53 protein-coding genes (1 of these 53 only partly in view) are annotated in these 56,508 nt (G+C 61.0%); 24 read left to right on the top strand and 29 right to left on the bottom strand.

Annotated features, from left to right (window positions below):
* Positions 1–91 precede the first annotated feature (91 nt).
* The 6 genes from era to lptF form a co-directional block, all read right to left on the bottom strand.
* Complete coding sequence (gene era / locus CER19_RS17255; RefSeq protein WP_005785147.1) at positions 92–994, bottom strand: GTPase Era; 903 nt, start codon at positions 992–994, stop codon at positions 92–94.
* Positions 987–1,676 carry a ribonuclease III gene (rnc, locus tag CER19_RS17250; RefSeq protein WP_003188856.1) on the bottom strand — a complete coding sequence of 230 codons (690 nt, stop codon included), beginning with the start codon at positions 1,674–1,676 and terminating at the stop codon, positions 987–989. The genes era and rnc overlap by 8 nt, the downstream gene beginning before the upstream one ends.
* A gap of 144 nt (positions 1,677–1,820) precedes the next feature.
* Positions 1,821–2,675: a signal peptidase I gene (gene lepB, locus CER19_RS17245; protein ID WP_116667266.1), complete on the bottom strand. Its 855-nt coding sequence runs from the start codon at positions 2,673–2,675 to the stop codon at positions 1,821–1,823.
* Positions 2,676–2,680: 5 nt separating this feature from the next.
* On the bottom strand, positions 2,681–4,480 hold the full coding sequence (gene lepA / locus CER19_RS17240; protein WP_116667265.1) for a translation elongation factor 4: 1,800 nt from the start codon (positions 4,478–4,480) through the stop codon (positions 2,681–2,683).
* 257 nt (positions 4,481–4,737) lie between these two features.
* Complete coding sequence (gene lptG, locus CER19_RS17230) at positions 4,738–5,817, bottom strand: LPS export ABC transporter permease LptG (protein WP_003188851.1); 1,080 nt, start codon at positions 5,815–5,817, stop codon at positions 4,738–4,740.
* Positions 5,810–6,928 (bottom strand): LPS export ABC transporter permease LptF, encoded by a 1,119-nt coding sequence (gene lptF / locus CER19_RS17225; protein ID WP_003188848.1) that lies wholly within the window; start codon positions 6,926–6,928, stop codon positions 5,810–5,812. Before lptF ends, lptG begins: the two co-directional genes overlap by 8 nt.
* A gap of 284 nt (positions 6,929–7,212) precedes the next feature.
* Here lptF and CER19_RS17220 point away from each other — a divergent pair, with 284 nt between their 5' ends.
* From CER19_RS17220 to rlmF, 5 genes are all read left to right on the top strand, one after another.
* Complete coding sequence (locus CER19_RS17220) at positions 7,213–8,703, top strand: leucyl aminopeptidase (protein WP_116667264.1); 1,491 nt, start codon at positions 7,213–7,215, stop codon at positions 8,701–8,703.
* A 178-nt stretch (positions 8,704–8,881) separates the two neighbouring features.
* Positions 8,882–9,310: a DNA polymerase III subunit chi gene (locus CER19_RS17215; RefSeq protein WP_116667263.1), complete on the top strand. Its 429-nt coding sequence runs from the start codon at positions 8,882–8,884 to the stop codon at positions 9,308–9,310.
* A gap of 7 nt (positions 9,311–9,317) precedes the next feature.
* On the top strand, positions 9,318–9,698 hold the full coding sequence (locus tag CER19_RS17210; RefSeq protein WP_116667262.1) for a DNA polymerase III subunit chi: 381 nt from the start codon (positions 9,318–9,320) through the stop codon (positions 9,696–9,698).
* Positions 9,699–9,908: 210 nt separating this feature from the next.
* A complete protein-coding gene (locus CER19_RS17205; protein WP_116667261.1) occupies positions 9,909–12,755 on the top strand; it encodes a valine--tRNA ligase in 2,847 nt (948 codons plus the stop codon).
* Positions 12,756–12,993: 238 nt separating this feature from the next.
* Positions 12,994–14,010, top strand: a complete 1,017-nt coding sequence (rlmF, locus tag CER19_RS17200; protein WP_116667260.1) for a 23S rRNA (adenine(1618)-N(6))-methyltransferase RlmF — start codon at positions 12,994–12,996, stop codon at positions 14,008–14,010.
* Positions 14,011–14,212: 202 nt separating this feature from the next.
* Here rlmF and CER19_RS17195 read toward each other — a convergent pair whose 3' ends face one another.
* Entirely contained in the window at positions 14,213–14,494 is a 282-nt protein-coding gene (locus CER19_RS17195) for an HU family DNA-binding protein (RefSeq protein ID WP_003188840.1), read from the bottom strand.
* 397 nt (positions 14,495–14,891) lie between these two features.
* On the opposite strand from CER19_RS17195, the gene yejK reads away from it, so the two are divergent.
* Together yejK and CER19_RS17185 are read left to right on the top strand one after the other, a co-directional pair.
* A complete protein-coding gene (gene yejK, locus CER19_RS17190) occupies positions 14,892–15,896 on the top strand; it encodes a nucleoid-associated protein YejK (protein ID WP_014717069.1) in 1,005 nt (334 codons plus the stop codon).
* Complete coding sequence (locus CER19_RS17185) at positions 15,896–16,246, top strand: glutaredoxin family protein (protein WP_116667259.1); 351 nt, start codon at positions 15,896–15,898, stop codon at positions 16,244–16,246. Before yejK ends, CER19_RS17185 begins: the two co-directional genes overlap by 1 nt.
* 126 nt (positions 16,247–16,372) lie before the next feature.
* Here CER19_RS17185 and CER19_RS17180 read toward each other — a convergent pair whose 3' ends face one another.
* The 6 genes from CER19_RS17180 to CER19_RS17155 all read right to left on the bottom strand — a co-directional run bounded on the left by CER19_RS17180 (position 16,373) and on the right by CER19_RS17155 (position 22,528).
* On the bottom strand, positions 16,373–18,613 hold the full coding sequence (locus CER19_RS17180; protein WP_116667258.1) for a TonB-dependent receptor: 2,241 nt from the start codon (positions 18,611–18,613) through the stop codon (positions 16,373–16,375).
* A 155-nt stretch (positions 18,614–18,768) separates the two neighbouring features.
* A complete protein-coding gene (locus CER19_RS17175; protein WP_116667257.1) occupies positions 18,769–19,746 on the bottom strand; it encodes a FecR family protein in 978 nt (325 codons plus the stop codon).
* Positions 19,743–20,321, bottom strand: a complete 579-nt coding sequence (locus CER19_RS17170) for an RNA polymerase sigma factor (RefSeq protein ID WP_116667256.1) — start codon at positions 20,319–20,321, stop codon at positions 19,743–19,745. The genes CER19_RS17175 and CER19_RS17170 overlap by 4 nt, the downstream gene beginning before the upstream one ends.
* 7 nt (positions 20,322–20,328) lie before the next feature.
* Positions 20,329–20,655, bottom strand: a complete 327-nt coding sequence (locus CER19_RS17165; protein WP_116667255.1) for a DUF3325 domain-containing protein — start codon at positions 20,653–20,655, stop codon at positions 20,329–20,331.
* On the bottom strand, positions 20,655–22,229 hold the full coding sequence (locus CER19_RS17160; RefSeq protein WP_116667254.1) for a PepSY domain-containing protein: 1,575 nt from the start codon (positions 22,227–22,229) through the stop codon (positions 20,655–20,657). Before CER19_RS17160 ends, CER19_RS17165 begins: the two co-directional genes overlap by 1 nt.
* Positions 22,226–22,528, bottom strand: coding sequence for a DUF3649 domain-containing protein (locus CER19_RS17155; RefSeq protein WP_014717062.1), 303 nt, complete (start codon positions 22,526–22,528; stop codon positions 22,226–22,228). Before CER19_RS17155 ends, CER19_RS17160 begins: the two co-directional genes overlap by 4 nt.
* A 171-nt stretch (positions 22,529–22,699) precedes the next feature.
* Here CER19_RS17155 and CER19_RS17150 point away from each other — a divergent pair, with 171 nt between their 5' ends.
* From CER19_RS17150 to fecA, 3 genes are all read left to right on the top strand, one after another.
* Complete coding sequence (locus CER19_RS17150) at positions 22,700–23,188, top strand: sigma-70 family RNA polymerase sigma factor (protein WP_116667294.1); 489 nt, start codon at positions 22,700–22,702, stop codon at positions 23,186–23,188.
* The gene (locus tag CER19_RS17145; RefSeq protein WP_116667253.1) at positions 23,185–24,126 is read left to right on the top strand and encodes a FecR domain-containing protein; all 942 of its coding nucleotides are present in this window, start codon (positions 23,185–23,187) and stop codon (positions 24,124–24,126) included. The genes CER19_RS17150 and CER19_RS17145 overlap by 4 nt, the downstream gene beginning before the upstream one ends.
* Positions 24,127–24,347: 221 nt before the next feature.
* Positions 24,348–26,684: a TonB-dependent Fe(3+) dicitrate receptor FecA gene (fecA, locus tag CER19_RS17140; RefSeq protein WP_116667252.1), complete on the top strand. Its 2,337-nt coding sequence runs from the start codon at positions 24,348–24,350 to the stop codon at positions 26,682–26,684.
* Positions 26,685–26,805: 121 nt separating this feature from the next.
* On the opposite strand, the gene CER19_RS17130 is transcribed toward fecA, so the two are convergent.
* On the bottom strand, positions 26,806–27,678 hold the full coding sequence (locus CER19_RS17130) for a LysR family transcriptional regulator (RefSeq protein WP_116667250.1): 873 nt from the start codon (positions 27,676–27,678) through the stop codon (positions 26,806–26,808).
* 104 nt (positions 27,679–27,782) lie between these two features.
* Here CER19_RS17130 and CER19_RS17125 point away from each other — a divergent pair, with 104 nt between their 5' ends.
* Positions 27,783–29,294: an MFS transporter gene (locus CER19_RS17125; protein ID WP_116667249.1), complete on the top strand. Its 1,512-nt coding sequence runs from the start codon at positions 27,783–27,785 to the stop codon at positions 29,292–29,294.
* Positions 29,295–29,350: 56 nt separating this feature from the next.
* On the opposite strand, the gene CER19_RS17120 is transcribed toward CER19_RS17125, so the two are convergent.
* Entirely contained in the window at positions 29,351–29,761 is a 411-nt protein-coding gene (locus CER19_RS17120) for an HPF/RaiA family ribosome-associated protein (RefSeq protein ID WP_003188815.1), read from the bottom strand.
* A gap of 213 nt (positions 29,762–29,974) precedes the next feature.
* Entirely contained in the window at positions 29,975–30,922 is a 948-nt protein-coding gene (locus tag CER19_RS17115; RefSeq protein ID WP_116667248.1) for a LysR substrate-binding domain-containing protein, read from the bottom strand.
* Between the two features lie 137 nt (positions 30,923–31,059).
* On the opposite strand from CER19_RS17115, the gene CER19_RS17110 reads away from it, so the two are divergent.
* The 3 genes from CER19_RS17110 (at position 31,060) to CER19_RS17100 (ending at position 34,383) form a co-directional block, all read left to right on the top strand.
* The gene (locus CER19_RS17110; protein WP_116667247.1) at positions 31,060–32,436 is read left to right on the top strand and encodes an L-serine ammonia-lyase; all 1,377 of its coding nucleotides are present in this window, start codon (positions 31,060–31,062) and stop codon (positions 32,434–32,436) included.
* 61 nt (positions 32,437–32,497) lie between these two features.
* Positions 32,498–33,787, top strand: a complete 1,290-nt coding sequence (locus CER19_RS17105; RefSeq protein WP_116667246.1) for a serine/threonine transporter — start codon at positions 32,498–32,500, stop codon at positions 33,785–33,787.
* Positions 33,788–34,065: 278 nt separating this feature from the next.
* A complete protein-coding gene (locus tag CER19_RS17100) occupies positions 34,066–34,383 on the top strand; it encodes a DUF3509 domain-containing protein (RefSeq protein WP_116667245.1) in 318 nt (105 codons plus the stop codon).
* Here CER19_RS17100 and CER19_RS17095 read toward each other — a convergent pair.
* Positions 34,380–34,868: a phosphate-starvation-inducible protein PsiE gene (locus CER19_RS17095; protein ID WP_014717052.1), complete on the bottom strand. Its 489-nt coding sequence runs from the start codon at positions 34,866–34,868 to the stop codon at positions 34,380–34,382. The two genes, CER19_RS17100 and CER19_RS17095, sit on opposite strands and share 4 nt — an antisense overlap.
* 286 nt (positions 34,869–35,154) lie before the next feature.
* Between CER19_RS17095 and CER19_RS17090 the strand changes: the two genes are divergently transcribed.
* Positions 35,155–35,415, top strand: coding sequence for a YebG family protein (locus CER19_RS17090; protein WP_003188807.1), 261 nt, complete (start codon positions 35,155–35,157; stop codon positions 35,413–35,415).
* A gap of 54 nt (positions 35,416–35,469) precedes the next feature.
* Here CER19_RS17090 and CER19_RS17085 read toward each other — a convergent pair whose 3' ends face one another.
* A complete protein-coding gene (locus CER19_RS17085; RefSeq protein ID WP_116667244.1) occupies positions 35,470–36,489 on the bottom strand; it encodes a Glu/Leu/Phe/Val dehydrogenase dimerization domain-containing protein in 1,020 nt (339 codons plus the stop codon).
* Positions 36,490–36,676: 187 nt separating this feature from the next.
* Here CER19_RS17085 and CER19_RS17080 point away from each other — a divergent pair, with 187 nt between their 5' ends.
* Positions 36,677–37,480, top strand: a complete 804-nt coding sequence (locus CER19_RS17080) for a SirB1 family protein (protein WP_116667243.1) — start codon at positions 36,677–36,679, stop codon at positions 37,478–37,480.
* A 101-nt stretch (positions 37,481–37,581) separates the two neighbouring features.
* Here CER19_RS17080 and CER19_RS17075 read toward each other — a convergent pair whose 3' ends face one another.
* The 4 genes from CER19_RS17075 to hmgA all read right to left on the bottom strand — a co-directional run bounded on the left by CER19_RS17075 (position 37,582) and on the right by hmgA (position 42,373).
* Positions 37,582–38,898, bottom strand: a complete 1,317-nt coding sequence (locus CER19_RS17075) for an aromatic acid/H+ symport family MFS transporter (protein ID WP_116667242.1) — start codon at positions 38,896–38,898, stop codon at positions 37,582–37,584.
* A gap of 253 nt (positions 38,899–39,151) precedes the next feature.
* Positions 39,152–39,787 (bottom strand): maleylacetoacetate isomerase, encoded by a 636-nt coding sequence (gene maiA, locus CER19_RS17070; protein ID WP_116667241.1) that lies wholly within the window; start codon positions 39,785–39,787, stop codon positions 39,152–39,154.
* 12 nt (positions 39,788–39,799) lie between these two features.
* Positions 39,800–41,086 carry a fumarylacetoacetase gene (gene fahA / locus CER19_RS17065; RefSeq protein WP_116667240.1) on the bottom strand — a complete coding sequence of 429 codons (1,287 nt, stop codon included), beginning with the start codon at positions 41,084–41,086 and terminating at the stop codon, positions 39,800–39,802.
* Positions 41,087–41,089: 3 nt separating this feature from the next.
* On the bottom strand, positions 41,090–42,373 hold the full coding sequence (gene hmgA, locus CER19_RS17060; protein ID WP_116667239.1) for a homogentisate 1,2-dioxygenase: 1,284 nt from the start codon (positions 42,371–42,373) through the stop codon (positions 41,090–41,092).
* 120 nt (positions 42,374–42,493) lie between these two features.
* Between hmgA and CER19_RS17055 the strand changes: the two genes are divergently transcribed.
* Entirely contained in the window at positions 42,494–43,273 is a 780-nt protein-coding gene (locus CER19_RS17055) for an IclR family transcriptional regulator (RefSeq protein WP_116667238.1), read from the top strand.
* Between the two features lies 1 nt (position 43,274).
* Here CER19_RS17055 and dacB read toward each other — a convergent pair whose 3' ends face one another.
* From dacB to CER19_RS17020, 7 genes are all read right to left on the bottom strand, one after another.
* Positions 43,275–44,732 carry a D-alanyl-D-alanine carboxypeptidase/D-alanyl-D-alanine-endopeptidase gene (gene dacB, locus CER19_RS17050; RefSeq protein ID WP_116667237.1) on the bottom strand — a complete coding sequence of 486 codons (1,458 nt, stop codon included), beginning with the start codon at positions 44,730–44,732 and terminating at the stop codon, positions 43,275–43,277.
* A 168-nt stretch (positions 44,733–44,900) separates the two neighbouring features.
* On the bottom strand, positions 44,901–47,315 hold the full coding sequence (locus CER19_RS17045; protein WP_116667236.1) for a TonB-dependent receptor: 2,415 nt from the start codon (positions 47,313–47,315) through the stop codon (positions 44,901–44,903).
* Positions 47,316–47,612: 297 nt separating this feature from the next.
* Entirely contained in the window at positions 47,613–48,554 is a 942-nt protein-coding gene (locus CER19_RS17040) for a glutathione S-transferase family protein (protein WP_116667235.1), read from the bottom strand.
* 75 nt (positions 48,555–48,629) lie between these two features.
* Entirely contained in the window at positions 48,630–48,902 is a 273-nt protein-coding gene (locus tag CER19_RS17035) for a GIY-YIG nuclease family protein (RefSeq protein ID WP_073524363.1), read from the bottom strand.
* 36 nt (positions 48,903–48,938) lie between these two features.
* Positions 48,939–49,409, bottom strand: coding sequence for a nuclear transport factor 2 family protein (locus tag CER19_RS17030; RefSeq protein ID WP_078466475.1), 471 nt, complete (start codon positions 49,407–49,409; stop codon positions 48,939–48,941).
* Between the two features lie 90 nt (positions 49,410–49,499).
* Positions 49,500–50,135 carry a response regulator transcription factor gene (locus CER19_RS17025; RefSeq protein WP_116667234.1) on the bottom strand — a complete coding sequence of 212 codons (636 nt, stop codon included), beginning with the start codon at positions 50,133–50,135 and terminating at the stop codon, positions 49,500–49,502.
* A gap of 198 nt (positions 50,136–50,333) precedes the next feature.
* Positions 50,334–51,152 carry a response regulator gene (locus tag CER19_RS17020; RefSeq protein WP_116667233.1) on the bottom strand — a complete coding sequence of 273 codons (819 nt, stop codon included), beginning with the start codon at positions 51,150–51,152 and terminating at the stop codon, positions 50,334–50,336.
* A gap of 381 nt (positions 51,153–51,533) precedes the next feature.
* Here CER19_RS17020 and CER19_RS17015 point away from each other — a divergent pair, with 381 nt between their 5' ends.
* The 7 genes from CER19_RS17015 to CER19_RS16985 form a co-directional block, all read left to right on the top strand.
* The gene (locus CER19_RS17015; RefSeq protein WP_116667232.1) at positions 51,534–52,157 is read left to right on the top strand and encodes a DUF1120 domain-containing protein; all 624 of its coding nucleotides are present in this window, start codon (positions 51,534–51,536) and stop codon (positions 52,155–52,157) included.
* A gap of 15 nt (positions 52,158–52,172) precedes the next feature.
* A complete protein-coding gene (locus CER19_RS17010) occupies positions 52,173–52,802 on the top strand; it encodes a DUF1120 domain-containing protein (protein ID WP_116667293.1) in 630 nt (209 codons plus the stop codon).
* A gap of 28 nt (positions 52,803–52,830) precedes the next feature.
* Complete coding sequence (locus CER19_RS17005; RefSeq protein WP_116667231.1) at positions 52,831–53,451, top strand: DUF1120 domain-containing protein; 621 nt, start codon at positions 52,831–52,833, stop codon at positions 53,449–53,451.
* A 15-nt stretch (positions 53,452–53,466) separates the two neighbouring features.
* Positions 53,467–54,090: a DUF1120 domain-containing protein gene (locus CER19_RS17000; RefSeq protein WP_116667230.1), complete on the top strand. Its 624-nt coding sequence runs from the start codon at positions 53,467–53,469 to the stop codon at positions 54,088–54,090.
* A 3-nt stretch (positions 54,091–54,093) separates the two neighbouring features.
* Positions 54,094–54,777, top strand: coding sequence for a DUF1120 domain-containing protein (locus tag CER19_RS16995; protein WP_116667229.1), 684 nt, complete (start codon positions 54,094–54,096; stop codon positions 54,775–54,777).
* A 32-nt stretch (positions 54,778–54,809) separates the two neighbouring features.
* Entirely contained in the window at positions 54,810–55,514 is a 705-nt protein-coding gene (locus CER19_RS16990) for a fimbria/pilus chaperone family protein (protein ID WP_116667228.1), read from the top strand.
* Between the two features lie 132 nt (positions 55,515–55,646).
* Positions 55,647–56,508, top strand: the 5' portion of a protein-coding gene (locus CER19_RS16985) for a fimbria/pilus outer membrane usher protein (protein WP_116667227.1). The gene runs 1,562 nt beyond the window's last position; 862 of the gene's 2,424 nt are visible here — the first part of the coding sequence; it begins with the start codon at positions 55,647–55,649; the stop codon falls past the right edge of the window.

Below are 56,508 nucleotides of genomic sequence, written 5' to 3'. Positions count from 1 at the left end.
AAAACCTCGTCGACCTTGTTGGGGCCGCTCCGCGGCCCAGCGGGAGCAAGCTCCCTCGCCACAGCAAGCCCGCCAGTCATCGTGCAACCCGTTACAGGTCGCCATAGCCCAGGGAGCGCAACGCACGCTCATCATCGGACCAGCCACCCTTAACCTTCACCCACAGGTTGAGCATGATCTTGGAGTCGAACAGCAACTCCATGTCCTTGCGCGCTTCGGTGCCGATGCGCTTGATACGCTCGCCCTTGTCGCCAATGATGATTTTCTTCTGGCCGTCACGTTCGACGAGGATCAGCGCATGGATATGCAAGGTCTTGCCCTGCTGCTTGAACTCTTCGATTTCGACGGTGATCTGGTACGGCAGCTCGGCGCCCATCTGGCGCATGATTTTCTCGCGGACCAGTTCAGCGGCAAGGAAACGGCTGCTGCGGTCGGTGATCTGGTCTTCCGGGAAGAAGTGCTCGTTTTCCGGCAGGTAACCGGCGATCACGCGCTCCAGGGCTTCGAGGTTGTGGCCGTGCTGGGCCGAGATCGGCATGATCTGGGCGTTCGGCAGTTGTTCCTGCAACCAGGTCAGGTGCGGCATCAGCTCGGCTTTGTCTTCGATACGGTCGGTCTTGTTCAGCGCGACGATCAACGGGCCGGTCACGTATTGCACACGCTCGAGGACCATCTGGTCTTCGTCGGTCCACTTAGTGCGGTCGACCACGAAGATCACCACGTCGACGTCTTTCAACGCGGCCGAGGCGGTCTTGTTCATGTAGCGGTTCAGGGCTTTCTCGCCACCTTTGTGCATGCCAGGGGTATCGACATACACCGCTTGCACATTGCCTTCGGTCTTGATGCCCAGCATGTTGTGGCGAGTGGTCTGGGGCTTGCGCGAGGTGATCGCGAGCTTCTGGCCGAGGATGTGGTTGAGCAGCGTGGACTTGCCCACGTTCGGACGGCCGACGATGGCAACATAGCCACAGCGTGTTGCGGTTGAATCAGTCATGGCCATTCTCCACGCCCAGGGCAATCAGTGCTGCAGCGGCCGCTACCTGTTCGGCAATACGACGGCTCACACCCTGACCTCGGCTTTTTTCGTTCAATAAAGTGATTTCACATTCCACGAAGAACACCCGGCAATGGGGCTCGCCCTGGATATCCACCACTTCGTAACGTGGCAGTTCGCACCCGCGCGACTGCAGGTATTCCTGCAGGCGGGTCTTGGGATCCTTGTTGGTGTCGACCAACGTCAGGCTTTCGATTTCCGAAGCCAACCAGGCGACCACGCGCTCCTTGGCCGTCTCCATGCCTGCATCGAGGTAGATCGCGCCGATCAAGGCTTCCAGGGCATCAGCCAGGATTGACTCGCGACGGAAACCGCCGCTTTTCAACTCACCGGAACCCAGCCGCAGGTACTCGCCCAGGCCGAAGCCCCGGGCCAGCACGGCCAGGGTCTCGCCTTTCACAAGGCGTGCGCGCAGGCGCGAAAGCTGGCCTTCTCGCGCTTGGGGGAAGCGCTCGAACAGCGCCTCGCCGGCGGCGAAATTGAGGATAGCGTCACCGAGGAATTCCAGGCGCTCGTTATTGCGCCCTGCAAAGCTGCGGTGTGTGAGGGCAAGGACCATCAATTCCTGGTCCTTGAAGGTGTAGCCGAGCTGACGCTCGAGACGACTTAGAGAAACGGTCACGGTTTATCCATATCTAGTTGATGGCACCGGCGGCCATCGACGATTGACGCAGTGTTCAAATTCAAATCCTGATGGGTACCGGGCATCGGAAAATGTCCAAGCCCCAGAAAAGCATTCGGCGCTGTGTTCACAGCGCCGCTTGTATTACTTGATCAGCCCGACCCGCGAGAAGTTCGGCAGGTGGCTGAGCTTGGGTTCCGGCCAACTCATCCAGACCGCGAAGGCTTTGCCGACAATGTTCTCGTCAGGCACCATGCCCAGCAGGTCCTTGGGAATGTTGGGGTCATCCCAATAGCGGCTGTCGTTGGAGTTGTCGCGGTTGTCGCCCATCATGAAGTAGTGCCCGGCAGGCACTTTCCACTGGCCATCCGGCATCGCGCGGTAGCGGCTCATTTCCTTGCGGATTTCGTGCTCCACCGCACCGAGTTTTTCCTGGTACAGCTCAGCGCTGCCCAAGGTGTTCGGCTCGGCGCCCAGCAGCTTCTCGGCCACCGACTCACCGTTGATGAACAGGCGCTTGTCGCTGGTGTAGCGCACCACGTCGCCCGGCAGGCCGACCACACGCTTGATGTAGTTGACGTTCGGGTCGCTTGGGTAGCGGAACACCATCACATCGCCGCGCTGCGGGTCACCCACGGGGATGACTTTCTTGTCGATCACCGGCAGGCGAATGCCGTAGGAAAACTTGTTCACCAGGATGAAGTCGCCCACATCCAGGGTCGGTTTCATCGACCCCGAAGGGATCTGGAACGGCTCTACCAGAAACGAGCGCAACACCAGCACGATGAACAACACCGGAAAGAACGACTTGCCGTACTCAACCAGCAAGGGCTCTTTGTTCAGCTTCTCGACCACCACCGCATCGGGCTGGCTGACGCTGCCCTGATAGGAGGCGATGGCCGCCCGCCGACGCGGGGCGAAGAACACCAGATCGAGCAACGCCAGGAGACCACAGACGGCAACGGCGATGACCAGCAACAGCGGGAAATTTAGTGACATAGGACCTAACTATCCAACCTGAGCACCGCAAGGAAGGCTTCTTGTGGAATTTCCACGTTACCCACTTGCTTCATGCGTTTTTTACCGGCCTTTTGCTTCTCAAGCAGCTTGCGCTTACGGCTTACGTCACCGCCGTAGCATTTGGCCAGTACGTTCTTTCTGAGAGCCTTGACGGAAGTCCGCGCAATGATCTGCCCGCCAATGGCGGCCTGGATCGCGACGTCGAACATCTGGCGCGGAATCAGTTCTTTCATCTTCTCGGTCAACTGGCGACCTTTGTAGTGCGCGTTGTCCTTGTGCACGATCAGTGCCAGGGCATCGACCTTGTCGCCGTTGATCAACACATCCAGTTTCACCAGATTAGCCGATTGATAACGATCGAAATGGTAGTCCAGCGAAGCATAGCCGCGGCTGGTGGATTTGAGACGGTCGAAGAAGTCCAGGACCACTTCGTTCATCGGCAAATCGTAGGTCACTTGCACCTGGGTACCGAGGAACAGCATGTCGTGCTGCACGCCGCGCTTTTCGATACACAAGGTAATCACGTTGCCCAGGTGTTCCTGTGGCACAAGAATATTGGCGCGCACAATCGGTTCGCGCATGTCTTCGATGGAAGACAGATCTGGGAGCTTGGACGGGTTGTCGACATAAATCGTTTCACCGGTTTTCAGCGCCAGCTCAAAAATAACGGTCGGCGCTGTGGTGATCAGGTCCAGATCGTATTCGCGCTCAAGGCGCTCCTGGATGATTTCCATGTGCAGCATGCCCAGGAACCCGCAACGGAAGCCGAAGCCCAGGGCGTCGGAGCTTTCCGGGGTGTACTGCAGCGACGAATCGTTGAGGGTCAGTTTCTGCAGAGCCTCACGGAAGTCTTCGAAGTCGTCGGAGCTGACCGGGAACAGGCCGGCGTAGACCTGCGGCTGGATGCGTTTGAAGCCCGGCAGCACGTCTACGTCAGGCGTAGAGCTCAAAGTCAGGGTGTCACCGACCGGCGCACCGTGGATGTCTTTGATACCGGCGATGATGAAGCCTACTTCGCCGGCTTTCAGATCAGTGGTGGCGGTGTGCTTGGGGTTGAATACACCAACGCTGTCCACCAGGTGGATCTTGCCGGTGGACTTGACCAGGATCTTGTCGCCCTTCTTCACACGGCCATGGCGCACGCGTACCAGGGAGACAACCCCCAGGTAGTTGTCGAACCAGGAGTCGATGATCAACGCTTGCAGCGGATCTTCGTAGTTGCCGGTAGGGGCGGGAATGGTCTTGACCAGGCGCTCGAGCACTTCGTCGACGCCCAGACCGGTCTTGGCGCGGCACTCGACGGCGTCGGTGGCGTCAATGCCAATGATTTTTTCGATTTCTTCTTTGACGCGATCAGGATCGGCTTGAGGCAAGTCGATCTTGTTCAGCACCGGCATGACTTCCAGGCCCTGCTCGATGGCGGTGTAGCAGTTGGCCACGGACTGGGCTTCAACGCCCTGCCCCGCGTCCACCACCAGCAATGCGCCTTCGCAGGCCGCCAGGGACCGGCTGACTTCATAGGTAAAGTCGACGTGGCCTGGGGTGTCAATGAAGTTCAGCTGGTACTTGATACCGTCTTTGGCGGTGTAGTACAGGGTAACGCTGTGGGCCTTGATGGTGATCCCGCGCTCGCGTTCGAGGTCCATGGAATCCAGTACCTGGGCTTCCATTTCACGTTCGGCAAGGCCACCGCACATCTGGATAAATCGATCGGCCAGCGTCGACTTGCCATGGTCAATGTGGGCGATGATGGAGAAATTGCGGATATGACTCAAATCACTCACGGATCAACACTCAAAAAGGCTGCAGGCAGATTGCCCGCTGAAAAATAGCCGGGAATTGTACCTGATGCTCAGGCCAGACGTCATCTTTGCTGACCAATACAAAAAAGCCCCACTTTAATGGGGCTTAAAACTGTAGGAGCGAGCTTGCTCGCGAAAATCGCCAACGATAACGCGCTTGTCCAGGATGAACGCGGCGTTTCGCAGATTTTCGCGAGCAAGCTCGCTCCTACAGTGAGTGGCATTTCGCGAGCGCGGCTTCAACCGGCCCGGCGCAGCAGCCAGAATCCGGCCACGGCACAAATGGCCGTGGGCACCAGCACCGCAAACAGCGGCGAGAAGCCGAATACCAGACTCGACGGCCCGAGCAAGTCCTGGGCGATGCGGAAGGTGAAGCCCACCAGCACGCCGGTAAATACCCGTTGGCCCAGGGTCACGGAGCGCAATGGCCCGAAAATGAAGGAAATCGCCATCAACACCAAGGCGGCGGTAACCACCGGTTGCAAGACTTTCACCCAGAACGCCAGCCAGTAGCGGCCATTGTTCAAACCCTGCTCCTTGAGGTAGTGGATATAGCTCCACAAACCGGAGATCGGCAGGGCTTCCGGCACCATGACCACAGTGTTGAGCAATTCCGGCTTGAGGGCGATATCCCACTGCTCGGTCGGCACGTTGACCACTTCGGTGCTGGACTGGGTGCCCTGGCCCACGTTACGGAAGTGCGTGGTGGTGACGTCACTCAGTTGCCATTGCTCGCCACTGTACTGCGCGCGCTTGGCGAAGCTGGACGACAACATATGCCGCTCTTTGTCGAAGGTGTAGCGGGTCACCCCGATCAACAGGCCCCCCGGTTGCACGGCGTTGATGTGGATGAACTCGTCACCCTGGCGGTGCCACAGGCCATGCTTGGCGCTTTGCGCATCGCCCGAACCCTGGGCCAGGGCGCGATTGGCCTGAGCGGTGGCTTCGGCCGGTGGCGCGACGTATTCACCGATCAGCACGCTGCAGGCCATCAGCAGCAGCATCGGCTTCATCACCGCCCAGACGATACGGCCGATGGACACCCCGGCGGCGCGCATGATGGTCAGCTCGCTGTTGCTGGCCAGGGTGCCCAGGCCGATCAGGCAGCCGATCAGCGCGGCCATTGGCATCATGTCGTAAAGACGACGCGGCGCGGTCAGTGCTACGTAGCTCAGCACGTCCGTGACTGTGTAAGTGTCAGTAACGTTGCCCACTTCATCAATGAAGGCGAACAACAAGGCCAGGCCGAGGATGATGCCCAGTACCGCCAGGATGGCGATCAGTACGCTAATGCCGATGTAGCGATCAAGCTTAGCCACGAGCCAACTCCTTCAGGCCACGACGGCTCTTCATTTTCAAACGGATAGGTTCCCAGTAGAGCAGCCCCAGGCCGATCATCAGGAAAACCCCGTGTACCCACCACAGGCCCAGGGCCGGCGGCAACTTGCCCTTCTCCAGGGAACCACGGGCAGAAATCAAGATGGTCAGGTAAGCCATGTACAGCAGGATCGCCGGCAGCAACTTGAGGAAACGCCCCTGGCGCGGGTTGACGCGTGACAGCGGCACGGCCATCAGGGTCACGATAAACACCAGCAGCGGCAGGGACAGGCGCCATTGCAACTCGGCGATGGAGCGCAATTCCGGGCTGCCGAACAGCGATGAGGTGGGCAGCGCGTCGCGGTCGGTGACCTCGTCACTGATCTCGGCCTTGGGCAGCATGACGCCATAGGTGTCGTACTTGATCGCCCGATAATCCGCCAGGCCAGGGCTGCCGTCGTAGCGGTAGCCGTTTTCCAGGATCAGGTAGCGGTTGCCATCGGGACGGATTTCCTGGCGCCCGCTGTCGGCCACCAGGATGGTAATGCCACGGTCTTTCTGGTTCTGGCCGAGGTTCTTCTGGGAAATGAACACGCCGCCGAGGTTGGAGCGGTCGTCGGTCATGGTTTCGGTGTAGGTCACCCGCGAACCGTCGCTGAGCGCCTGGAAGCGACCGGGCTCGAGTGTGTCGAACTCAGTCATCGCATCCTGTTTGTTCAGCAGCAACTGGAACTGCATGGCCCCCTGGGGCGCCAGGCTCATGCTCAACCAGGCCACTACCAGAGCAACGCCGGCGGCAGGCACCATGGTCATGGCCAGCAGGCGCTGCTGGCTCATGCCGGTAGCCGACAGCACGGTCATCTCGCTTTCCAGGTACAGCCGGCCATAAGCCAGCAATATGCCGAGAAACAGGCCAAGCGGCAGGATCAACTGGAGCATACCGGGCATCCGGTAGCCCATGATCAGGAACAGTGACCCCGGATCCAGGGCGCCAGCGGCGGCTTGGGCCAGGAACTTGACGAAACGACCACTCATGATGATGACCAGTAACACCGCACTCACGGCACTCAGGGTCAACAGGACTTCGCGGGACAGATAACGGAAGACAATCAAACCAGACACTCCAGGGTTGTCAGGCTAAGGCGGCCAAACAAGCAAGCATACCGAGTCGACCCGTTTACCACGGGCCGGCTAAAAAGATGGCGCATTATCCTGTGATTGACCGCGCCTGTCACGGAGCTTACTCATGCGCACGCACAAAGCGTGCGCCAAGGGTTGTCAGGCTCCGCTGGCGAGGTTCAAACTGCGGCCTTTGTCGCTGGCGGTTTACAACGCTGCCGAGCTTTAAAGCCGGAGTACAAGCTCCCGGCTCACAGACCTTGATAAGGGACCCGAAAATGGAATTGGTTGTAAAAAGCGTTAGCCCCGAAACGTTGAAAACCGCCACCCTCGTGGTCGCTGTCGGCGAAGGCCGCACACTCGGCGTCGCCGCCAAGCAACTGGACGAACTGAGCGGCGGCGCTATCAGCGCCGTGCTCAAGCGCGGCGACCTGGCCGGCAAGGTCGGCCAGAGCCTGCTGCTGCAGAGCCTGCCCAACCTTAAAGCCGAGCGCGTTTTGCTGGTGGGCGTGGGCAAGGATGCCGAACTGGGCGACCGTCCGTTTCGCAAGATCGTCAGCGGCATCCTCACCACCCTCAAGGGCCTGGGCGGCAGCGATGCGGTGCTGGCACTCGATGAAATCGTGGTCAAGGGCCGCGACAGCTACGGCAAGACCCGTCTGCTGGCCGAGTCGCTGGTGGACGGCGGCTATATTTTCGACCAGTTCAAGAGCCAGAAAGCCGAACCCCGCGCCCTGAAGAAAATCACCCTGCTGACCATCAAGGCTGCCCAGGCTGAAGTTCAGCGCGCCGTGACCCACGCCCAGGCCATCGCCAACGGCATGTCGTTCACTCGCGACCTGGGCAACCTGCCGCCGAACATCTGCCACCCGACATTCCTGGGCGAGCAGGCCAAGGCATTGGGCAAAGAGTTCAAGGGCTTGAAGGTTGAAGTGCTGGACGAGAAGAAGATCAAGGACCTGGGCATGGGCTCGTTCTATGCCGTAGGCCAGGGCAGCGACCAGCCGCCACGCCTGATCGTGATGCAATACAACGGCGGCAAGAAATCCGAGAGGCCTTACGCCCTGGTGGGTAAAGGCATCACCTTCGACACCGGCGGCATCAGCCTCAAGCCGGGCGCAGGCATGGATGAAATGAAATACGACATGGGCGGCGCCGCCAGCGTGTTCGGTACCCTGCGTGCCGTGCTGGAACTCAAGCTGCCGATCAACCTGGTGTGCATCCTGGCCTGTGCCGAGAACATGCCAAGCGGCGGCGCGGCTCGCCCAGGCGATATCGTCACCACCATGAGCGGCCAGACTGTGGAGATCCTCAACACCGACGCCGAAGGCCGTCTGGTGCTGTGCGATGCCCTGACCTACGCCGAGCGCTTCAAGCCCCAGGCCGTGATCGACATCGCCACCCTGACCGGTGCCTGCATCGTCGCCCTGGGCTCCCACACCTCGGGCCTGCTGGGCAATAATGACGAACTGATCGAGCAACTGCTCAGCGCCGGCAAGGCCGCCGACGACCGCGCCTGGCAACTGCCGCTGTTCGATGAGTATCAGGAGCAGCTCGACAGCCCGTTCGCCGACATCGCCAACATCGGTGGCCCGAAAGCCGGCACCATCACCGCGGCCTGCTTCCTGTCGCGCTTTGCCAAGAACTTCAACTGGGCTCACCTGGACATCGCCGGCACGGCCTGGACCAGCGGCGGCAAGGACAAGGGCGCCACTGGCCGTCCGGTCCCCCTGCTGACCCAATACCTGCTGGATCGCGCCAAAGCTTAAGCGGCCTCTGCGCCCCCTTGTAGGAGCGAGCTTGCTGTGGCGAGGGAGCTTGCTCCCGTTGACTGCGTAGCAGTCCCCGGCTTTTTAGGGGCGCTCCGCCCCCCAGCGCAAGCAAGCTGGCTCGCCACAGCAAGCTCGCTCCTACAGGGGGGCAACCAGGCCAGCCCCAGGATTTCCAATGCCCCAAGTCGACTTCTATATATTGCCCAGCGCCGATCCACTCGCGCGCCTGGACTTTGCCTGCAAACTCACCGAAAAAGCCTGGCGCATGGGCCATCGTATCTACCTGCATTGCAGCGATGCCGCCCAACGTGACGAACTTGATGCCCGTCTGTGGCGCTTCAAGGGCGAAACGTTCGTGCCCCACGGCCCCGCCGAATCCGAACCTGAAAGCCTGGTTGTGCTGGGTTTGGGGGACAGTTGCGGCGATCACCATGACTTGCTGGTCAACCTCGACCTGAAAGTACCGGCCTTTGCCAAAGCGTTCGCCCGTGTGGCGGAAGTGGTGGTGGAAGACCCGGCTATTCGTCAGGCTGCGCGGGAGAGTTTCCGTTTCTACCGTGAACAGGGCTATCCTCTGCAGGATCACCGGCTACAACGACTTTGAGTACATGATGGACACTCCCAACCCGCTGAAAAAAGACGACCACCTGCTGGATGACCTGGAGTCGATCCGTCAGTTGCTGGGTGATGACAACCTGCAACCGCCGCTGCTGACCGAGACGGTCGAGGGTGAGGTACAGATTCCGCTGTTGTTCGACATGGTCGGCGGCAAGCCTGCCTCAGCCGCACCTGCGCCTGAGGTTGCAGAACCCGCCCCGGCCGCCGAAAAAGCCCCAGACGCGCTGCTGCTGCACCTGGACAACGAACTGCGCGCCGCCGCGCAATTGATCATGCAGGATGTGATCGATGACTTTGCGCCGCATATCGAGGCTGAGATCAAGCGTCGGATGGATGCGCGGATGGAGCGGTTGCTCAGCCAATACCAGAACTGAAGGTGCCCCCATCCCTGTGGGAGCTGGCTTGCCTGCGATGGCGGCGCATCAGTCGCCGAAAATGCTGACTGATGCGCCGCCATCGCAGGCAAGCCAGCTCCCACATTAATTCTGCATCGGTCTTAAACCGTCTTCACCTCGCCCTCGCCCCTATCCCCCGTTATACTTGCCGGCTTTCCTGAATAAATGCCAACTAGGGTCCCGCCGCGCATGGATAAGACCTACCAGCCCCACGCTATCGAAACTTCCTGGTACAACACTTGGGAGTCCGAGAACTATTTCGCCCCACAAGGTGCGGGCGACTCGTACACCATCATGATTCCACCACCGAACGTCACTGGCAGCCTGCACATGGGCCATGGCTTCAACAATGCGATCATGGATGCGTTGATCCGCTTCCGCCGCATGCAGGGTCGCGACACCCTGTGGCAACCGGGCACCGACCACGCCGGTATCGCCACCCAGATGCTGGTGGAACGCCAACTGGAAGCCACCGGCCAGAACCGTCACGACCTGGGTCGCGAAAAATTCCTGGAGAAAGTCTGGGAATGGAAAGACCAGTCCGGCGGCAATATCAGCCGTCAGATCCGTCGCCTGGGTTCGTCCGTAGACTGGAGCCGCGAGCGCTTCACCATGGACGACGGCCTGTCCGAAGCCGTAAAAGAAGCCTTCGTGCGCCTGCACGAAGACGGCCTGATCTACCGCGGCAAGCGCCTGGTCAACTGGGACACCAAGTTGCACACGGCCATTTCCGACCTCGAAGTGGAAAACCATGACGAGAAAGGCTTCCTGTGGAATCTCAAGTATCCGCTGGCCGACGGCGCCAAGACCGCTGAAGGCAACGACTATCTGATCGTCGCCACCACTCGTCCGGAAACCATGCTCGGTGACGCTGCCGTAGCGGTTAACCCCAATGATGAACGCTACCAGGCGCTGATCGGCAAGTTCGTTGAACTGCCATTGGTCGGCCGCCGTATCCCGATCATCGCGGACGACTATTGCGACCCTGAATTCGGCACCGGCTGCGTGAAAATCACCCCGGCCCACGATTTCAACGACTATGAAGTCGGCAAGCGCCACAACCTGCCGCTGCTGAACATCTTCGACAAAAATGCCGCCGTATTGCCAGCCTGCCAGGTGTTCAACCTGGACGGCACGCTCAACGACAGCATCGACGGCAAAATCCCGGCTGAATACGCAGGCCTCGACCGTTTTGAAGCGCGCAAGCAGATCGTTGCGGCCTTCGACGCGGCCGGCTTGCTGGTCAGCGTCGACGACCACGGCCTGAAAGTACCCAAGGGCGACCGCTCCGGCACCGTGATCGAGCCGTGGCTGACCGACCAGTGGTACGTGTCCACCAAGCCGCTGGCAGAACCTGCGATTGCCGCCGTGGAAGATGGCCGCATCCAGTTCGTGCCTAAACAGTACGAAAACATGTACTTCTCGTGGATGCGTGACATCCAGGATTGGTGCATCAGCCGTCAGCTGTGGTGGGGCCACCGTATTCCGGCCTGGTACGACGAATCGGGCAAGGTCTATGTAGGCCGTGACGAAGCCGAAGTGCGTGCCAAGCACAACCTCGGCGCGGACATCGCGCTGCAACAGGACAACGACGTACTGGACACCTGGTTCAGTTCAGGCCTGTGGACCTTCTCTACCCTGGGCTGGCCGCAGCAGACCGAGTTCCTGAAGAAATTCCACTCCACCGACGTGCTGGTCACCGGCTTCGATATCATTTTCTTCTGGGTTGCCCGGATGATCATGCTCACCATGCATTTGGTGAAAAACGAAGACGGCACCCCGCAGGTACCGTTCAAGACCGTGTACGTGCACGGCCTGGTACGCGACGGCCAGGGCCAGAAGATGTCCAAGTCCAAGGGCAACGTCCTGGACCCGCTGGATATCATCGACGGCATCGACCTGGAAACCCTGGTGCAGAAACGCACCTCGGGCCTGATGCAGCCGAAACTGGCGAAGAAGATCGAGAAGCAGACCCGCGACGAGTTCGCCGACGGCATCGCCAGCTACGGCACCGACGCCCTGCGCTTCACCTTCTGCTCGCTGGCCTCCACCGGTCGCGACATCAAGTTCGACATGGGCCGCGTCGAAGGCTATCGCAACTTCTGCAACAAGATCTGGAACGCGGCGCGCTACGTGCTGGACAAAGGCGAAGACTGCGGCCAGAACGGCGAAGCCTATGAGCTGAGCCTGGCGGATCGCTGGATCATCTCGCAGTTGCAGCGCACCGAAGCCGAAGTGACCCGCCAGCTCGACCAGTTCCGTTTCGACCTGGCCGCACAGGCCCTGTACGAGTTCATCTGGAACCAGTATTGCGACTGGTACCTGGAACTGTCCAAGCCGGTACTGTGGGACGAGAACGCGCCGGTCGAACGCCAGCGCGGCACCCGTCGCACCCTGGTGCGCGTGCTGGAAGTGGCGCTGCGCCTGGCGCACCCGTTCATGCCGTTCATCACCGAAGAAATCTGGCAGCGCCTGGCGCCGCTGGCCGGTATCGAAGGCAAGACCATCATGCTGCAACCTTGGCCAGTGGCCAACGAAGCACGCATCGATGAGGCCGCCGAAAGCGATATCGAATGGCTCAAGACCCTGATGCTCGGCACACGCAACATCCGCGCCGAGATGAACATTGGGCCGGGCAAGCCGCTGGCCGTGTTCGTCAAGAACGCCAGTGCCGAAGACCAGCGTCGCCTCAGCGAGAACGATGCGCTGCTCAAGAAGCTGGCCAAGCTGGAGTCGATCACCGTATTGGCTGCCGATGCCGAAGCACCGTTATCTGCCACCGCGTTGGTGGGCGATATGGAAGTGCTGGTGCCGATGGCCGGGCTGATCGACAAGGCTGCGGAACTTGCCCGTCTCGACAAGGAAATTGCGCGTCTGCAAGGTGAAGTGCAACGCGTAGGCGGCAAGCTGTCCAACGCGGCGTTCGTTGACAAGGCGCCAGCTGAAGTGATCGAGAAAGAACGCGCCAAGTTGGCCGAGGCTGAACAGGCCTTGGGCAAGCTGGCGGAGCAACATGCGCGGATTTCCAGCCTGTAAGGCTTGCGCCGTGTAAAAAAAGAGACCTTCGGGTCTCTTTTTTTGTCCAGAAAAACGACGCCATTTCCCAATCAAAACCCTACCCCGGTGGGAGCTGGCTTGCCTGCGATAGCATCACCTCGGTCTGCCTGATACACCCAGTCGCCTGCATCGCAGGCAAGCCAGCTCCCACATTTGACCGAGTTGTCTTGAGAATGTGTGACAATGCCCACCACATTGAGCCAACACCAGAATCATCATGACCGCCCCCACTACGCCCAAACCACCGCGCAAGAAGCCTAAAACCGCCGCCACGGCCAAACCCGTCGCGCCGCGCAAAGAGGCCACCCTGCACCCGCGCAACCGCCACACGGGCCGTTACGACTTCCCGGCGCTGATCAAGACCACGCCTGAACTGGCCAAATTCGTGATCATCAATCCCTACGGCAAAGAGAGCATAGATTTTGCCAGCCCGGATGCGGTGCGGGTGTTCAACCGGGCGTTGCTCAAGTCGTTCTATGGCATCCAGCATTGGGATATCCCGGCCGATTACCTGTGCCCGCCGGTACCGGGGCGTGCTGACTATGTGCATTTCCTCGCCGACCTGCTGGCCAGCGTCAACGACGGCAAGATCCCGCGGGGCTCGATCGTCAAGGTGCTGGACATCGGTATGGGCGCCAACTGCGTGTACCCGCTGATTGGCTATATGGAGTACCGCTGGAACTTCCTGGGCTCGGAGGTCGACCCGATCGCCGTGTCCGCCGCCAAGGCTATCGTGCAGTCCAACGACCTGAGCAAGGTCATCCAACTGCGCCAGCAACCCAACCCCAAGCAGATCCTGTTGGGCCTGCTGGAACCGGGTGAGCGCTTTGACCTTACGATGTGCAACCCGCCGTTCCATGCATCCATGGACGAAGCCACCAAAGGCAGCGAGCGTAAATGGCGCGCCTTGGGCAAGGCCGACCCGAAGCGCAAGTTGCCGGTCCTCAACTTCGGCGGCCAATCGGCCGAACTGTGGTGTGAAGGCGGCGAGGCGCGGTTTGTGACGCAGTTGATCGCCGAGAGCGCGCATTTTGCGCATAAAGTGCTGTGGTTCAGCACGCTGGTGTCCAAAGCCTCCAATTTGCCGGCGATTGAAACGGCATTGAAAAAAGCTGGCGTGCTGGAAAGCCAGGTGGTGGAGATGTCCCAGGGGCAGAAGCAGAGCCGCTTTGTGGCCTGGACCTTCCAGACCAAGAACGAGCAGCAGATCTGGCGCGAGCGCTGGGTTCGCTGACACCAACCTGTAGGAGCGAGCTTGCTGTGGCGAGGGAGCTTGCTCCCGTTCGACAGCGAAGCTGGCGTTGGCTTTTTGGGGGCTGCTGCGCAGCCCAGCGGGAGCAAGCTCCCTCGCCACAATAAACTCGCCACACAATAAAATCGCAGGCAATAAAAAACCGTGCCCGGATCACTCCGAAGCACGGTTTTTTTGCTGCGTCTTACTTGTTAACAGCGTCGGTCAGGCCTTTAGCCACAACCAGCTTGATAACTTTCTTGGCAGCGATTTCGATGGCAGCGCCAGTCGAAGGGTTACGGCCAGTACGGGCAGGACGCTCGGTCACTTTCAGTTTGCCAACGCCTGGCAGAGTGATTTCGCCGCCATTTTCCAGCTGATCAGCAACAACTTGGCTCAGTTGGTCCAGCAGAGCACGCACGGTAGTTTTCGGTGCGTCTACTGCTTCAGCCAGGTCAGCGATCAGTTGGTCTTTAGTAATAGCCATTGTGGTGTTCCTTCCCTATCAAATTCATATGGATTGCAGAGTGCAGTGTCAGCCGTCGAGCCCGACCGTCATGGCCTGGCATCCCCGGCCATAACCACGGAGATCGGGGTTATAGATGCTTGAAACGGGGATTGGTTCGACCTGACAAATGCTGAATGCACGCTTAACGCCGAGACTTGGCGTAAGACGGGGCAAAACTAGCACAGAGACGGGGAAATATCCGCCTCAACATACCCATTTGGTCAGCTTTATCGCTCTAAACCGTGAAAAAAAGGCATATGGCCAGTCGGAGGGCGGGCAAAATGCCGTTCGGGGCACGTCTTGACCAATGGGTGCGGTACACTGGGCGACTTTTCGGGGAGGCCAACCGCTCCCCCTTCAACCAGCCGAGAAGCCTATGCCGATCCGTCATTGCATCGTCCACCTGATCGACAAAAAACCCGACGGCACACCCGCAGTTCTTCACGCCCGCGACACGGAACTGGCCGAGTCCGCCGCCATCGAGAACATGCTTGCCGACCTCAACGAGAGCTACAACGCCAAACAAGGCAAGGCCTGGGGTTTCTTCCATGCCGAGTCCGGCGCGCACCCGTTCAGCGGCTGGTTGAAGGAATACTTTGACGGTGGCCAGGACTTCACCAGCTTCAGCCGCACGGCGGTAGAGCACCTGCAAAAGCTGATGGAGGAATCCAACCTCTCCACCGGCGGCCATGTGCTGTTTGCCCATTACCAGCAAGGCATGACCGACTACCTGGCCATCGCGCTGCTGCACCACAGCGAAGGCGTGGCGGTGACCGACGAGCTGGACGTGACGCCCTCGCGCCACCTGGACCTGGGCCAGTTGCACCTGGCAGCGCGTATCAACGTCTCCGAGTGGCAGAACAACAAGCAGTCCAAGCAGTACATCTCCTTCATCAAAGGCAAGAACGGCAAGAAGGTCTCGGAGTATTTCCGCGACTTTATCGGCTGCCAGGAAGGCGTGGATGGCCCGGGCGAAACCCGCACCCTGCTCAAGGCGTTCAGTGACTTCGTCGAAAGCGAAGACCTGCCCGACGAGTCCGCCCGCGAGAAAACCAAGACCCTGGTGGACTACGCCAGCAGCCAGGCCAAGCTCGGCGAACCCATGGGCCTGGAGGAGCTCTCCGGGCTGATCGATGAAGACCGGCCAAAAGCCTTCTACGACCACATCCGCAACAAGGATTACGGCCTGTCGCCGGAAATTCCGGCCGACAAACGCACCCTCAACCAGTTCCGCCGCTTCACCGGGCGCGCCGAGGGCCTGTCCATCAGCTTTGAAGCGCACCTGCTGGGCGACAAGATCGAGTACGACGAAGCCGCCGGCACCTTGATCATCAAGGGCCTGCCGACCCAACTGACCGACCAGCTCAAGCGCCGTAACTGATGCTGGGCGGGGTGCTCAAGAAAGTCCTGCTGGTGTTGCTGGTGGTGGTTGCGATCCAGAACTGGGGCAAGGTAGAGCGGCTGTTCAACCCGTCCCAGGTGGCGCCCGAGCACGTACGCGCCTCTGCGCGGGTGGTGCTCTATGCCACCGACTGGTGTGGGTACTGCAAGCAGATCCGGCGTTTTCTGGACCAGAAGGGTATCCCGTACCAGGCCGTCGATATCGAGCAGGATGCCCAGGCGCGCAAGGCGTATGAGGCGCTGGGCGGTGGCGGGATTCCATTTGTGGATGTGAACGGGACCTTGATTCGCGACTACAACCCCGAAGCAATCATGGCCGCCCTGAAGTAACACACCGCACAACCACTGTGGGAGCGGGCTTGCTCGCGAATGCGGTGTATCAGTCGCCTGATGCTTAGACTGAACCACCGCATTCGCGAGCAAGCCCGCTCCCACAGAATCTCATTTCACATTGGCTTAGAAGTTGGCTTCCAGAGACACCATCGCGGTGCGCTCTTCGCCGACGTTGTAATACGCCGTGCTTGCCCCCAGCCCGTTGACCGGCGCCGAGTTGAACGCCACGGTACGCGCCGAGCTCAAGTACTCCTTGTCGAACACGTTGAGCATCGAAAACCGCAGTGCCGCCGACTTGATGACCTTCTTATCCACCGGCAAATAAATACCCGCATTCAGGTCAAACACCGTACGGCCTTCGATCTTCTCCTTGTTGGTCAAATCGCCGTAGAAGCTGCCGACATATTTGCCTGCAATGTTGCCGTAAAACCGCGAATCGTCATACCCGAACACCAGGTTGAACATGTTTTCCGGCACGTTGGCCAATTGCTTGCCCGAGGTTGGTAGCAGCACGTTCTTGCTGAGCAGGTCGTCCTTCTGCTCAGACTGGGTGTAGGTATAGGACGCGTAGTAATTGAAGTTGTGCGGCAACAGGCCGCTCCATTCCAGCTCCAGGCCTTTGTTATCGACAGTACCGACGTTGAGCACCATGTAGTCACCGCTGGCGTCGGTGGTCGAGACCTGGCGATCCTTGAAGCTGATGTAGAACAGGGTCGCACTCAAAGCCATGTCGTCTTCGGTGTAGCGCCAGCCCAGTTCCTGGTTCCAGCTCAATTCGGACTTGAGGCTGACGGAGTCACCCTTGTTGTACAGCACGTAGTTGGGCGGCGTGCGCATATTGCGGGTGACGTTGTAGAACGCCTGGTTGCTTTCATCGACCTGGTACTTGGCGCTGAAGTTGGGCAGGAACTGGTGGTAGCGGGTGTTACGCTTTTCCGGCGTGTCGTACAGGCTGCCGAGGTTGTTGCCGTCACGCTCGACATATTGGTAGGCCACGCCGCCAACAAAACTCAGGTCCGGTGTGGCTTGCCAGTTATCCTGTACCCAGAGCTTCTGCGCGGGAGTGACGGTGTAGTAGTGGCGGCCCTGGACCGTAGCGCCGTTTTTGTCGACCACCTGGCCGCCGCTGTTGTAATCGCCCCACACATCGTCGGGGGCACCTTCGTTGTTAATGCCGATAAAGGGCTGGGTCTGGCGCTGGCGTGCGCGTTCGTACCAGTAGCCATAGTCCAGGCTGTGTTCTTCGTTGATGTCCCACTTCATTTTCGCCGTGAAGCCAGGGCGCCAGGTCTCGGTCCACGAAGGGCGGTAATAGTTGGCCGATTGCAGGTTACTCAGGTCGTAGTTGCCGGCCTTGTCGGACCTGGGCCCCAGGTTGGAAGCCGTCTGGCCGCTGAAGCTGCCACCGTTGGCCCAGTAGTAATACGGCGTGAGCGTCAGCGACAAATTGTCCTGCAGTTGCCAGCGTTGGGTCAGCGTGGCGTTGACGCTTTCGAACGGGTTGCGGTTGAGCTTGTAGGACGCCGACAGCAAACCGGCCTTGTACACCGGGCTTTGCGCGTAATCCTTACGCCGTCCTTCGGTGTCGAACTGCGCCTTGCTCAGGCTGTTGTAGTTGTAGTTTTCCTGCTTGTTGTACTTGATCGTGGCCAATGTGGAGTTGCCGTTATCCCCTTCGAACAGGCTGCTCCACTCGATTTTGTCGCTGCGCAGAGTGCCCTTGCCGCGCCATTTATCACCTTCCAGGTGGGATGCCGACACCCAGGTTTTCAGGCCACCCACATCCCCGGTGTTCGCTCGCACGAAGGTCTTGCGCAGGGCGTTGGCACCGACGATCTGTTTGGCGAAAACCCCGGCGTCCTTGGTCGGACGAACGGTGATCATGCCAATGTTGCCCCCGCTGGAGCCGATGTGCGGGCCGTCGGCCTCGGAGGAACCTTGGGTGGCGAACACTTCGGCCAAGTTTTCCGGGTCGCCCAGTTGATTGGAGTACACACTGTAGTTGCCCGAGTCGTTGATCGGCACGCCGTCCACCGACACGCCGACCTGGTCGGAACTCATGCCCCGCATGGTAAAACTGGTGCCACTGGTGCCGCTGGCGTCATCACTGGAAACGTTGATGCCCGGCGTGTACTTGAGCTTGTCGATGGCGTTGGCGGTGGCCGACATTTCGTCCATGGCTTGCTTGGTCACCGTCGAGCGTGCCTTGGCACTTTCTTCGAGAATCATGTGGCCGCTGCCAAGGGTTTGCTTGCCGGCGATATTCACCGAGCCTACATCCTGGGCATCATCGGCCAAAACCAGCGGCGCAAAGCCGCCCAGGCCCGATGCGAGGAGCAGGGCATAAAGAGTGTTGTGGTTCACGTGTAGATCCCTTACTGACATTGTTGTGTTGTATGGGGCAGATGCGAGCTTCCTGACCACTTGTTCAGGAACCCAGGGATGATCCACGGCACGTGTAACCGTTTGGTGACAGGTTTTGGCGATTGCGATGAAGGTTCGATGAAGGCGCTGCGGGCCTAGCGCACCACTATCATGCGGCCCAACAGGCTGTGCTGTTCAAAACCCAACACCGCTTGCAAGGCGTTCAAGACCGCTATGGGGTCCTGGCTCGGAAAGCTGCCGCTGACGCGTTTGGCGGCCATGTCTTCGTTAAGCAAAAGAATTCGACCGGGGTAATAACGCCTCAGGTCCTCGACCACATCGGCCAGGGGGGCCTTGTAGTAGTTGAGCCAACCTTCGCGCCAGGCCAGGCGTGAGGCGCTGTCGACCCCATGCAAAGGGTCGGCAATACCATCGGCGTAGGCCACTTGCTGGCCCGCTGTCAGCACCTGTTGCTGGCCGTGTTTGGAGGGCGTCACGCCTACACGGCCGGACAACACAGTGACCTCGGCGCCGTCAGGTTGCAGGCGCACTTCGAACTGCGTACCCAGTACTCGCGTTTCACCGCCGCTCGCCTCCACCACGAAGGGTTGGCCGGTGTGGGTCACGCTGAAAAACCCTGCACCACGGCGCAGTTGGATGTGCCGTTCGCGCTGGCTGAAATCCACGGCGATGGCGCTGTCGGCGTCGAGGGTGACCTTGGATTGATCGGCCAGGGTGAAGGTCTTTACCTCACCCGGCGCCGTCACATAATCGGCGCCCCACTCATCGACCCAGCGTGACGGCTGCCAACCGGCGCCCATCGACACCATTAGCAGCAGGCAGGCGGCGACGGCCAAGGCACCAGACCAACGCGCTACCCGGGAGCGTTTGGAGGCGTTGATCGTATTGAGGTAGCCCTGCAAGGCGAGCGCGTCCTCATCGGCCAGTTGGCGCGCCGGTACTTCGCTTAATTCCCAGAGCACCTGGGCTTGGGAGTACGCCTCAACGTGTGCGGGATCTGCACGTAACCAGCGGCTGAACGTGGCCTGGTCGCCGCTGCTGGGCTGGTCATGCAGCAGGCACAACCAATCGAGTGCGGCCTGCTCCTGGGCGGGCGTTGGCGTGACGTTCACGGGGCTTTCCCTGGCATGCGTGGAGGCGATGGTTCGCGAAGGCTGGCCTTGCAGGCTTCGAGGGCGCGCATCATATGTTTTTCCACCGCGCTTTGGGACAGGCCCATGGCCTTGGCGATTTCGGCGTACTTGCGGCCGTGGATGCGGTTAAGCAGGAAAATCTGGCGGGTGCGTTCGGGCAAGCTGCGCAAGGCGGCTTCCACATGGCGCAGATCATTGCCCGCCTCCAGCGCTGCCTGGGGTTCGCAGCCTTGGTGGTCGGATTGTTCCGGCAGCCAGCCTTCGTTGCTGCGTGCTCGCGCGCCTTCGCTGCGCAGGTGGTCGATGGCGATGTTGCCGGCGCAGCGAAGCAGGTAGGTGCTCAGCTCTTCGACCTGCACCAGCGGGCGACGCCAGAAGCGCAGGAACAAATCCTGCACCAGGTCGGCTGCCGTGGCACGGCACCCGACGCGGCGGCTGACCAACGCCTCCATTTGCGAGCGCTGGGACAAAAACACCTGCAGGAAATGCGCGCGTCCACCCGCTGCATCCGCGTGCGGAGTGTCCTGAGGAGATTGCGGTGGGTTGATCCTCATGGCCGGCTCAAGAGAGGGCGAACGCCGCAACAGGGCTGGCCAACAGGGCGAGCCCCGCGAGGATCAAGGCCAGCCTTGGCCGATACGGCAACAGCAACACCAGTAGCAACGCGCTGAGCATCAACACCGCGCACCACTCCACCAGGCCCTGGCTCCAACCGGCGCCCAACACCGCCGGCCAGATCGACACGGCCAGCAGCAACCAGCCCCCCACCCGCAACCCCAAGCGCCGCATGGGCGTGGGTTTGCTGTGCAGCAATTCGCCGTGGTGACGGTCGGTGGACAAACACAGTGCCATGAACCCGGCGTAGCACATCAATAGCGTCAGAAGCATCAGTTGGCCTGCTGCTTGAGTGTTAACCCGCGGGCACGCTCAGCCTTGGGTAGCGGCGCGCTGCGGTGGTGCATCTTCCAGGCTGCCCAGGCGAGAAACATGCCACTGGTCAGGCACGTCAGGTCGAAGCCGGCCATAGCCCAGTCGCCGCTCGGCACGGAGACGCCCAAGTGGTGCGAGGTGGTGATGGCGTTAAGCAGTGGAATGGCGGCAAACAACAGCGCGCCGAAGCTCAGTTGCTCGACCCAACCCTGGCGACCGCGCCGCAGCAAGGCGTGCAACAGGCTCAGGCCCCAGGCGATAAAGAACGCCTGCACTTCCCAGTCGGAACGCGCGGAGAAGCTCACTGGCAACAGGCGGTTGGCCCAGAAAAACGCCGCGATGGCGATCATCAATCCGGACATGCTGGCAATATTCAGCACCTCCACCAGACGCAGCTCAAAGGGCATCACCGAGGCCTTGGCGTGTTTGAGCTGGCGTTTGCCCAGCCAGATCACCAGGCCTGTGCCGATCATCGCCGTGCCCGCCAGGCCGCAGATAAAGTACAGCCAGCGCAGCACCGGGCCGGCGAAATGGCCCATGTGCAAACCATAGAAACTGCCACCGATGGCCGTCGCCAATGACGGCTCGGCACTGTCTCGCAACAGCTCGCCAGTGGTGCCGCTGAACGACAACGTATTGCCCGAGGCATGCACTACGCTGTCGGAGCCGGCGCGGAACACATTGACCGAGGCGCTGGCATCGCCGGGGTTGTTGACCGCCACCCGCCCTACATGACCACCCGCCCACTGCTCCCGCGCCTGCTGGTACAGCGGCAATAACGGCAGCAACTGCCCTGGCTGGCCAAGGGCCGGCGCATTGTTGGTGTTGGGAAACAGCTCATTGAAAAACGCCCGGCTGTCGTCGCCATAGGACGCCACGATGGGCGCAGGCATGACCATGCTCATGAAAATCACCAGGCTGCTGTAGGTGATCATCAGGTGAAATGGCAGCACCAGCACACCCACCGCGTTGTGCCCGTCCAGCCAGGAGCGCTGGCCTTTGCGTGGGCGGAAGGTGAAGAAGTCCTTGAAGATTTTCTTGTGGGTGATGATGCCGGTGATCAGCGCGACGAACATCACCATGGCGGCGATGGTCGACAGCCAGCGGCCCCACGGGTAAGGCATTTGCAGTTGGAAGTGGAAACGATAGAAGAACTCGCCGCCCTTGCTTTCGCGGGCCTGCACCGGTTGGCCGGTGACCGGGTCGAGGACTTTCTGGATGAAGGTACCGCGCTTGCCGGGCTCGACCTTGTCTTGCCACATCACCGACAAACCGGGATCGCGGCGGGTCGGCAAGGTAATGAACCAGCGTGCGGCGGTAGGCGCCTGCTGTTGCAGATAGCTTTGCGCGACGGCGAGGCTGCGCCCATCGTCCAGGGGGTGGGCCTGCACTTCGGGCTGCATCCAGTGGGTTATTTCATCTTTGAAATAGGCCAGGGTGCCGGTCAGGAAAATCGCGAACAGCAGCCAGCCGAAGATCAAGCCTGCCCAGGTGTGCAGCCAGGCCATGGCCTGGCGAAAGCCCTCTTTCATGTGCGAGCCATCCAGAAACCAATGCCGGCCAGGGTGGCCAACAGTGCGCTCGGCACCATCACCCCTGCCCAGGCGCGCCATGCCGTGCGGCAGGCAAAACACCAGAGCACCGCCAGCAGGTAAAATACAAAGGAACTCATCATGCCGGTGACCACCGCATCGGCACGGGAGGTGGGCAGCCAGAGCGCCAGGCAAATGGCGGCCAGGGAGGCCATCAGGTAACCGCCAATCACCGCCGCCAGCACGCGCGAGGTGACGGCGAGGCGGTAGGAAACGGGCAATGAGGTTTTGCTTTTCATGCGGCAGGCGCCTGGTTCATCAGCGCGCAATATTAATGATAAATATTCTCATAAGCAAAAGAGAACGGATGAATCACCCTCCTTGGCCGATTGCCGAACCCTGTCATGCGCCCTACAATGCGAACAATTCTTGTTCTCTAAAGCATATCGAATGCTTGCGGAGTGATCGCGTTGCAGCCGTCCAATCCCGTCGAAGTGTTGTACAACGACCATCACCACTGGCTCACCGGCTGGTTGCGACGCAAGCTCGGCTGCCCGGAAAACGCCGCCGACCTGGCTCAGGACACCTTTATCCGCGTGCTCAGTGCCCGGGAAGCGCCAACACTGATCGAGCCGCGCGCCTTCCTCACCACCGTGGCCAAGCGCGTGCTGTTCAACTTCTACCGTCGCCAGGACCTGGAGCGCGCCTACCTCGAGACCTTGGCGCAGATGCCCGAACACGTGGCGCCGTCAGAAGAAGACCGCGCAATCATCCTGCAGACCCTGCTGGAACTGGACCAACTGCTCGACGGCTTGCCTAAGCAGGTCAAACGCGCCTTCCTGCTGGCCCAACTCGATGGCCTGACCTACGCGCAAATCGGCTCGCAACTGGGCATCTCCATCGCCACCGTCAAACGCCACCTGATCAAAGCGGCCATGCGCTGCTACTTCGCCCTATGAACGTCTCCAGCCAAGTCGCCGAACAAGCCGTGCACTGGTTGCTGGAAATGCAGCAAGGCGCGCTCAACCCGCGCCAGCAGGCGGCCTGGCAGCAATGGTTGAATGCCCACAGCGAACACCAACGCGCCTGGGAGCAGATCCAGCGCGTCAACCAACGCCTGCGCGGCGTGCCCTCGCCCCTGGCCCACGCGGCGTTGAATGCGCCCACCTCCAGCAGCCGGCGTCAGGCGCTTAAGTTGCTGTTGATCCTGGGTGCCGGTTCGGCTGCCGCCTGGAGCCTGCGCCAGCAACATATCCTGCCGCCGCTGACGGCTGACTATCGCAGCCCGGTGGGCCAGCGCCGCTCAGTACAACTGGCCGACGGCAGCCAGTTGCAGCTCAACACCGGCAGCGCTGTGGATGTGCATTTCGACGGCCAGCAGCGCCTGGTGCGCCTGCTTGAAGGTGAAATCCTGCTCACCGCCCGCGCAGGCCAGGCGCCGTTGCACGTGCTGACCGGCCAGGGCCTGCTCAGCAGCCAGGCGGCGCGCTTGACTGTGCGCCAGTTCAACGACCACACCCAACTGGCGGTACTGGCCGGCCAGGTCGAGGTGATGCCCAACCGCTACAACGGCCTGCCGCTGAGCGTCGACGCCGCGCACCAAGTCAATTTCACCCGCAAAGGCTGGGACACCCCACGCCCCACCGACGCCAACAGCGGCGCCTGGGCCGACGGCATGCTGGTGGCCGCACACATGCGCCTCGAAGACTTCCTCAATGAACTGGGACGCTACCGTCGCGGCCAGCTCCATTGCGATCCACAAGTCGCCAACCTGCTGCTGTCCGGCAGCTACCCGCTGGACGACAGCGAACGCATCCTCGACCTGCTGGAAATCAGCCTGCCGGTGAAAGTGCGGCGCTTTACGCGCTATTGGGTGACCGTGCAGGCACGGGCGTAATGCACCGCGCTTTTTGTAGAAGCGAGCTTGCTCGCGAAAAACCTCAACCCACCGCGTTAAACCAGACAACCCGCATTATCGTTGACGACTTTCGCGAGCAAGCTCGCTCCTACAGTGGGCAGTGAGCTCGAAATATTTTTTGCAGCTGTGAGCCGTTTTCCGCACCTGGCGTGACAGAGAAGGAAAGCCCCCTTGATCCTTCCTTCTCAGGACCGCCCTTCATGCCCCAGCACCCGACGCTTCTCGCCCGTACACTGCGCCAACTCCTGCTCGGTGCCAGCCTCAGCCTGACCGCACTGCCGGCGGTGATGGCGGCCGACGCCAAGGCGTACCACATCGCGCCGACCACCCTGGAAGCGGCCCTGAATCAATTCGGTCGCGAAGCCGGCGTGCTGGTGTCCTTCGGCTCCGCCGTGACGGCCGGTATGCAAAGCCCTGGGTTGTCGGGCAACTACAGCGCTGCCGAGGGCTTGCAAAAACTACTGGAAGGCACCGGCCTGCAAGCCCGGGCCGAGGGTGATAACGCCTACAGCCTGCAACCGGCCGGCGCACCCGCTACCCTGGAGCTGCAGACCTCCAACGTGGTCGGCGACTGGCTCGGTGACGCGGCGCAAACCAACGTGTTCGAACACCCCGGCGCCCGTGATGTGATCCGCCGCGAAGAATTCGAACGCCAGGGCGCCACCCAGGCCCGCGATGTGCTCAACCGCATCCCCGGCGTCAACGCCCCGGATAACAATGGCACCGGTAGCCACGACATGGCGCTGAACTTCGGCATTCGCGGGCTCAACCCGCGCCTGGCGTCGCGCTCCACCGTGCTGATGGATGGCATCCCGGTGCCCTTCGCGCCTTACGGCCAGCCGCAACTCTCCTTTGCGCCGATCAGCACGGGCAACATGGACGCGGTGGATGTGGTACGCGGCGGCGGTGCGGTGCGCTATGGCCCGCAAAACGTGGGCGGCATTGTCAACTTCGTCACCCGTGCCATCCCGGATGCGCCGACGGTCAAGGGTGGCTTGCAGACCGAGACCAGCCCCTCCTCCAGCCACGACGGCTTCAAGACCACCGGCAACCTGCTGGCTGGCGGCACCGCCGACAATGGCTTGGGTGGCGCGCTGCTGTACTCCGGCACCCGCGGCGGCGACTGGCGCGAAAACAGCAACACGCGCATCGACGACCTGATCCTCAAGGGCAAATACCAGTTGGACGACGCCAACAGCTTTAACGCCATGGCACAGTACTACGAAGGCCAGGCCGACATGCCGGGCGGTTTGAACGTCAAGGACTACAAGGCTGATCCGTACCAGTCCACCCGCCCCTACGACAAGTTCTGGGGCCGCCGCACCCTGTTCAATGTGGGCTATCGCTACGAGCAGGACCGCCGCGAATTCACGGTCAACAGTTTCTTCACCAAGACCCTGCGCAGCGGTTACCTGGACCAGGGCAGTTTCCTGTCGCTGTCGCCACGGGAATATTGGGTACGCGGCCTGGAGACGCGCTTCGCCCAGGGCTTCGACCTCGGTCCCACCAGCCATGAAGTGGGTGTGGGCTACCGCTACATCAATGAAGCCGGCCACGAACTGCGCTACCGCACGCCGATTACCGCCAACCAGCAAATCCCCACCACCAACAGCCGCAACGACCGCGACACGCGCGGCGGCACCGAAGCCAATGCGTTCTTCATCGACGACCGCATCGACATCGGCAAGTGGACCATCACTCCAGGCATTCGCTACGAGATGATCGAGTCCCAGCAGACCAACAACCTGAGCAACGTCAAATACAAGGGCGACTACAACACTGCCCTGCCGGCGCTGAATGTGCTTTACCACCTCACCGACGACTGGAACCTGTACGCCAACACCGAAGGCTCGTTCGGCAGCGTGCAATACAGCCAGATGCCCAACCGCGTGAACAGCGGCGAAGTGAAACCGGAAAAAGCCCGCACCTGGGAACTCGGCACGCGCTATGACAACGGCAACCTGCGTGCGGAAATCGGTGCGTTCCTGATCAACTTCGACAACCAGTACGACAGCAACCAGACCAACGACACCGTGATCGCCCGCGGTGAAACGCGTCACCAAGGCATCGAGTCGAGCATCAACTATGCCCTCGACGGCCTGAGCCCGGCGCTGGCAGGGTTTGATGTGTACGCCACTTACGCCTATGTGGACGCGACCATCCGCGAAGACGGCCCGAACAAAGGCAACCGTGTGCCCTTCTCCTCCAAGCACAAAGGCACCCTCGGCGTGGGTTACACCGAAGGCCCGTGGAAGCTCAACCTCGACAGCAGCTACCAGAGCAGCCAGTTCGCCGACAACGCCAACACCCAGGCCGAAAGTGCCGACGGTGCCAATGGACGCATTCCCGGCTACATGCTGTTCAGCAGCCGCGCAGCCTATGACTTCGGCCCGCAGTTGTCGGATTTGAATGTGGCGGTGGGGGTGAAGAACATCTTCAACAAGCAGTACTACACCCGCTCGTTCGACGACAACAACAAGGGCAAGTACGTGGGTGAGCCGCGCACGGTGTACGTGCAAACCTCTATCGCGTTCTGACTGCATTTTGTAGGAGCGAGCTTGCTCACGAAAAACTCACAGGCGCCGTGTTCATTCAGCAAGCACGCGTTATCGTTGACGTTTTTCGCGAGCAAGCTCGCTCCTACAGATGATTTTCAGGCTAGCTACCCGCAAGGCAACTCGGGGTGGCGGCCACCAACGCGTCAATGGCACACCGCGTCTTGGCCGGCATATGCGCCGCCGTCGGCCAGATCACATGGATCGGCGCAGGTTGCTCACGGTAGCTGGGCAGCACGGCTTGCAACTGCCCACGCAGTGCATAGTGGGCAATCAACCAACTCGGCAACCAGGCCAGGCCCACGCCCGCGATAGCGGCATCGGCTACCGCCTGGAGGTCGTCCACGATCAAGGGCGAAGCCAGGCGCGAGCGCTGCGCGGTGTTGCTGCGGTAGGCAATGCCACGATGAGCGGCCAGGTCTTCGATACTGTCAATATCACCCTTGCGCTGCAAATACGCCGGTGACGCCGCCAGCCCCATGGCCTGCTGACCCAGGCGGCGGGCACTCAGGCGGTCGGTGTCCGGCAACGGGCCGATGCGCACGGCCATATCGAAGCCTTCCTGCACCAAGTCGATCATGCGGTCGGAAAAACACATATCGATTTCCAGTTCCGGATAACGATCCAGCAAGGCCCATAACGCCGGCGCGGCATAATGATGACCAAACGCCAGGGGCACGCTCACTCGCAAACGCCCGCGGGGTTGCTGGCGGCCGCTTTCCAGCACGGACTCGGCCGCCTCCAGCTCCGCCAAGGCACGCAAGCAATGCTCGTAGTACGCCTGGCCGTCCTCAGTCAACCGCTGGCGCCGGGTAGAACGCTGTAACAGGCAAGTGCCCAGGCGGGCCTCCAGGCGCGCCAGGCCCTTGCCCACCGCCGAGCGCGTGAGGTTCAGGCGCTCGGCGGCTTCGGTGAGGTTGCCGCTTTCAACAATTTGCAGAAAGAGTTCGACACCATCAAAACGTGGGGTAGCCATGCTTAATTGTCGCCCTATATTCCCTTATTCTTGGAAAAGTTGTCGCCAATAAAGAACCTTATTCCCGAGAGAATAGCCTCTCCCGCTCTCGAAAGGAATGTCGTATGCCCCGCGCCGCCGCACTCTCGGCCCTCACTCCCCCGCGCACCGCCAGGAACGGCCTGGCCCTCACCGCCGTCTGCCTGGTGGCCCTGATGTTCGGCCTGGAAATCTCCAGCGTGCCGGTCATCCTGCCGACGCTGGAACAGGAACTGGGCACGGGCTTTCAAGACGCCCAATGGATCATGAATGCCTACACCCTGGCCTGCACCAGTGTGCTGATGGCGGCGGGGACCTTGGCAGATCGCTTCGGTCGTCGGCGTGTGCTGGTGGTGTGTCTGTGGGTATTCGCCCTGGCCTCGCTGGCCTGTGGCTTGGCCAACGATGCGCCGACACTGATCGCAGCGCGGTTCGTCCAGGGCATTGGCGCCGGGGCCATGATGATTTGCCAGTTCGCGATCTTGTCCCATCAGTTCCGCGAACCGGCGGCGCGTGCGCGGGCGTTTGCGATATGGGGCGTGATCGCTGGCGTGGGCCTGGGTTTCGGCCCGATGGTGGGAGCCTTGATCCTGGCCGTGGCGGACTGGCGCTGGGTGTTCCTGGTGCATGTACCGCTGACCCTGTTTACCTTGGTGTTGTTGCACGTCAGCGTGCAGGAGTCCCGCGACCCGGCCAGCCACCGCCTCGACATTGCCGGCATGCTGATCATGACACTCACGGTGTTTGCGCTGGTCTATTTCATCACCCAGGGCAGCGAAATCGGCTTTAGCACCCCGGCGATGCTCGGCTGGGCCGGCCTGTCGGTCTTCGGGCTGCTGCTGTTTATCTTGATTGAGCGGCGCAGCGCCCATCCGATGTTCGACTTCTCGGTGTTCCGCATCCAACGTTTCAATGGCGCGTTGATGGGCTCGATCGGCATGAACTTCAGCTTCTGGCCGTTCATGATTTACCTGCCGTTGTACTTCCAGGCAGGGCTGGGCTACGACACGCTGACCACCGGCGCCGCCTTGCTCGCCTACACCTTGCCCACTTTGCTGGTGCCGCCACTGGCCGAGCGCCTGGCCCTGCGTTTTGGCGCCGAACGCATCATTCCCCTGGGCCTGGGGACAATGGGCACAGGGTTCATGGGGATGGCCGCCGTTAATTACGCCGAACAGCCCAGCACGGCGCTGGTGCTGCTCAGTTGCGTGATAGCCGGTATCGGACTGGCGTTGACCAATTCGCCGACCACCAACACCACCACCGGGTCCGTCTCGAATGACCGCGCAGGCATGGCCTCGGGCATCGACTTCAGCGCACGGCTGATCACCCTGGCAGTCAATATCGCGCTGATGGGCCTGGTGCTGTTGTTGGGGATCAGCCACAACCTGGCCCATGTGCTGCCTGACAGCACGGCATTGGAGTGGGCAAGCCTCAGCCAGCATATTGCTGCCGGCAAGCTGAATGCGCCGGGGCTGACCGTTCTGGATGCGCAAACAACACTACGCAGCGGCGCCGGCTGGGCCATGCTGTTTGCGGGGTTGGGCGCCTGCGGGCTGGCGATGCTGAGCCGGCATTTCTTCCGGCGCGAGCGCTGAACGAAAAACGGGCCTGCATGTGCAGGCCCGTTTTCAGTGGGGGAATGAAAAAACAATCAGCCGTTAATGGCAGCGTTTTCGTTTTCCAGGAATTCCTCTTCCAACGCGTCTTCATTCACTTTGTTGATTGGCTGGTTTTTACCGGCAGCGCGCGGCTTGCCTTGCAGTTTGCCAAACAGATGTTCCAGTGCGTGGTCAAGCTTGACTGCGGCGCCATCGATCGCCTGTTCCAGCGTATCGGCTTTATGGCACACAGAAACTGGTTGGTGGCCCTTTGGCCGTGCTTCCAGACGGCAACTCAAATCGTGAGGGCCGGGCTTGTCGCCGTTCTCGTCCCGCAGGTAGACCTCTACACGGGTCAGGTCTTCTTCGTAGCGTTCGAGCGTGCTCTCAATGGTAGTACGTACCCACTCCTCCAGTCGGATGCTGCTTTCAATATGGTTATCGCTATTGACTTGGATTTGCATAGTTCTTCCCTTATTTCAGCTAGCTCGCCAGAGGTCACAAACTGCAACACCGGGGTGGTGAAACCATGACCTCTTGATTACACAATTGAGCACCTGCTGAAACAATTCAAGTCCTTTGCAAAGATAAATCCCACATTACAAATTAACCCTGACGACGAGCAAAAACGCTGTTAGGGTGGGGAGTTAGTTACCTCTTCTTACGCCCTGCCAAACTCACAATTGCTCCTCTCCCAACGGGTGCAATCCGCGAAAAACCCCCGCTTCCTCCACCAGCCAATCATGCACCGCACGCACGCCCGGATGGTTCAACGCGCCCGGCGCATACAGCAGTACATAGCGTTTATGGTTGGGCACCGCCAGGCCGAACGGCACGATCAAGGTGCCGCGCTCCAGTTCATCGTTCAGCAAGGTGCGCCGCGCAATCGCCACGCCCATGCCGGCGATGGCGGCTTCGATGGTCAGGTGGTTACGGTTGAAGGTGTGCCCGCGCCGCACGTCGGCACCGTGGTAGCCGATAGCATTGAGGTAAAACTCCCACTCGGCATATTCATAACTCCCACGCCAGGCCGTGATGTCGTGCAGCAGCGGGAAATGGGCCAGGTCCGCCGGGCCATGCAAGGGCGGGCGGCCACGCAACAGGCTGGGGGCGCACACCGGGAATATCTGTTCATCCAACAGGGCTGTGGATAACAACCCTGGGTAGCTGCCGTCGTTCAGGTCGATGGCCAGGTCGAAGTCGCCTTCATGCAGGGCGATGCTGCTGTCTTCGGCGACCATGCGCAGTTGAATGTCTGGAAAACGCTGCTGAAAACGCGGCAGACGCGGGGTCAGCCATTTGCCCAGAAACGAGGGGATCGAACGCAGGCGCAAGGTGCCGCTGATCATCCCGGCGTCCAGGCGCTGCAACTCTGCATCAATGCTGCCGTAGGCCTCACCTACCACGGCCGCCAGGCGCTGCCCCTCGGCGCTGAGTTCTACCCCCCGCGCACGCCGATGAAACAGCCGAAAGCCCAGGCGCTCCTCCAACTGGCGAATTTGTTGGCTCACCGCTCCCGGCGTGATGTGCAGTTCCTCGGCGCAGCGGGTGAACGATAGATGCCGCGCGGCACAGGAAAACACATGCAGCCAGACATAGGTCTGGCCATGGAGGGGGCGACTCATAGCGTTTAGTCCTGCTAAAGGGTGTCTTAGGATAATTCGTTGGTCAGTACCGATCCAGAGGCTCAGTATCGCGCCAATTCCGCCTGCTCTACAAAACATGGCAGCGATTTCTACTCCATTGCTTGTAAGGCTTTAGCATGGCTATCAGTGTTTTCGATCTATTCAAGGTGGGTATCGGCCCTTCCAGCTCCCACACCGTCGGCCCGATGCGCGCTGCCGCGACGTTCGCCCAAGCCCTGACCGACCAGCATGTGCTCAGCCAAACCCGTCGCGTAGAAGTGCGCCTGTATGGCTCGCTGTCCGCTACCGGCGTCGGCCATGCCACCGACCGCGCCTGTGTCATGGGCCTGATGGGCGAATGGCCAGACCGCGTCGACCCCACCTCGATCAACGGGCGTATCCAGCAATTACTCGAGTCCGGCCGGCTGTTGCTGGCCGGCCAACAGGAGATTGCCTTCAACTGGCATACCGATCTGTTGCTGCTGGACGAAAGCCTGCCTTACCACCCTAACGCCATGTCCCTGCATGCCTATGGCGACAGCGGCCTGCTGAGCGAACAAACCTATTACTCGGTGGGCGGTGGTTTTATTATCGAAGCCGCCGAAGCCGCATCAGGCATTGCGCCCACCAGCGATGTGCAATTGCCCTATGACTTTTCCAGCGCCGTGGAACTGCTGGCCTTGTGCAACAAGCACGGCCTGCGGGTATCCGAGCTGATGATGGCCAATGAGCGGGCGTGGCGCAGCGACGAAGAGATCCGCAGCGGCCTGCTGCATATCTGGTCGGTGATGCGCGAATGCGTGGAACAGGGCCTGCGCGATGAAGGCATCCTGCCCGGTGGCCTGGATGTGCCCCGTCGCGCCGCGAAGTTGCACCGCAGCCTGCTGGAAATCGGCAAGCCCAACGTGATCACCTCGACCTTGTCGGCGATGGAATGGGTCAACCTGTTCGCCCTCGCCGTCAACGAAGAAAACGCCGCTGGCGGGCGCATGGTCACCGCACCGACCAATGGCGCGGCCGGGATCATCCCCGCCGTGCTGCACTACTACATGAAGTTCAACGCGGACGCGTCTGACGACGATGTGGTCAATTTCTTCCTCGCCGCCGCCGCCGTCGGCATCCTCTGCAAGAAAAACGCCTCCATCTCCGGCGCCGAAGTCGGCTGCCAGGGCGAAGTAGGTTCGGCCTGCGCCATGGCCGCTGCCGGCTTGGCCGATATTCTCGGCGCCACCCCGGAGCAACTGGAAAACGCCGCCGAAATCGGCCTGGAACACAACCTCGGCCTGACCTGCGACCCGGTCGGTGGCCTGGTGCAGGTGCCGTGCATCGAGCGCAATGCCATTGCGGCGGTCAAGGCGATCAACGCCACGCAGATGGCCCTGCGCGGCGACGGCAAACACTTCATCTCCCTCGACCGGGTAATCCGCACCATGCGCGATACCGGCGCCGATATGCATGACAAATACAAAGAAACTTCACGGGGCGGCCTGGCGGTCAGCTGGGTGGAGTGCTGATCGGAGCACTGCTACCCGCCCCAACGTGAGCCCGCGCAAAAATAATAACGAGGCAATACCGATGACTGATGTACGTACACCTGCTGCCGAAAATCCCGATGTCAGAGAAAACACAGTAACCACCGGCTGGACCAAACACGACACCACCTGGATGCTCGGCCTCTATGGCACCGCCATCGGCGCAGGCACCCTGTTCCTGCCGATCAATGCCGGCGTCGGCGGTTTCTGGCCGCTGATCGTGCTGGCACTGCTGGCATTTCCGATGACCTTCTTCGCCCACCGTGGGTTGACGCGCTTTGTGCTGTCGGGCAAATCCGGCGACATCACCGAAGTGGTGGAGGAACACTTCGGTGTCGGCGCCGGAAAGTTGATCACCCTGCTGTATTTCTTTGCAATCTTCCCGATCCTGCTGGTGTACAGCGTGGCGCTGACCAACACCCTGGGCAGCTTCATGGAGCACCAATTGCACATGGCGCCGCCGCCCCGTGCGATCTTGTCCCTGGTGCTGATCCTTGGCCTGATGGCCATCGTGCGTTGTGGCCAGAGCGTGATCGTCAAGGCCATGAGTGTGCTGGTGTACCCGTTCGTTGCTGCGCTGTTGCTGCTGGCTGTCAGCCTGATCCCTAACTGGAATGGTGCGTTCTTCGCCTCCGCCAGCGAAGGCATGCCGTTGCCGCTGTTCTTCAAGACATTGTGGCTGGCGATCCCGGTGATGGTGTTCTCGTTCAACCATTCACCGATCATCTCCGCCTTTGCCGTTGACCAGAAACGCGTCTACGGCGCCCAGGCCGAGCGCAAAAGCAGCGGCATCCTGGCCACCGCCCACGGCATGATGGTGCTGACCGTAATGTTCTTCTGCTTCAGCTGCGTGCTGGCGCTGTCACCGGCTGACCTGGCCGCTGCCAAGGCTCAGAACATCTCGATCCTGTCGTACCTGGCCAACCACTTCCAGACGCCGGTGATTGCCTACGCCGCGCCGTTGATCGCACTGGTGGCGATCACCAAATCCTTCCTGGGCCACTACATTGGTGCCAGCGAAGGCTTCCAGGGGCTGATCGTCAAATCCCTACGCGGGCGTAACCGTTCGATGTCGTCCAAATGGCTGGAACGCAGCACAGCGTTGTATATGGTACTGACCTGCTGGGCCGTGGCCACCTTCAACCCCAGCATCCTGGGCATGATCGAAACCATGGGCGGGCCGATCATCGCGTGCCTGCTGTTCCTGATGCCGATGTACGCCATCCGCCGCGTGCCATCTTTGCGCCAGTATTCAGGCCAGGCATCAAATGTATTTGTGGTGGTCATCGGGCTGATTGCGCTGTCTGCGATCGTTTTTTCCGTGATGCCCTGAATTAGCTCACTGATCTCCAAAAGCAGCACAAAAAAATGTGGGAGCGGGCTTGCTCGCGAATGCGGTCCTTCAGCCAAGTATTTGTTGGCTGATACACCGCATTCGCGAGCAAGCCCGCTCCCACATTTGGATTTCTGTGCCGGGTAAATCGCTGTACGGCACGGCCCTTGCTGTAGAACTTTCGAGGAAAACGGAATTTGGCCAGTGGTCAGGCAATGCGAACTAATCCTGACACCGGCCGTCAATGACTGCATGTTCTTATCAGGCGGTAACGCACCATGGACAATCCTTTTCAGATCATCACCGACACGTTCAGCCCCCAATACCGCGTCAACCTGAGCATCCAACGGCTGGACGGCAGCATCATGCTCACCCTCTCGGACGAGACCGGCGTAGTGGCCAAGCGCATGATCAGCGCCGAACAACGCAACGACCCGCAACGCCTCAAGCGCCTGGTGCAAAGCATCCAGTTCGGCATCGCCATCGAACAGGGCCACAGCGCCGTGCAAATCCTGGAGCTGATGACGGACGGCGACAGCCACAAACTCCTGCAGCAACCGCCCGCCCGTACCCTGCCCTTCAGCGTCGGGCTTTAAAGCTCGCCCTTCTCGGTCTCCAGGCTCGCCTCGCCCTTGCGACGCGGGCTTTCGACCTTCACCGAAGGGAAGGCCGACGAGGCGTAGCGCACTACCAGGATCGCAAACGCCAACAGCAAAATGCCGCCGCACAGGTAGATGATGCCCAGGTCCGGCGGGTTGTGATGGGACACGTTGGAGATCAGCAAACGCGTGAGCGCTGTGATCGCCACGTAGATCAGGAAGCGCACCGGCATGTGGTTGGTCTTGAAGTAAATCCCGACCATGGCGCCCAATTCCAGGTAGATGAACAGCAGCAAGATGTCATCGATCTTGATGTGCCCGTTCTCCAGCATCCCCAGGAATTCCATCACCGCCGCCCAGGCGGTCACCGCACCGATGGCAAACAGCGCCAGGTAGTGGAACGACTCGACAAACAGATTACCCAGCGACTCGGCCAGCCCGTGGACTTGCTGACGCAGCCTTTCGGCCCAATTGATTTTCACGATGATGCTTCCTTAGGTCGGCTCGACCGGATAATGCGGGGTGGACGTGACGGTTGTTCTGCATGCAGAAAAAAGGCCAGCACTGCCATGAGATGATGGCTCGGTGGCATGAGGCACAGAAATCTGAGCCCTTGCCACAGTGAGCGTTTGCGCTGTAGCAAACCCCCATTTCCCAACTACATTAAAAACCTACTATCCAAACCCCAACGTTTGGCTTATCCTTTTAGCTGTATATAAATACAGTAGTCGCAAAAGACAACTATCGTGAAGGCATGTGAGGTGGTGAATGGCCGTCGAAGTGGTATACCGCAGCAGCCGAGATCTGGAGCGTTTGTTCATGGATAAAGCCGAAGCTGACCGTCATGACAAGATGCTTGAACTCGCTGAGTTGCTGGCAGAGGTGTTGCAAAAAGCCGTGCCGTCGTTGAGCGAGCAGCAGGTGGAAGAAGCCGGGATCTACATGGCGAAGAACCGCGATGTCTTTGCCAAGGCGTTCAAGAGCCAGCCGGACGCATTGTCCGAGTTACTGAACCCGGCGGCGGAGTGAAGCCCGAATTGAACAGGCCCTGAATCATGGTTCAGGGCCTTTTTAATGCCTGGCCTATTTGTACAGCAGGCGTTCGGCCAGCTCATCGGCCACCCGTGCGGGGGAGCGTTTTTCGGCTTGGGCGTGGGCGAAGATTTCGGTCAGGCGCGTGCCGATGTTCGACAGGTGCGCGGTGATGCCTGGCAGGTCGGTGCCGGCGTGTTTGAGGGCTACGTAGATCAGCCCGCCAGAATTGATCACATAGTCTGGTGCGTAGAGGATGCCGCGGCTTTCCAATTGGTCGGCGATGTCCAGGTTGGTCAGTTGTGCGCTGGCCGAACCCGCCACCGCGGCGCAACGCAACTGGCCGACGCTGTTGCGGTTGAATACGGCGCCGACGCCGCACGGTGCGAGGATGTCGCAAGGGGTGCTGAGCAAGGCATCGTTGGCAATCGGGTGGGCGCCCAGTTGCTCCATGGCCAGTTGCACCTTGCCGTGGTCGATGTCGCTGACCAGCAACTCGGCACCGGCGGCGTGCAATTGTTCGGCCAGGGCATAACCGACATTACCCAGGCCTTGCACCGCGACGCGCAGGCCCTCGAGGTTGTCGCTGCCCAGGCGCGCCATGGCGGTGGTGCGGATACCGGCGAATACCCCCATGGCGGCATGGGGCGCGGGGTCGCCGGCGGCGGTGGTGCTGGTGACAAAGCGGGTGTTCTGGGCGATGCAGTCCATGTCGGCGACCGAAGTGCCGCTGTCGATCGAGGTGATGAAGCGGCCGTCGAGTTTTTCCACACAACGGCCAAACGCCTCGAACAGCGCCGCACGGCTTTCCACGTGCACGGGGCGGATGATCACCGCCGTGCCGCCGCCCACCGGCAGCCCGGCCAGTGCCGCTTTGTAGCTCATGCCTTGTGCCAGGCGCGCGGCATCGGCCACGGCGGTTTCGTCGTTAGGGTAAGCCAGGGAACGACAGCCACCCAACGCTGGGCCCAGACGACTGTTGTGGATGGCGATGATCGCCTTCAAGCCGGTCACCGGATCAACGCTCAGGTGCAGCGATTCAAGGCGGGTGCTGTGCATGAGCGCAAACATCAATGAGCTCCCGAATCACTTCTGGTAGTGGGCCAAGTATAGGCTTGCGGCAGAAAACTGCTGGATTGCGCTGGAATAAGCCGCGCGTTTTCGTGGGATCTACGACATAAGAGCGTGGGATATCTCTCAAGATGCTGGACGAAAATTCGCAGCAAGGCTAAAACGGGGGCATATGCCGGAGAACTCAATGAATCCCCGCACCGCCTTTTTCGCCTGTCTGGACCGTTCACCCCCCGCGCTGTTTGAAGCCGCGTTGTGGATTGCTGCCGAGCATGACGCCAGCGTGCAGCCGGCGCTGATCCTGCACGACCTTGGCGCGCTACAACAACAGGTCAGCCTGGGCATGCCCCTGCTACCAGCGGATGAACTCGGCCAGCCGCTGCTGCGGCGCATGAATGACCTGGGGTTTGCTCAGGATGATCATACGCCGTTGCGCCCCGCCGCCGCGCTGTTGGACAAAGTGCTGCAACGCAAACGCGGGCAACCCTTGGCCATGGGCCTGATCGCACTGGAGATGGCAAAGCGCCTGGATATCCCGATGGTCGGCGTGAACTTCCCCGGGCACTTCCTGCTGCGGGTACCTGGAACCGATCACCTGTTGGACCCTTGCGGCGGTCGGCGCCTGTACCCCAACGACTGTCGCGAGTTGCTGGCGCGCCAATACGGGCCGAAGCTGAAATTGCAGGCCGACCACCTGCTGACCGCCGAGCCACGGGCGATCCTGCAGCGGCTGTCGCGCAACCTGCGCCCACTCTACCTTGCCAACGACGAGCCACTGGCCGCCCTGGTGGACGCCGAGCGCGTACTGGAACTGGGCAACGCCAGCGCCTCCGACTACCTGGCGCGGGCCAGCCTGTATCAACGCCTGGACTGCCCGAGTGCCGAACGCTTCGACCTGGAACACGCCCTGCTGCTCAGCGACGACCCTATCCAGCGCCTGCGCCTGACCGAGCGGCTGGGGCACCTGCCGCCCAACTCAGTGGTGCACTGACCCCACTGTAGGAGCGAGCTTGCTCGCGAAGAACGCAAGGGCACCGCGTTAAACCAGGATGCCCGCGTTATCGTTGACGTGCTTCGCGAGCAAGCTCGCTCCTACAGTGAAGGCGCCCGCACTTGAATAATCAGCAACGCTGCAATCACCGCCGGAATCGCGCAGAAGAAGAAAATCTGCTCGACCGGTATATGCATCGCCAACAACAGGCTGCCAAACAGTGGCCCCAGAATCGACCCGAATCGCCCCACACCCAACGCCCAGCCCGTGCCGGTGGCGCGCACGTGCGCCGGGTAGAAGTTGCTCGCGAAGGCATTGAGGGTCAGTTGCCCGCCGATGATGCAGAACCCGGCAGCGAACACGCAGGCCACCAGGTAGCGTGGGTTGTCGTGGTTCAAGCCCAGCAGAATGGTGCACAGCGCTGCCGCCGCCAGCACGCCGGACAGCAACCGCACTTTGCTTTTCAGACGGTCGGCAAACCAGGCCATGAGGATGGCGCCCAAGGTGCCGGCGAACAGGAACATGGAGGTGACCAGGTTGGCTTCGTTCAACGCCAGGCCGCTTTCGAGCAATAGCGACGGCAACCAACTGATCATGAAATACAGCAGGATCAGGCTGACAAAAAAGGTCGCCCAGATCAGCAACGTCGGGCGGGCGTAGCCGTTACGGAACAGCTCCACCACCGTCAGTTTGCTGCCCTGCTCCTGGCGGTTCTCGGCTTCGCTGGCGGACGGCGGCTGCCACTCGGGCAGCATCCGCCCCGTGACCTTGCGCAAACGCAGGTACGGCGGCGCATCGCGCAGCAACCGCGGCAGGGATTCGGGCAACAGCCATACCAGGAACGGGAACAGCAGCAATGGCGTCACGCCGCCGGCCAGGAACACCGCTTGCCAGCCAAAGCTGTCGATAAACCCCGCCGCTACGAAGCCACCCGCCGCGCCGCCGAACGAAAAACCGCACGCGGCCAGGGTCACCATCAAGGTGCGTAGGCGTGGCGGCGAATATTCCGACATCAACGCCATGGCACTGGGCATCGCGCCGCCCATGCCAATGCCGCAGATAAACCGCGCCGCCATCAACGTGGTCAGGGAATTGGCGAACACCATCAATACCGTGAGGCTGGCGTAGATCAGCACGCACGCCAGCAGAATACGTCGCACGCCAAACCGATCCGCCAGCGGTGTCACCAGCAGCGAGCCCAGGGTGAGGCCCAGCAGGTTGGCGCTGAACACGGGGCCGAACGCGGCTTTTTCCAGCCCCCAATCCTGAGCCAATGCCGGCACTACATAGCCCAGCACCTGGGCGTCATAGCCATCGGTGACCAGTAGCAGTGCCAGCAGCAGGAGAATTAACCATTGGTAGCGGGACACCGGACGGGCGTCGAGTGCCGCACGAAAGCTGGCAATCTGATTGTGCATCGCAAGGTACCTTTATTTTTTATTAGGTTGGCGCGATCAAATGTGGGAGGGGTTTACCCCAATGCCGGTCAGTTAAGCGCGAATCCCCTGTGGGAGCGGGCTTGCCCGCGAAGGCGGTGTGTCCGTCACCGCATCTGCCACTGCACCAACGCTTTCGCAGGCAAGCCAGCTCCCACATTTGATCTTCATGGCTGTGAGCATTGCGCTCGCTTAACTGAACGGCATTGGGGCTTCCCACCCTCCCACAGGGGTCCTAGGGGGTGTCAGGTTGATTGGCGGGGTGGGCCTGCACGAAGGCCGGATGTTGGGCCGCCAATGCCGCCACCCGCCCAATGCGTGGGTACGCCGCCAAGGGCACCTTGAAACGCTCGGCCGCGTACAACTGCGGGATCAAAAACGCATCGGCCAAGCCCGGCTGCTCGCCAAAGCAAAACCCAGTGTCGCCAATCAACTGCTCCACCGCGCCCAGGCCCTGGCTGATCCAGTGCCCTATCCACTCCAGCAATTGCGCCTCATCGTGCCCCCACTTGCGCAGCAAGTTCTGGGTGCTGGAGTTATGCAACGGGTGGATATCACAGGCGATGATCGACGCCACCGCCCGCTCATGAGCCCTGGCGACCAAATCCTTGGAGAGCAGCGGCACCTGTGGATAACGCTCTTCCAGGTACTCGATGATCGCCTGTGACTGAATCAGCAACGCCCCCTCATCGGTACGCAAGGCCGGAACGCGCCCTTGCGGGTTGATCGCCAGGTATTCCGGCTGGTGGTTGGCGCCGCCTGCCGGCACCAGCAGGTTGACCGGCAGCGCGGTGAAATCCAGGCCCTTGAGTGCCAGGGCAATACGTACCCGATACGACGCGGTAGAACGGTAGTAGGTATAGAGTTCCATTGCCCAGCCCTCTTAACGCGCCGCGACCACGGTACCGCGGCATTCGCCGAAACCGATGGAGGCAAAGCCTTCACGGTTGCAACGGGCACGCAGGATGATTTCGTCGCCGTCCTCGAGGAATTTACGTACCTCGCCGCTGGGCAATTCAATCGGCTTCTTACCGCCTTCGGTAATTTCCAGCAGGCTGCCGAACTGCCCCGGCTGCGGGCCAGACAACGTGCCCGAACCAAACAGGTCACCGGCCTGCAACTGGCAACCATTGACGCTGTGGTGCGCCACCATTTGTGCCACGGTCCAGTACATATGTTCGGTGTTGCTCAAGGTCAGGCGATGGGCGGGCAGGTTTTGCTCGCGCATCGAGGCCGTGGTGAGCAGCACTTCCAGTTCGATATCAAAGGCGCCCGCGTTCTGATCACGCTTATCCAGCAGGTAAGGCAGCGGTTGCGGATCACCTTCAGGGCGCGGCGGCTGGGCTTTGCGGAAAGGCTCCAAGGCTTCGGCGGTGACCACCCACGGCGAGATGCTGGTGATAAAGCTTTTCGACAAGAACGGCCCCAGCGGCTGGTACTCCCAGGCCTGGATATCCCGCGCCGACCAGTCGTTGAGCAGGCAGAAACCGGCGATATGCTCGGCGGCATCACCAATGGCAATCGCATCGCCCATGGCATTGCCCTGGCCGATCCAGATGCCCAGCTCCAACTCATAGTCCAGGCGCGCGCATGGGCCAAAGGTCGGCTCGGACTGGCCGGCCGGCAGGGTCTGGCCTTTAGGGCGTCGCACCTCTGTACCCGAGGGACGAATGGTCGAAGCACGGCCGTGGTAACCAATCGGCACGTACTTGTAGTTCGGCAACAGCGGGTTATCGGGACGGAACAATTTGCCGACGTTTTGCGCGTGCTCGATGCCGACGTAGAAGTCGGTGTAGTCATTGATCTTGGCCGGCAGGTGCATCTGGCAATCGGCGGCACGGTGCAGCACGTGCGCTTCGCGGTTTTGCAGCTCGCTGCCTTCGGCCAGCAGTTCCAGCAGGCGCTCGCGCAGGGCAACGCGAGGGCCACGGCCCAGTTCGAAGAGCGCGTTCAACTGCCCGCCCGCAGTAGCTTCGACGGCGCGTCGGGCTTCGCCCTCAAACGCGTCCAGTGCGGCATGCAGGTCGAGAATTGCATCGCCAATCGCCACGCCACTGCGCGGTGCCGAGCCATTGATACTGAACACGCCCAGGGGCAAGTTCTGCAGGGGGAAATCGGCGTGGCCGTTGGCCGAGGATACCCAACTGCGGGTCTGGGTTGGTTGAGTCATGGGTTATCTCCGGTTCGGGTTGAAGGTGGCGGGCAGCGCGGCCCAGCACGCGTCATACGCAGGTTGCAGTTGTGGGCACTCCAGGGCGAACTGGGTCGGGCGCAGCACTTGGCTGGTCTCGAACATGAACGCCATGGTGTTATCGATCTTGTGCGGCGCCAGGTCCGCATTGATGGCCTTGGTGCAGGTCTCGCCATCCGGGCCATGGGCGCTCATGCAACTGTGCAGCGATGCGCCGCCCGGCAGGAAGCCTTCGGCCTTGGCGTCGTAGGCGCCCTGGATCAGGCCCATGTATTCGTTCATCAGGTTGCGATGGAACCACGGCGGCCGGAAGGTGTTCTCGGCCACCATCCAGCGCGGCGGGAAGATCACGAAGTCGAGGTTGGCCAGGCCATGCACGCTGGTGGGCGAGGTCAGCACGGTGAAGATCGACGGGTCCGGATGATCGAAACTCACGGTGCCAATGGTGTTGAAGCGACGCAGGTCGTATTTGTACGGCACATTGTTGCCGTGCCAGGCGACCACGTTGAGCGGTGAATGGTCCAGCTCGCAGGCCCACAGTTCGCCGAGGAATTTCTGTACCAGCGTGGTCGGTTGCTTGAGGTCTTCATAGTGGGCAACCGGCGTAAGAAAGTCGCGGGGGTTGGCCAGGCCGTTGCTGCCAATCGGCCCCAGGTCAGGCAGGCGCAGCGGAGCGCCGTGGTTCTCGGCGACGTAACCGCGGGCTTGCGTGTCCAGCAGTTCGATACGGAACTTGAGGCCACGAGGCAGCACGACAATTTCCAGCGGCTCGACATCCAGCACGCCCAGTTCGGTGGCGATGCGCAGGCGGCCCTGCTCGGGGACGATCAGCAGTTCGCCGTCGGCATTGAAGAACACGCGCTCCATGGAGCGGTTGGCGCGGTAGTTATAGATGCTGATGCCCGCTGGTTTTTCCGCCCCCGCATTGGCGACCATGCCCACCAGGCCGTCGATAAAGTCCGTCGGCTCACTCGGGATATCCAACGGGTTCCAACGCAAGCGATTGGGCGTCACCGCGCCCAACGGGCCACCGGCCAATTGCCGCGCAAGCTTGACGAACGCCGGGTGGTTGGCCGAAGGCTGGATGCGGTACAGCCAGGTGCGACGGGCTTCGCTGCGGGCCATGGTGAAGGCGGTGCCGGAAAACAGTTCGGTGTAGAGGCCGTAAGGGGCTTTCTGCGGCGAGTTCTGGCCAACCGGCAGCGCGCCGGGCAAGGCTTCGCTGGCGAATTCATTGCCGAAGCCCGACAGGTATTCGAGGTTCATGGATCGTCCTCTGAGGGTCAGTTGTATTTATCGTAATCCAGTTACGCATAACGTAATTTGATCACTGTTGACCGTCAAGCTATAAAGACGCCCATTCATCTTTCGGATTCTCGCCCTTCCATGGAAAAGCCCCGCGACACCGGTAAACAGAAAGTCCGCTCGGCGGAAGTCGGCACCGATATCCTCAAGGCCCTGGCCGAACTGTCCCCGGCCACCTCGTTGTCACGCCTGGCCGAACATGTGCAGATGCCGGCGAGCAAGGTCCACCGCTATTTGCAGGCCCTGATCGCGTCGGGTTTTGCCGAACAGAACGCAGCCACCAACCATTACGGCCTGGGCCGGGAGGCATTGCGAGTGGGGCTGGCGGCGCTGGGCAGCATAGATGTGTTGAAAGTCGGCGCCATGCCCCTGGCCGAACTGCGCGATGAATTGAATGAAACCTGCTTTCTGGCGGTGTGGGGCAACCAGGGCGCGACCGTGGTGCAGATCGAACCGGCAGTGCGCGCCGTTACCGTGGTGACGCAGTTGGGCTCAGTGCTGCCGCTGCTCAGCTCGTCCACCGGGCTGGTGTTCAGCGCTTACCTGCCGTCACGGGAAACTGTGGAACTGCGCGAACGCGAGGTTCAAGCCGGCACCGCTCATACCTTGGCAGACGATCAGGCCTATGCCAGCGTGTGCGAACAAATCCGCAGCCGTGGCCTGCACTTTGTGCATGGCTTGCTGATGCCCGGCGTGGATGCGTTGTCGGCGCCGGTGTTCAATGCGGTCGGGCAAGTGGCGGCAGTGATGACCGTGGTCGGCCCGACCTCACTGTTCCATGCCGATGAAGATGGCCCGGCGGCGCAGCACCTGCTGGCGGCGACCCGGGCCGTGAGTTGGCGCATGGGCTATCAGCTCTGAATCACTGCTCGTTGCGTGACAGCGCCACTGCCACGCGATCCTCCAACGCCTTGACCTGCGCGCCGGCCACCACGTAGTTGTTGGTCAGCATCGCGAACACCAGCTTGCGCCCGCCGGCGTCGGTGATGTAACCACTCAATGACGACACACCGCCCATGGAGCCGGTCTTGGCGTGCAGGTTGTTTTGCGCCTGCGTGTCGCGCAGACGGTAGCGCAGGCTGCCGCCGGTCATGCGGTCGGTGTTGCCGGCAATCGGCAGCGCGTTGTACCAGGCGTCGAACCACGGCTGTTTGCTGGCGGTCAGCAGCAGGTCGGTGAGGGTTTGCGACGACACCAGATTGCGCCGCGAGAGGCCGGAGCCGTCGACCTGACTGAACGTGCTGGTGTCCAGCCCCTGGCGCTTGAGAAACCCGGCCACCGCCACGGCGCCCGCCGCTGCCGTGCCGCTATTGGCGGTCTGGCGGCCCATGGCCTTGAGCAAGGCTTCGGACATGTTGTTGTTCGAAAGCTTGAGCAGCGGCGTGATCAACTCCTGCAACGGCGCCGATTGGTGCTCGGCCAGCACCGTCACTGCAGCCGGGCTTGCCCCGCCCATCACTCGACGCCCCAGTACGGTGATGCCCTGTTGCGCCAAGGCTTGTTCGAATAGATTCGCGACCAGTTGCGTTGGCTCCCAGACGCTGACCAATTGCTGGCTCTGCCGCCCCGGCGCCACTGCGCCGCTGAGCTGCAACAGGTTGGTGCCATGGCGACGGTTGATCCCATAGCTGTTGCCCGGCCCACTGATGGCGCGGTTGCTCAGTTGCAGGTAATCGGTGGGCGGGAAGATCTCGACACTCACCGGCGAGCCGGCCCGCACTGGCGCCTTGGCCGTGACCAGCACGCTGCCGGCATCGAAATCCGCATTGGGCGACACAGTCAGCGCCGAAATCTGCGCGCCGTAGTAGGTGGTTTCATCGTCATGGGACCAATCCACCCCCAATCGCTCGGCATCGAACCAGGTGTCGTCGAACACCAGATCGCCCTGTACCTGGCGTACGCCCTGGCTGGCCAACTGCGCGGCCAGCGCCTGGTAATCGGCAAACTGAATACTCGGGTCGCCCAGGCCACGCAGGTACAGGTTGCCGGTCAGGCGGTCGCCCTGGCGTATGCCATTGCTCAGCAGTTGGGTGGCGAAGCGGTATTGCGGCCCCAGTACATCCATGGCCGCGGCGGTGGTCAGCAATTTAAGGTTGGAAGCGGGCACCAGCCGGGTGCGAGGGTTGTGCTGATAGAGCGTGGTGCCCGTGCGGGCGTCACGTACCATCAGCGAGACCGTAGCACCTTGCAGCGCCGGATCGCTCAACAGTTTATCCAGGATTGCCGGCGTGGAAGTTTGGGAGACGCTGGCGCAGCCGCCCAGTAAAAAACTCAAACCGACCAGCAGGGTGCGGGTGCGTAACCATTTTCCAAAGTGCATCGTTGCGTTTTCCATAAGCATGCAATGGCGGCAACGCTAACAGCTCGCTATCAATGTGGCGACCGCTTTCCTGTGGGAGCTGGCTTGCCTGCGATGCAGACAACTCGGTGTATCAGGCAAACCCAGTCGATGCCATCGCAGGCAAGCCAGCTCCCACAGATAAATGAATCAGAAGGTCAAGGTGCTGGACACCGACACCTGCCGCGCATCACCCATGGACACAAACTGCGTATTCACCGAGGACGTGTAGTAGGTGCGGTCGAACAGGTTCTTCACATTGAGCTGGAACTTGACCTTCTGCCCCTCAAGCCTTGTGTCATAGCTGGCGAACACATCGGCCACGGTGTAGCTGGGCAGTTCGAAACTGTTGGCCGCGTCCCCTGCCCGCTCGCCGACATAACGCGCCCCGGCGCCGACGCGCAGTTGATCACCACCCAGGATGCTGCCGAAGTCATACACCGCCGACAACGAGCCGGTATTTTTTGCCACATTCTGCAGGCGATTGCCTTTGAGCTTAGGGTCTTCGGTAACCTCGGCATCGGTGTAGGCATAGCTGCCAATCAGGCTCCACTTGTCCGTCAGTTGGCCGCTGGCGTCCAGCTCCAGACCGCGTGAGCGCACCTTGCCAGCCACGCTGTACTCCGAGGTCAGGCCCTCGCCCACCTGCACCAACACGTTGCGTTTATCGATGGTGAACAACGCTGCGCTGGCGGTGATGCGCCCCGGCAGGTCGAACTTGGTGCCCAGCTCCCAGGCCTTGGACTCTTCAGGGTCGAGACTGCCATCCAGCACGGTTTTGTTGGCCAGTGGCGCGATGGTGGAGTTGGGTTTGAACGACTCGGTGTAGCTGCCGTAGAACGACAGTTCATCGGTGTAGCGATACACCAGCCCGGCCCGTGGTACCCACTTCTGGCCGTTGCCATCAGTGTTGGCGGTGAACGGCACGCCTTTGCCAGCGTATTGATCGTACATCTGATAGCGCGCACCGCCGACCAGAATCCATTGGTCGTTGAGGTGGATGGCATCCTGGAAGAACAGCGAATCGCTGCGCAGCAGGTCAGTCTGGTTGCTGTCCGGCGCGCTGACTTTGGAGCCGGCGACTTCGTTGCCGTACACCGGGTTGTTGTAATCGAAGCTGCCTCGCGGTGCCTGGCGGATCAGGTCGGCGCGGTAGATCTTGCGGTATTCATCGTCCAGGCCGAATACCAGGTCGTGCTGCATACCCGCAACATCGACCTTGCCTTCGAGGCTGGCGGTCGCGAAGCGGTCGGTGGTCAGCGCGCCCTGGGTGTCGTCCATGCTGCGGGTCAGGGTGCCGTTGGGGTTGACCTTGACCACGCGCACCTGGCTGGCGTCGTAGGTTTCGCGGTTCCAGCTGTAGCCGAAGTGGGCCTTCCAGTCGTCGTTCAGGTCGTGGTCCACGGTCAGGCGATACAGGTCGGAGCGCCCTTCCATATTGTTGAACGGCTCATCCAGACGGCGGGTGGCGGGGATGTTTAACGGATGGTTGGTCTTGGGATCGATGGCGGTGCCACGGTCGAACGGCGCGAGAAATTCGCGGTGTTCATAGGCCAGCACCACTTGGGTGGTATCGCCGTACCAGGCCAGGGACGGCGCCACCAGGGTCTCGCGATGGGTGCCGTAGTTACGCCAGTAGTCTTCGTCCTCATGATCGACGATCAGGCGATAAGCCAGGCCGCTGTCGCCGAGGGGGCCGGTGGTGTCGAGGTTGCCGCCGCTGCCGTTTTTGCCGCTGCCGAAGGTTGAACCGCGCGCGGTCAGGGAGGTGGACTGCACCAGCTCAGGCTTTTTGCTGACGATATTGACTACGCCGCCCGGGTCCTGGATGCCATACAACAGCGAGGACGGGCCCTTGAGCACTTCAATACGCTCGGCGGTAGCGTTCATGGCACGGCCCTGCACCACCGGCATACCGTCCTTCATGATCGAGCCGTTACGGTTGTCGCCAAAACCACGCAGCATCACCGCATCCTGAGTGCTGCCGAGGGTGTTTGTCTGGGTGATGCCGCTGATATTGCCCAAGGCATCATCCAGGTTACGCGGCTGTTGATCGCGCAATACTTGGGCGGGCACCACATTCACGGTTTGCGGGGTTTCCAGCAGCAGGCCATGGGAGCGCATCACTGAACTGGTGGGCGGTGGCTGGTAGCTGGTGCTGGCTGGGGTCTGGTCGAGGCCGCTGATGGTGGTGGCACCGAGGTTGACCGCGCCATCGGTGGGCACGGGCTCCAGCGCCAGGGTACGGGCGTCGATCTGGCGGAAAGTGAAGCCGGAACGGCCCAACAGACGTTGCAGGGCCTGGGTCGCGCTCATCTGCCCACTGACCGCCGGGGCGCTGAGACCGTAGGGCGCCTCGTCGGTGTAGATCACACTGATGCCGGTGACCCGGCTGAAATCGCTCAACGCCTGGGGCAGCGGCTTGGCCGCCAGGGCAAAATTGAACTGGGCACTTTGCTGCTCCTGCGCCTGCGCCATGGCCAGGGGCAGCAAGGCCAACCCCGACACCGTGAATACCGAGGCTCCCAGCCACTGTTTTACCCAACCGCCCGCCGTCGATTTCATGCTGTGAGCACCCGTGTAGAAAACGCTGTTAATGCGAATTGATCGCAGTTTCATGCACTACACGGATGGGCTGGTGATTTACCTCACCTCTGCTGGCAACTATTTTTTACTTACTGCGTCTGGGTGCATACCTGTGTGCCCACACAATCAGCGTACGGCACAGTTACCCTGTGGGAGCGGGCTTGCCCGCGAATGCGCAGTGACAGTCAATGAATCTTTAACTGAACCACCGCTATCGCAGGCAAGCCAGCTCCCACACTGGCCATGTAGTGCCCACAGGGGTGAATCGTTCGTCCTTCAGGCAGCTATGCCCTGGATGCGAAACCCCCAGCGCGGGAAATGCACATGCACCGTACCGCCGCGTTCATCCGTGCGACGCAGGATCAGCTCTTCGCGCCCGGCGAACAGCAACTCGCCGGCGACCGGATCAACGCCATAGTCGATGGCCGCGATGGTCACCTGCTGACCCGCCTTAACGCCGTTCAAGTCCTCGAACACCTCATCCGGCAACGGTGCCGGTGTAGCGTTGCGGGCGATGTCCAAAGCCTGCTCTGCGGTCATCTGGCTGGCGGTTCCATGACCAAAGCCCAGCACGCGCCCCAGCCAGGCCAGCACGGCCGGGTAAGCATCCACCAGCGGCGCGGTGACCGGCGTGGCCTTGAGGAACCACAGCGAGTGGGCCAGGGCAAAGTCGGCAATCGACGGCGCGCCGAACAGAAAGTCGCCGGACTCTCGCTGCAACTGTTGCTCCAACCGCGCCATGATCGCCGGCCATTGATGCTTGGCCAGTTCAGCCGGCAGCTTGCTCGCCGTGCCGCCACTGAACAGCGCGGCGCGGTCAGCGATAAAGGCTTTGATGGCCTCCGGCGGTAACTTGCCAAAGCGCACCGCCACCGATTCCGGCTGGAACACCAGGCTGACGGCATGGGCGAACACCACGCTGTCGGCCCAGGTGGCGAAGGTCTGGGTAATCATTTCCTGACCCAGCGGAAACAAAGCCGGCGAGGACTTTTCCTGCTCCAGGCGGCGAGCGATCAGGGCGGTGTCGCAATAGATATCCGCACCGACTTGCAGCACCGGGGTTTTGCGGTAGCCGCCGGTCAAGGCCGTCAGGTCGGGCTTGGGCATCACCGGCGAAATGTTTACGGAATGCCAGGACAGGCCTTTGAAGCCCAGCAACAGCCGCGCTTTTTCCGCAAAGGGTGAGGTCGGGTAATGGTGCAGGATGAGCTCAGACATACGGGTTTGCGCTTGGCGAGTGAGCGAGCAGATTACCGCGCAAAAGCCCTCGACGGTGTGATGGGAACCTATCAGTCAGCCTGATGAACCACTCGCTGCCAGGCATTCCTTGGCGCTCTTCTTCAATTTCTTGATCAAGCGTTCTTGACGCAGCGCCTCACCCTTGCTCGCGCATTGCTCGGTGTACACCAGCGCCACTGCGGGGCTGGACAGAAAAAACCGCGCGCCCTTGCCGCTTTGGTGCGAGGCAAACCGGCGCACCGGGTCGTTGCTGATGCCGCAATACAGCGCGCCATTGGCGGCGCGTACCAGGTAGACATACCAGGGCTTGGGTTCAGGTGTATTCACGGACAGGTTCGGCAAGGCAAAGGAGCGCGCAGTTTATCAACGACTGGCCTGGAATGCCTTCAGGCCTTTGTTCGCCTGGGCGCGCACGGCGTTGCGTACCAGCGGCGTCCAGCCCAACAGCAGGCCCTTGGTGCCCAACGCCTGGCGCGACCAACGCCACAAGTCGAAGTGATCGTGGTGCTCGCAGATCTTGCCGTCGCGCAACACAAAGCGCGCCTGGATATCGTTGACCACCGTGTTGCCAGTCGTGCTGAACAGATAAGTCGCCACCCAATGCGCACTGCCAGTGCGCTCGTCGCTGCGCACCTGGTCGAAGGTCAACGAAAAATCCTTGGCCCGGGTGGTGAGCATGCGCCACATATCCCCTGCGTCACGGCCTCGCAGTTCGCCAAAGGCCGGGTCGCTGAACACCACGTCATCGCTGTAGCAGGCGACCATGGCCTCGGCATCCAGGCGCTGGAAGGCGCTATAGAATTGGCTGATCAGGGCGTTATGGGCATCACTCATGGGCAGGCTCCGCGGGCGTCAAAAGAGTAGGCGCACGATAAGCCGCCCAAGCCGTCATGGCTACTGTCATTCGCCACGCAAATAAGCGCGCTACGGCGCTATCCCAGTACTGCGGGCGTAGGCGAACAAGTCAACGTCGGTGGAAATACTCAAGCGCTGCATCGCCGTGCTTTTCTGCTTGCTGATGGTGGAGACGCTGCGGTTGACCTGGGCTGCAATCTGGCTGACGGTCATACCGCTGGCCAGCATGCGCACCACTTCGCGCTCCTTGCCGGACAACTGCGGCTCCTGGGACTGATCGCCCGTGCCGGCCTCTACCAGTTGCACCCGCAGGCATTCACTGGCGAAGGTCTGCCCGGCCTGGACCGCCTTGATCGCGAGGGGCAACTCCTTGGCCGAAGCACTTTTGGCGACCACTGCCCTGGCGCCGTGGGCAAAGGCTGCGCGTAACGTGGCGACGTTGGCAAACATAGTGACCAGTATCACCGGCAACTGCGGATACTGGCGCTGCAACAGGCCCAACAAGCAGTAGCCATCGGCCTGCTGGCCGCCTGGCATGGCGAAGTCCGTGACCAGTACGTCGCACGGCGTGCTACTGAGCACGCCGAGTAACTGATCGGGACCGTCGGCTTCACCGACCACTTTGCACTTGCCATTCGCCTCGATCACGACTTTTTGCCCGACCCGGACAATAGGGTGATCGTCAGCAATAATTACTCGAAGCATAGGCACCCACGAATGATGGCAACTTGAACCCGCGCAAAATACCTCTGCCTGCGATCATCAACAACTGCTAACAAAGAGGCACTTGCGGCCGAACCCAATGTTCAGTAGTGGCTGATTTTTGGACTACAACACAATAGGAAAATACCTACAGCCAAAATTAGACTAACGACCAGGTAAAACGCTCTGCAACAGTATTCTTCACAACTCAGACAGATACTCCAGGTAAGCGCACAGCCGTGCTTCAAACACTTCCAGTTGCGCCTTGTGCGTAGCGACACCCTCGGCCTGGACCTGCTCGATCAAGCTCACGGCACTGGTTTCCAACCCCGTGCCCCCCAGGAACACCAGGCTGCCCACCAGCCGATGCAGACGCTCGGCGGTCAATGGCGCGTTCAACGTCGCACGGGCATGACGCAACACCCGCTGGTCTTCCCAGGCCTCCATCAACAGGGCTTCCATCAACTGGTCGACGACCAGGTCGCTGCCAAACGTGGTCACAAGCGTGGCACGGGTGGGCCAGTTCGCCACCGCAGCAGCAGCGTATGGCTCGACATAACGGCCCTCGCCGCCCGGCAACCAGCGCACCAGTACGGCGTGCAGTTGCTCAAGGGTCAGGGGTTTGAGCAGCCAGGCATCCATGCCGGCCTTGCGGCAACGTTGGGGGCTGTCGTTTTGCAGGTTGGCGGTCAAGGCAATGATGGGCACCCGCTTCACCCCCTGCTCGCGCTCATGCTGGCGAATGGCGCGAGTCATGCTGTAACCGTCCATGAAGGGCATCCGGCAATCACTGATCACCAGATCAAAGGGCCGACTGGTAAAGGCGTCCAACCCCATGAAGCCATCGGTGGCCAACGCGTGTCCGAGCCCCAGTTTTTGCAGCAGCCAACCCAGCAACAGGCGATAGGCTGAATGGTCCTCCACGACCAGAACATTCAAGTACTGCCAATGAGGCGGGAGAGAAAAAGGCGGTTTGGCTGTCCGGCTCGCTCCTGCGGTTGAACCTCCTGGCGAACCCATCAGTACCTCTTCGTGGTGATTAATTCGGCAGCCCTCCGCGGCACTGATACAGCAATGCCAGGCACACCCTTTTGATTGTTATCGACTTTCAACCTATAACCTTTTGAATGGCTTCAAGCCGATACAACAACTACGAAAAACGCCGCGAAAATCTACCGTCCCGCACTGCGCTTACACCACACCCCGCCAATGTCGTATTTGTTGTATTTCCCCCGTGCATCCCCCTCGTTAGATTGTGCCCACCCCAAAGAGGGACGGCTTGCCACTCCCCGGTAAACGCCAGAAACGTCGAGATCGCCGCCAGGCAACCACCCGTCCACACACGATCGGGCGTTGCCCTGCCGCGCCTCAATCTGCCAGCTTGCAATGGAACAATTTGAAATGAAGACCTCTGTATCCCTACTGAGCAGTGCCCTGCTGCTCGCTATATCTTCATCGGCATTCGCCGCCAGTAGCGTCGACCTGAGCGTCAAAGGGTTAATTACGCCCAGCGCCTGCACCCCCAGCCTGCCAGGTGATATCGACTTTGGAAAAATCGCGGCAAAAGACCTGGACCTCGACAAGAGCACCTATTTAGAGCGCAAGACCGTGCAACTGAGCGTCAACTGCGATGCCGCGACCCTGTTCGCCATTCAACCCATCGACAATCGCGTCGGCTCGGCCATGTATAGCCACTCGTTTGGGCTGGGCATGATCAACGAAAACCAGAAGTTGGGCATGTATCAATTGGTGTTCAGCAACCCCGTCGCCGAAACCCCATCCACCCTGCTGGCCAAGTTCAACGATGATGATCGCTGGGTCACGCTTTACCCTGACGACGGCGTCGCGCCCAACGACCTGGTGGCACTGGGTAGTCGTGGTGAAAGCGGCTGGGCGCCGCACCCGATCAAGGACGCACTCATGGACGTCATGCTCTACACCGCGATTGCCCCGGCAAAAAACCTGACCTTGACCGACGAAGTGGCAATCGACGGCTCTGCGACTTTTGAAGTGAAGTACCTGTAAATGGACGTTTCCCAGATGAAGACCCGCCTGCCCCTGTTAAGCAGTGCCCTGCTGCTCGCCATGAGCTCATCCACGTTCGCCGCCAGCAGCGTCGACCTGACCGTCAAGGGGCTGATCACACCCAGCGCCTGCTCACCCAGCCTTTCAAGCGGCGGGATTGTCGACCACGGCAAAGTCGCGGCCAAAGATCTGAAGCTGGACCACTGGACGTTGCTTGGCAATCACATGCTGCAACTGACGATCAACTGCGAGGCGGCCACCCTGTTGGCCCTGAAGGGCATCGACAATATAGGTAACGCCTTTGATCCGAGGAACAGCTATGGCCTGGATTTGGTCGGCGGCAAGAAATTGGGCGAATACCTTCTGGTGCTAAGTAACCCTTCGGCCGACGACGCCGCGATCTCCATGATTGAGTCTGCGAATAACGGCCTCACCTGGCAGGAAAGCTTCCCAGGCGACGTCTGGCCAATTACCTCCCTCGCCTCGTTTGGCGATCGCTCAAGCGGCAGATGGGCCCCCACCCCGGTCAAGCAGGTGACGGCAGACCTCTTGGTGCAAACCCTCATCGCCCCAACGGCAAATATGGACCTGACGACTGAGGTGGCCATCAACGGTTCCGCCACCCTTGAAGTGAAATACCTGTAAACCACCACTCACCCACTGGATGTGACCCATGGCCAGCCCTCTCACTACCCTCACCGCGACCCTGTTGCTGTTTGGCGCCGGCTCAGTCTTCGCCGCCAGCAGCCAGGACCTGACGGTCAAAGGCATCATCACGCCAAGTGCCTGCGCGCCAGTGGTCTCCGGCGGCGGCAACGTCGACTTCGGCAAAGTGTCGGTCAGGGACCTCAACGCCGACACGTATACCGACCTGCCCCGAGAAACCCTGCTGTTGAGCGTGCGTTGCGAAGGGCCGACATTTTTTACCCTGAACACCATCGACAACCGCGCCGGCACCACCGCCAGCCACTTCAGTTGGCACGGCCTGGGCATGACGCCCGATGATGAAAAACTCGGCGATGCCGGGCTTGGCCTCTACAGCCCTGTGGCCGACGGGGTAGCGGTACGTACCATCACCTCACGGGATGGCGGCGCGACCTGGATGCCCTCCGTGATGCTCAGCCATACCGTGTTGACGGCGGTCGCCAGCACCGACGGCCTGGTGCCGATTGCCATCCGGGAACTGGACGCCGAGATCCGCCTGATTACTCACATCGCGCCCGCCAGCAACCTGACACTGACCGACGATGTGCCTATCGACGGTCACGCCACCGTACAAGTCAATTACCTCTAAGGATAAGGAGCCCCGATGAACATTCGATTGACCACCCTTGCCGCCAGCGCATTGCTGCTCGGTTCCGCCCCCACCTTCGCTGCGTCCAGCGTGGACCTGACCGTCAAGGGCCTGATAGTGCCCAGTGCCTGTACGCCTAGCCTGTCCGGCGGCGGTGTGATCGACCACGGCAAGGTGTCGGCCAAGGATCTGAAACCAGACCAAGCGACAACACTTGGCCCCCACACCCTATCGATTGCCGTCAACTGTGATGCACCGATCCAGTTTGCCCTGAACGCAATCGACAACCGTGCTGGCTCATCAAATGTATCGAGCTACTTCGGCCTGGGTTTTATCAACGACACTCAGCAGCTTGGCAGTTTTCGCCTCAGGTTGCGTAACCCGGTTGCCGACGGTAGCACCGCAGTGCAAACCATCGTATCGACTAACCAAGGCGACACCTGGTACGAGGATTATATCTGGGAGCCGAGCATGTATATGTCAGTGGCCTCACTGGATGACGCCAGTCAGCCAATACCGGTCAAGGATTTAAGTGTAGATATGGAAGTGAATACATTCATCAACCGCGCCGACAGCCTGGACCTCAGCAACGAGGTCACCATCGACGGCTCCGCCACCCTTGAAGTGAAATACCTGTAACCCATGGCCGCCCATCCCTCGAACACCTGCAGGCATGGGCTGCGTCTACCTGTGCCGGTGCTGAACAGTCGCCCCCGTTGCCTCGTCGCCTTACTCTGCCTGGCCACCCTGGCAGATGCGCGCGCGGCCTCGGCTGTCGACCTCACGGTGAGCGGCCGGGTGACACCGGATGCCTGCCATATCGAGCTGACGAACGACGGCATCATCGAGCACGGCAAGATCCCCGCACATAGCCTCAACATAGACGAGTTCACCGTGCTGCCCAGCCAGTTACTCGAGCTGCATGTGCTCTGTGCCAGGCCCATGCTGTTTGCCTTGGTGGGCATCGACAATCGTGCCGACTCCTCGCTGGCCCCCGACTTTTTCTACGGACTGGGCAGAAACACCCACGCCCCCGAGGAGCGTCTCGGCTCCGTCGCGCTGGCCTATCGCAACGCGGTGGGCGATGCGCAGCCCATGCAGGTATTGGCCTCCATCAACTACGGGGAAACCTGGTCGCCGGACCCCAATGCCTACCCAGGATCCTATATGGCCTTTGCACCGCCGGGCGATCGTCAACCTGACTTCATCAGCCAACTGACCGCCGTGCTTCAGGTGGTCACCGCCATCAACTTTTCGCAGTACCTGACGCTGAACCAGGAAGTCCCCCTCGACGGTTCCATCGTCCTGGACTTGCGCTACCTCTGACCGATGCCTTTTGGCCTAATGGAAAACCCGTCATGACGACGACATTCTCAAACACCGCTGTCGGCCTTATCGCCCTGCTGCTGATACTCGGCAACCAAGTCAAAGCCGACGGGATGATACCGGACACTTCCGTGGTGATCGTGCACGAAGCCGAAGGCGAAGCAGCAGTGTCGGTGACCAACACCGACAGCCAACTCGCCCTGCTGCATGTGACCTTGCAGGATATTCCGGAAGACACCGAGCCGCTGCTGGTGGTGACACCGCCGCTGTCACGGGTCGAAGCGTCCAAATCCCAGTTGGTGCGCTTCATCCTGCAAAACCAGAAGCCGTTGCTCACCCAACGACTTAAACGCGCGGTGTTCGAAGGCATGCCCCAAGGCCGTGCCGCAACCGCCGCCGGCCATGCCCGCGTGGGCGTGACCGTGCGCCAGAACTTGCCGGTGATCGTGCACCCCAAAGGCCTTGCGCCCAACCGCACGCCTTGGACCGACCTGACCTGGACCTTGCGCGACGGCCAGTTGCAGGTGCGAAACGACACGCCCTATGTAGTACGCCTGGCGCAGGAGCTGCTGCTGTTGCCCGGCGACGGCAGGGCGATGCTGCCGCGCACTTACGTGCTGCCCGGCGAAGCCTTGAGCATGCCGGCCAGCGGCGGGCAGGCCAACACGGTCAGGTTGCAGCCGGCCACTGTGTATGGCTTTGCGGTGAAGGCCTACGACGCACCGATCACCCTCTGACTGAAAACCGCAGGCGTCGCACCCCGGACCGCCGCCTGAATAACGAAGTGACGGCTCATTGACCGTCACCAGAACGCCTGGGCACACCCGGCCCGAGCGTTCACTACTCGAGTACCTTGCGTGAAAACAGTATTGAGTTACCGTGACGGCGAAGCCGTGCCCGACATCCGTGCCAGCTCGACCTTGCCGCTGGTGTTGCTGCTGTGTGCGCTGATGCCAGCCAAGGCATGGGCCGAAAATGCCAGCGCCTCCAGCTTCGACGCCCAGACCTTGCATCAACGCGGCATTGATCCACAGCTGGCCAGCCTGTTGCTGGCAGCACCGCGCTTCGCTGCCGGGCGGCACACCGTCAACCTGCGGGTCAACGGCCAGCGACGTGGCCGACAGGATCTGACTTTCGATCAACAGGGCAACTTGTGCCTGGACCGCGCCTTGCTGGACGCCGCTAACCTGGTGACGCCCAGCGAGACGCCGGGCTGCCAGGATTTTCTCGCACAATACCCGCAAACCCTGGTTGAACCGGATCCGGCGACACTGACGGTGTCACTGCTGGTACCCACCGAGGCCCTGCGTCCCATACAACAGGATATCTCGGGGTACGAAACCGGCGGGGTTGCCGGGCTGCTCAACTACGACCTGAGTGGTTTCTACAACCGCTTCGGCGATGACGCCAGCCGCTTTGGCTCGGCCAATACCGAAGTGGGGTTCAACGCCGGCGACTGGATCGTGCGCAGCCGCCAAGTACAGACCTGGCAGGACGGCCTGTCACGTAACACTCACTTGCAAGCCTACGCCCAACGCACCTTCGCCAGCCACCAGGCGGTGCTGCAGGCTGGGCAAATCAATCTGTATAACCCGGTGCTGTCCGGCGCGCAGATCACCGGGGTGCAGGTGCTCACCGAGCACGCCCTTCAAGAACAGGGCCAGGGGGCGCAGATCCAGGGCATTGCCAACAGCCCTGCCCAGGTGGAGGTACGACAGAACGGTGCGTTGA

The organism is Pseudomonas sp. GL93 (genome assembly GCF_003408955.1).
Classification (GTDB): domain Bacteria; phylum Pseudomonadota; class Gammaproteobacteria; order Pseudomonadales; family Pseudomonadaceae; genus Aquipseudomonas; species Aquipseudomonas paracarnis.
Note: the sequence above shows the minus strand (reverse complement) of the source record. Positions and strands in the feature narration are given on the sequence as shown.

What these genes read in the sequence shown, in the direction of transcription:
- era (WP_005785147.1), bottom strand. Translation starts at nt 994, where the DNA reads ATGACTGATTCAACCGCAACACGCTGTGGCTATGTTGCCATCGTCGGC.
- CER19_RS17195 (WP_003188840.1), bottom strand. Translation starts at nt 14,494, where the DNA reads ATGGCTATTACTAAAGACCAACTGATCGCTGACCTGGCTGAAGCAGTA.
- CER19_RS17110 (WP_116667247.1), top strand. Translation starts at nt 31,060, where the DNA reads ATGGCTATCAGTGTTTTCGATCTATTCAAGGTGGGTATCGGCCCTTCC.
- CER19_RS17125 (WP_116667249.1), top strand. Translation starts at nt 27,783, where the DNA reads ATGCCCCGCGCCGCCGCACTCTCGGCCCTCACTCCCCCGCGCACCGCC.
- CER19_RS17185 (WP_116667259.1), top strand. Translation starts at nt 15,896, where the DNA reads ATGCTGGGCGGGGTGCTCAAGAAAGTCCTGCTGGTGTTGCTGGTGGTG.
- CER19_RS17120 (WP_003188815.1), bottom strand. Translation starts at nt 29,761, where the DNA reads ATGCAAATCCAAGTCAATAGCGATAACCATATTGAAAGCAGCATCCGA.
- CER19_RS17030 (WP_078466475.1), bottom strand. Translation starts at nt 49,409, where the DNA reads ATGAGTGATGCCCATAACGCCCTGATCAGCCAATTCTATAGCGCCTTC.
- maiA (WP_116667241.1), bottom strand. Translation starts at nt 39,787, where the DNA reads ATGGAACTCTATACCTACTACCGTTCTACCGCGTCGTATCGGGTACGT.
- CER19_RS17045 (WP_116667236.1), bottom strand. Translation starts at nt 47,315, where the DNA reads ATGAAATCGACGGCGGGCGGTTGGGTAAAACAGTGGCTGGGAGCCTCG.
- CER19_RS16995 (WP_116667229.1), top strand. Translation starts at nt 54,094, where the DNA reads ATGGCCGCCCATCCCTCGAACACCTGCAGGCATGGGCTGCGTCTACCT.
- CER19_RS17040 (WP_116667235.1), bottom strand. Translation starts at nt 48,554, where the DNA reads ATGTCTGAGCTCATCCTGCACCATTACCCGACCTCACCCTTTGCGGAA.
- CER19_RS17000 (WP_116667230.1), top strand. Translation starts at nt 53,467, where the DNA reads ATGAACATTCGATTGACCACCCTTGCCGCCAGCGCATTGCTGCTCGGT.
- CER19_RS17220 (WP_116667264.1), top strand. Translation starts at nt 7,213, where the DNA reads ATGGAATTGGTTGTAAAAAGCGTTAGCCCCGAAACGTTGAAAACCGCC.
- CER19_RS16990 (WP_116667228.1), top strand. Translation starts at nt 54,810, where the DNA reads ATGACGACGACATTCTCAAACACCGCTGTCGGCCTTATCGCCCTGCTG.
- CER19_RS17055 (WP_116667238.1), top strand. Translation starts at nt 42,494, where the DNA reads ATGGAAAAGCCCCGCGACACCGGTAAACAGAAAGTCCGCTCGGCGGAA.
- CER19_RS17105 (WP_116667246.1), top strand. Translation starts at nt 32,498, where the DNA reads ATGACTGATGTACGTACACCTGCTGCCGAAAATCCCGATGTCAGAGAA.
- CER19_RS17130 (WP_116667250.1), bottom strand. Translation starts at nt 27,678, where the DNA reads ATGGCTACCCCACGTTTTGATGGTGTCGAACTCTTTCTGCAAATTGTT.
- CER19_RS17145 (WP_116667253.1), top strand. Translation starts at nt 23,185, where the DNA reads ATGAACGTCTCCAGCCAAGTCGCCGAACAAGCCGTGCACTGGTTGCTG.
- CER19_RS17100 (WP_116667245.1), top strand. Translation starts at nt 34,066, where the DNA reads ATGGACAATCCTTTTCAGATCATCACCGACACGTTCAGCCCCCAATAC.
- dacB (WP_116667237.1), bottom strand. Translation starts at nt 44,732, where the DNA reads ATGCACTTTGGAAAATGGTTACGCACCCGCACCCTGCTGGTCGGTTTG.
- CER19_RS17075 (WP_116667242.1), bottom strand. Translation starts at nt 38,898, where the DNA reads ATGCACAATCAGATTGCCAGCTTTCGTGCGGCACTCGACGCCCGTCCG.
- CER19_RS17090 (WP_003188807.1), top strand. Translation starts at nt 35,155, where the DNA reads ATGGCCGTCGAAGTGGTATACCGCAGCAGCCGAGATCTGGAGCGTTTG.
- CER19_RS17205 (WP_116667261.1), top strand. Translation starts at nt 9,909, where the DNA reads ATGGATAAGACCTACCAGCCCCACGCTATCGAAACTTCCTGGTACAAC.
- CER19_RS17015 (WP_116667232.1), top strand. Translation starts at nt 51,534, where the DNA reads ATGAAGACCTCTGTATCCCTACTGAGCAGTGCCCTGCTGCTCGCTATA.
- CER19_RS17210 (WP_116667262.1), top strand. Translation starts at nt 9,318, where the DNA reads ATGGACACTCCCAACCCGCTGAAAAAAGACGACCACCTGCTGGATGAC.
- CER19_RS17115 (WP_116667248.1), bottom strand. Translation starts at nt 30,922, where the DNA reads ATGAGTCGCCCCCTCCATGGCCAGACCTATGTCTGGCTGCATGTGTTT.
- fahA (WP_116667240.1), bottom strand. Translation starts at nt 41,086, where the DNA reads ATGACTCAACCAACCCAGACCCGCAGTTGGGTATCCTCGGCCAACGGC.
- CER19_RS17020 (WP_116667233.1), bottom strand. Translation starts at nt 51,152, where the DNA reads ATGGGTTCGCCAGGAGGTTCAACCGCAGGAGCGAGCCGGACAGCCAAA.
- lepB (WP_116667266.1), bottom strand. Translation starts at nt 2,675, where the DNA reads ATGTCACTAAATTTCCCGCTGTTGCTGGTCATCGCCGTTGCCGTCTGT.
- CER19_RS17170 (WP_116667256.1), bottom strand. Translation starts at nt 20,321, where the DNA reads ATGAGGATCAACCCACCGCAATCTCCTCAGGACACTCCGCACGCGGAT.
- CER19_RS17155 (WP_014717062.1), bottom strand. Translation starts at nt 22,528, where the DNA reads ATGAAAAGCAAAACCTCATTGCCCGTTTCCTACCGCCTCGCCGTCACC.
- CER19_RS17165 (WP_116667255.1), bottom strand. Translation starts at nt 20,655, where the DNA reads ATGCTTCTGACGCTATTGATGTGCTACGCCGGGTTCATGGCACTGTGT.
- yejK (WP_014717069.1), top strand. Translation starts at nt 14,892, where the DNA reads ATGCCGATCCGTCATTGCATCGTCCACCTGATCGACAAAAAACCCGAC.
- CER19_RS17010 (WP_116667293.1), top strand. Translation starts at nt 52,173, where the DNA reads ATGAAGACCCGCCTGCCCCTGTTAAGCAGTGCCCTGCTGCTCGCCATG.
- fecA (WP_116667252.1), top strand. Translation starts at nt 24,348, where the DNA reads ATGCCCCAGCACCCGACGCTTCTCGCCCGTACACTGCGCCAACTCCTG.
- CER19_RS17025 (WP_116667234.1), bottom strand. Translation starts at nt 50,135, where the DNA reads ATGCTTCGAGTAATTATTGCTGACGATCACCCTATTGTCCGGGTCGGG.
- hmgA (WP_116667239.1), bottom strand. Translation starts at nt 42,373, where the DNA reads ATGAACCTCGAATACCTGTCGGGCTTCGGCAATGAATTCGCCAGCGAA.
- CER19_RS17005 (WP_116667231.1), top strand. Translation starts at nt 52,831, where the DNA reads ATGGCCAGCCCTCTCACTACCCTCACCGCGACCCTGTTGCTGTTTGGC.
- CER19_RS17085 (WP_116667244.1), bottom strand. Translation starts at nt 36,489, where the DNA reads ATGTTTGCGCTCATGCACAGCACCCGCCTTGAATCGCTGCACCTGAGC.
- rlmF (WP_116667260.1), top strand. Translation starts at nt 12,994, where the DNA reads ATGACCGCCCCCACTACGCCCAAACCACCGCGCAAGAAGCCTAAAACC.
- CER19_RS17215 (WP_116667263.1), top strand. Translation starts at nt 8,882, where the DNA reads ATGCCCCAAGTCGACTTCTATATATTGCCCAGCGCCGATCCACTCGCG.
- CER19_RS17080 (WP_116667243.1), top strand. Translation starts at nt 36,677, where the DNA reads ATGAATCCCCGCACCGCCTTTTTCGCCTGTCTGGACCGTTCACCCCCC.
- CER19_RS17160 (WP_116667254.1), bottom strand. Translation starts at nt 22,229, where the DNA reads ATGAAAGAGGGCTTTCGCCAGGCCATGGCCTGGCTGCACACCTGGGCA.